The sequence below is a fragment of the Streptacidiphilus sp. BW17 genome (assembly GCF_041262485.1).
Taxonomy (GTDB): Bacteria; Actinomycetota; Actinomycetes; order Streptomycetales; family Streptomycetaceae; genus Streptacidiphilus.
This window is the reverse complement of sequence record NZ_JBGCCR010000013.1, coordinates 111,862-166,467: the sequence shown is the minus strand read 5'-3', so window position 1 is coordinate 166,467 and position 54,606 is coordinate 111,862. Positions and strand designations below refer to the sequence as shown.

56 protein-coding genes (2 of these 56 cut by a window edge) are annotated in these 54,606 nt (G+C 71.7%); 30 read left to right on the top strand and 26 right to left on the bottom strand.

What is annotated here, in order from left to right; translation table 11 throughout:
• Both ABH940_RS18605 and ABH940_RS18600 read left to right on the top strand, forming a co-directional pair.
• Nucleotides 1-219, top strand: partial view of an ROK family protein gene (locus tag ABH940_RS18605; RefSeq protein ID WP_370105752.1) — the end only. 1,068 nt of this gene lie to the left of the window's left edge; the window shows 219 of its 1,287 coding nt (coding positions 1,069-1,287); its start codon lies off the left edge, out of view; its stop codon occupies nt 217-219.
• Nucleotides 220-316: 97 nt separating this feature from the next.
• Entirely contained in the window at nt 317-691 is a 375-nt protein-coding gene (locus ABH940_RS18600; RefSeq protein WP_370065731.1) for a hypothetical protein, read from the top strand.
• 154 nt (nt 692-845) lie between these two features.
• On the opposite strand, the gene ABH940_RS18595 is transcribed toward ABH940_RS18600, so the two are convergent.
• Nucleotides 846-1,316, bottom strand: a complete 471-nt coding sequence (locus tag ABH940_RS18595; protein ID WP_370105751.1) for a transglycosylase SLT domain-containing protein — start codon at nt 1,314-1,316, stop codon at nt 846-848.
• A gap of 555 nt (nt 1,317-1,871) precedes the next feature.
• On the opposite strand from ABH940_RS18595, the gene ABH940_RS18590 reads away from it, so the two are divergent.
• From ABH940_RS18590 to ABH940_RS18580, 3 genes are all read left to right on the top strand, one after another.
• Nucleotides 1,872-3,416 carry a glutamate synthase subunit beta gene (locus tag ABH940_RS18590; protein ID WP_370105750.1) on the top strand — a complete coding sequence of 515 codons (1,545 nt, stop codon included), beginning with the start codon at nt 1,872-1,874 and terminating at the stop codon, nt 3,414-3,416.
• A 458-nt stretch (nt 3,417-3,874) separates the two neighbouring features.
• The gene (locus tag ABH940_RS18585) at nt 3,875-4,777 is read left to right on the top strand and encodes a peptidoglycan-binding protein (protein WP_370065737.1); all 903 of its coding nucleotides are present in this window, start codon (nt 3,875-3,877) and stop codon (nt 4,775-4,777) included.
• 114 nt (nt 4,778-4,891) lie between these two features.
• The gene (locus tag ABH940_RS18580) at nt 4,892-5,890 is read left to right on the top strand and encodes a helix-turn-helix domain-containing protein (protein ID WP_370105749.1); all 999 of its coding nucleotides are present in this window, start codon (nt 4,892-4,894) and stop codon (nt 5,888-5,890) included.
• A 32-nt stretch (nt 5,891-5,922) separates the two neighbouring features.
• Here ABH940_RS18580 and ABH940_RS18575 read toward each other — a convergent pair whose 3' ends face one another.
• Both ABH940_RS18575 and ABH940_RS18570 read right to left on the bottom strand, forming a co-directional pair.
• Nucleotides 5,923-6,666 (bottom strand): hypothetical protein, encoded by a 744-nt coding sequence (locus ABH940_RS18575; RefSeq protein ID WP_370065741.1) that lies wholly within the window; start codon nt 6,664-6,666, stop codon nt 5,923-5,925.
• Entirely contained in the window at nt 6,663-11,018 is a 4,356-nt protein-coding gene (locus ABH940_RS18570) for a glycoside hydrolase family 38 C-terminal domain-containing protein (protein ID WP_370105748.1), read from the bottom strand. The genes ABH940_RS18575 and ABH940_RS18570 overlap by 4 nt, the downstream gene beginning before the upstream one ends.
• A gap of 509 nt (nt 11,019-11,527) precedes the next feature.
• Here ABH940_RS18570 and ABH940_RS18565 point away from each other — a divergent pair.
• The 3 genes from ABH940_RS18565 to ABH940_RS18555 all read left to right on the top strand — a co-directional run bounded on the left by ABH940_RS18565 (nt 11,528) and on the right by ABH940_RS18555 (nt 15,110).
• Complete coding sequence (locus ABH940_RS18565) at nt 11,528-11,776, top strand: DUF6186 family protein (protein ID WP_370065745.1); 249 nt, start codon at nt 11,528-11,530, stop codon at nt 11,774-11,776.
• Between the two features lie 2 nt (nt 11,777-11,778).
• Entirely contained in the window at nt 11,779-12,258 is a 480-nt protein-coding gene (locus ABH940_RS18560; protein WP_370066090.1) for a DUF6256 family protein, read from the top strand.
• Nucleotides 12,259-12,386: 128 nt separating this feature from the next.
• Entirely contained in the window at nt 12,387-15,110 is a 2,724-nt protein-coding gene (locus ABH940_RS18555) for a DUF4118 domain-containing protein (RefSeq protein ID WP_370105747.1), read from the top strand.
• Between the two features lie 48 nt (nt 15,111-15,158).
• Here ABH940_RS18555 and ABH940_RS18550 read toward each other — a convergent pair whose 3' ends face one another.
• A complete protein-coding gene (locus tag ABH940_RS18550) occupies nt 15,159-16,136 on the bottom strand; it encodes a glycoside hydrolase family 3 N-terminal domain-containing protein (RefSeq protein ID WP_370065749.1) in 978 nt (325 codons plus the stop codon).
• Here ABH940_RS18550 and ABH940_RS18545 point away from each other — a divergent pair.
• Entirely contained in the window at nt 16,126-16,443 is a 318-nt protein-coding gene (locus ABH940_RS18545) for a hypothetical protein (RefSeq protein WP_370065751.1), read from the top strand. The genes ABH940_RS18550 and ABH940_RS18545 overlap by 11 nt on opposite strands.
• A 500-nt stretch (nt 16,444-16,943) precedes the next feature.
• On the opposite strand, the gene ABH940_RS18540 is transcribed toward ABH940_RS18545, so the two are convergent.
• Nucleotides 16,944-18,686: an MFS transporter gene (locus ABH940_RS18540; RefSeq protein WP_370065753.1), complete on the bottom strand. Its 1,743-nt coding sequence runs from the start codon at nt 18,684-18,686 to the stop codon at nt 16,944-16,946.
• Between the two features lie 193 nt (nt 18,687-18,879).
• Here ABH940_RS18540 and ABH940_RS18535 point away from each other — a divergent pair, with 193 nt between their 5' ends.
• A complete protein-coding gene (locus ABH940_RS18535; protein ID WP_370065755.1) occupies nt 18,880-19,308 on the top strand; it encodes a hypothetical protein in 429 nt (142 codons plus the stop codon).
• 233 nt (nt 19,309-19,541) lie between these two features.
• Here the strand turns inward: ABH940_RS18535 and ABH940_RS18530 are convergent, their stop codons facing one another.
• Both ABH940_RS18530 and ABH940_RS18525 read right to left on the bottom strand, forming a co-directional pair.
• Nucleotides 19,542-19,754 (bottom strand): hypothetical protein, encoded by a 213-nt coding sequence (locus tag ABH940_RS18530; protein WP_370065757.1) that lies wholly within the window; start codon nt 19,752-19,754, stop codon nt 19,542-19,544.
• 264 nt (nt 19,755-20,018) lie between these two features.
• Nucleotides 20,019-21,014, bottom strand: a complete 996-nt coding sequence (locus ABH940_RS18525; protein ID WP_370065759.1) for a helix-turn-helix transcriptional regulator — start codon at nt 21,012-21,014, stop codon at nt 20,019-20,021.
• Between the two features lie 93 nt (nt 21,015-21,107).
• On the opposite strand from ABH940_RS18525, the gene ABH940_RS18520 reads away from it, so the two are divergent.
• Nucleotides 21,108-21,506 (top strand): VOC family protein, encoded by a 399-nt coding sequence (locus ABH940_RS18520; RefSeq protein WP_370105746.1) that lies wholly within the window; start codon nt 21,108-21,110, stop codon nt 21,504-21,506.
• Nucleotides 21,507-21,568: 62 nt separating this feature from the next.
• On the opposite strand, the gene ABH940_RS18515 is transcribed toward ABH940_RS18520, so the two are convergent.
• Nucleotides 21,569-21,967 carry a transcriptional regulator gene (locus ABH940_RS18515; RefSeq protein WP_370065763.1) on the bottom strand — a complete coding sequence of 133 codons (399 nt, stop codon included), beginning with the start codon at nt 21,965-21,967 and terminating at the stop codon, nt 21,569-21,571.
• A 302-nt stretch (nt 21,968-22,269) separates the two neighbouring features.
• Here ABH940_RS18515 and ABH940_RS18510 point away from each other — a divergent pair, with 302 nt between their 5' ends.
• From ABH940_RS18510 to ABH940_RS18500, 3 genes are all read left to right on the top strand, one after another.
• Entirely contained in the window at nt 22,270-23,178 is a 909-nt protein-coding gene (locus tag ABH940_RS18510; protein WP_370105744.1) for an NAD(P)-dependent oxidoreductase, read from the top strand.
• A 240-nt stretch (nt 23,179-23,418) separates the two neighbouring features.
• Entirely contained in the window at nt 23,419-23,943 is a 525-nt protein-coding gene (locus ABH940_RS18505; RefSeq protein WP_370065767.1) for a hypothetical protein, read from the top strand.
• A 150-nt stretch (nt 23,944-24,093) separates the two neighbouring features.
• Nucleotides 24,094-24,708: a GNAT family N-acetyltransferase gene (locus ABH940_RS18500; protein WP_370065769.1), complete on the top strand. Its 615-nt coding sequence runs from the start codon at nt 24,094-24,096 to the stop codon at nt 24,706-24,708.
• Between the two features lie 51 nt (nt 24,709-24,759).
• On the opposite strand, the gene ABH940_RS18495 is transcribed toward ABH940_RS18500, so the two are convergent.
• Entirely contained in the window at nt 24,760-25,707 is a 948-nt protein-coding gene (locus ABH940_RS18495) for an alkaline phosphatase family protein (RefSeq protein WP_370065771.1), read from the bottom strand.
• Nucleotides 25,708-25,806: 99 nt separating this feature from the next.
• On the opposite strand from ABH940_RS18495, the gene ABH940_RS18490 reads away from it, so the two are divergent.
• From ABH940_RS18490 to ABH940_RS18480, 3 genes are all read left to right on the top strand, one after another.
• On the top strand, nt 25,807-26,376 hold the full coding sequence (locus ABH940_RS18490) for a GNAT family N-acetyltransferase (protein WP_370105742.1): 570 nt from the start codon (nt 25,807-25,809) through the stop codon (nt 26,374-26,376).
• A gap of 224 nt (nt 26,377-26,600) precedes the next feature.
• On the top strand, nt 26,601-28,004 hold the full coding sequence (locus ABH940_RS18485) for a ricin-type beta-trefoil lectin domain protein (RefSeq protein WP_370105740.1): 1,404 nt from the start codon (nt 26,601-26,603) through the stop codon (nt 28,002-28,004).
• 166 nt (nt 28,005-28,170) lie between these two features.
• Nucleotides 28,171-28,470, top strand: coding sequence for a hypothetical protein (locus ABH940_RS18480; protein WP_370105738.1), 300 nt, complete (start codon nt 28,171-28,173; stop codon nt 28,468-28,470).
• 51 nt (nt 28,471-28,521) lie between these two features.
• Here ABH940_RS18480 and ABH940_RS18475 read toward each other — a convergent pair whose 3' ends face one another.
• From ABH940_RS18475 to ABH940_RS18460, 4 genes are all read right to left on the bottom strand, one after another.
• Nucleotides 28,522-29,763 (bottom strand): Dyp-type peroxidase, encoded by a 1,242-nt coding sequence (locus ABH940_RS18475; protein WP_370066092.1) that lies wholly within the window; start codon nt 29,761-29,763, stop codon nt 28,522-28,524.
• Nucleotides 29,764-29,858: 95 nt separating this feature from the next.
• A complete protein-coding gene (locus ABH940_RS18470; protein WP_370105736.1) occupies nt 29,859-31,094 on the bottom strand; it encodes an EfeM/EfeO family lipoprotein in 1,236 nt (411 codons plus the stop codon).
• Between the two features lie 3 nt (nt 31,095-31,097).
• Entirely contained in the window at nt 31,098-32,033 is a 936-nt protein-coding gene (locus ABH940_RS18465; protein WP_370065779.1) for an alkaline phosphatase family protein, read from the bottom strand.
• A gap of 225 nt (nt 32,034-32,258) precedes the next feature.
• Nucleotides 32,259-33,128: an LLM class F420-dependent oxidoreductase gene (locus tag ABH940_RS18460; RefSeq protein ID WP_370065781.1), complete on the bottom strand. Its 870-nt coding sequence runs from the start codon at nt 33,126-33,128 to the stop codon at nt 32,259-32,261.
• A gap of 142 nt (nt 33,129-33,270) precedes the next feature.
• On the opposite strand from ABH940_RS18460, the gene ABH940_RS18455 reads away from it, so the two are divergent.
• Complete coding sequence (locus ABH940_RS18455) at nt 33,271-34,188, top strand: hypothetical protein (RefSeq protein ID WP_370065783.1); 918 nt, start codon at nt 33,271-33,273, stop codon at nt 34,186-34,188.
• A gap of 90 nt (nt 34,189-34,278) precedes the next feature.
• On the opposite strand, the gene ABH940_RS18450 is transcribed toward ABH940_RS18455, so the two are convergent.
• Nucleotides 34,279-34,953, bottom strand: a complete 675-nt coding sequence (locus tag ABH940_RS18450) for a TetR/AcrR family transcriptional regulator (RefSeq protein ID WP_370065785.1) — start codon at nt 34,951-34,953, stop codon at nt 34,279-34,281.
• Between the two features lie 144 nt (nt 34,954-35,097).
• Here ABH940_RS18450 and ABH940_RS18445 point away from each other — a divergent pair, with 144 nt between their 5' ends.
• Nucleotides 35,098-35,649: an NADPH-dependent FMN reductase gene (locus tag ABH940_RS18445; RefSeq protein ID WP_370065787.1), complete on the top strand. Its 552-nt coding sequence runs from the start codon at nt 35,098-35,100 to the stop codon at nt 35,647-35,649.
• Nucleotides 35,650-35,752: 103 nt separating this feature from the next.
• Here the strand turns inward: ABH940_RS18445 and ABH940_RS18440 are convergent, their stop codons facing one another.
• Nucleotides 35,753-36,715: a DUF2797 domain-containing protein gene (locus ABH940_RS18440; protein WP_370065789.1), complete on the bottom strand. Its 963-nt coding sequence runs from the start codon at nt 36,713-36,715 to the stop codon at nt 35,753-35,755.
• 75 nt (nt 36,716-36,790) lie between these two features.
• On the opposite strand from ABH940_RS18440, the gene ABH940_RS18435 reads away from it, so the two are divergent.
• The 3 genes from ABH940_RS18435 to ABH940_RS18425 all read left to right on the top strand — a co-directional run bounded on the left by ABH940_RS18435 (nt 36,791) and on the right by ABH940_RS18425 (nt 40,001).
• Nucleotides 36,791-37,711 carry an LLM class F420-dependent oxidoreductase gene (locus ABH940_RS18435; protein ID WP_370105734.1) on the top strand — a complete coding sequence of 307 codons (921 nt, stop codon included), beginning with the start codon at nt 36,791-36,793 and terminating at the stop codon, nt 37,709-37,711.
• 166 nt (nt 37,712-37,877) lie between these two features.
• Nucleotides 37,878-38,807 carry an NADP-dependent oxidoreductase gene (locus ABH940_RS18430; RefSeq protein WP_370105732.1) on the top strand — a complete coding sequence of 310 codons (930 nt, stop codon included), beginning with the start codon at nt 37,878-37,880 and terminating at the stop codon, nt 38,805-38,807.
• A gap of 78 nt (nt 38,808-38,885) precedes the next feature.
• The gene (locus ABH940_RS18425) at nt 38,886-40,001 is read left to right on the top strand and encodes an AraC family transcriptional regulator (protein WP_370065795.1); all 1,116 of its coding nucleotides are present in this window, start codon (nt 38,886-38,888) and stop codon (nt 39,999-40,001) included.
• Between the two features lie 9 nt (nt 40,002-40,010).
• Here the strand turns inward: ABH940_RS18425 and ABH940_RS18420 are convergent, their stop codons facing one another.
• Both ABH940_RS18420 and ABH940_RS18415 read right to left on the bottom strand, forming a co-directional pair.
• Nucleotides 40,011-40,466 (bottom strand): SPW repeat protein, encoded by a 456-nt coding sequence (locus ABH940_RS18420; protein ID WP_370065797.1) that lies wholly within the window; start codon nt 40,464-40,466, stop codon nt 40,011-40,013.
• Nucleotides 40,467-40,591: 125 nt separating this feature from the next.
• Nucleotides 40,592-40,774 (bottom strand): hypothetical protein, encoded by a 183-nt coding sequence (locus ABH940_RS18415; protein WP_370065799.1) that lies wholly within the window; start codon nt 40,772-40,774, stop codon nt 40,592-40,594.
• 94 nt (nt 40,775-40,868) lie between these two features.
• Between ABH940_RS18415 and ABH940_RS18410 the strand changes: the two genes are divergently transcribed.
• From ABH940_RS18410 to ABH940_RS18400, 3 genes are all read left to right on the top strand, one after another.
• The gene (locus tag ABH940_RS18410; RefSeq protein WP_370065801.1) at nt 40,869-41,822 is read left to right on the top strand and encodes a helix-turn-helix domain-containing protein; all 954 of its coding nucleotides are present in this window, start codon (nt 40,869-40,871) and stop codon (nt 41,820-41,822) included.
• A gap of 107 nt (nt 41,823-41,929) precedes the next feature.
• Complete coding sequence (locus tag ABH940_RS18405) at nt 41,930-42,466, top strand: NUDIX hydrolase family protein (RefSeq protein WP_370066094.1); 537 nt, start codon at nt 41,930-41,932, stop codon at nt 42,464-42,466.
• Between the two features lie 144 nt (nt 42,467-42,610).
• Nucleotides 42,611-43,390 (top strand): alpha/beta fold hydrolase, encoded by a 780-nt coding sequence (locus ABH940_RS18400; RefSeq protein ID WP_370105730.1) that lies wholly within the window; start codon nt 42,611-42,613, stop codon nt 43,388-43,390.
• A gap of 18 nt (nt 43,391-43,408) precedes the next feature.
• Here the strand turns inward: ABH940_RS18400 and ABH940_RS18395 are convergent, their stop codons facing one another.
• The 5 genes from ABH940_RS18395 to ABH940_RS18375 form a co-directional block, all read right to left on the bottom strand.
• Nucleotides 43,409-44,074, bottom strand: a complete 666-nt coding sequence (locus ABH940_RS18395) for a DUF1707 domain-containing protein (protein ID WP_370065804.1) — start codon at nt 44,072-44,074, stop codon at nt 43,409-43,411.
• 158 nt (nt 44,075-44,232) lie between these two features.
• Nucleotides 44,233-45,900 (bottom strand): phospholipase C, encoded by a 1,668-nt coding sequence (locus ABH940_RS18390; protein ID WP_370065806.1) that lies wholly within the window; start codon nt 45,898-45,900, stop codon nt 44,233-44,235.
• Nucleotides 45,901-46,047: 147 nt separating this feature from the next.
• Nucleotides 46,048-46,269, bottom strand: coding sequence for a hypothetical protein (locus ABH940_RS18385; protein WP_370065808.1), 222 nt, complete (start codon nt 46,267-46,269; stop codon nt 46,048-46,050).
• Nucleotides 46,256-46,513: a DUF6400 family protein gene (locus ABH940_RS18380; RefSeq protein ID WP_370065810.1), complete on the bottom strand. Its 258-nt coding sequence runs from the start codon at nt 46,511-46,513 to the stop codon at nt 46,256-46,258. Before ABH940_RS18380 ends, ABH940_RS18385 begins: the two co-directional genes overlap by 14 nt.
• A gap of 208 nt (nt 46,514-46,721) precedes the next feature.
• The gene (locus tag ABH940_RS18375) at nt 46,722-46,874 is read right to left on the bottom strand and encodes a hypothetical protein (protein ID WP_370065812.1); all 153 of its coding nucleotides are present in this window, start codon (nt 46,872-46,874) and stop codon (nt 46,722-46,724) included.
• A gap of 459 nt (nt 46,875-47,333) precedes the next feature.
• Between ABH940_RS18375 and ABH940_RS18370 the strand changes: the two genes are divergently transcribed.
• Complete coding sequence (locus ABH940_RS18370) at nt 47,334-47,585, top strand: hypothetical protein (RefSeq protein WP_370065814.1); 252 nt, start codon at nt 47,334-47,336, stop codon at nt 47,583-47,585.
• 300 nt (nt 47,586-47,885) lie between these two features.
• On the top strand, nt 47,886-48,815 hold the full coding sequence (locus tag ABH940_RS18365) for a class I SAM-dependent methyltransferase (RefSeq protein WP_370065816.1): 930 nt from the start codon (nt 47,886-47,888) through the stop codon (nt 48,813-48,815).
• Between the two features lie 48 nt (nt 48,816-48,863).
• On the opposite strand, the gene ABH940_RS18360 is transcribed toward ABH940_RS18365, so the two are convergent.
• Nucleotides 48,864-49,553: an alpha/beta fold hydrolase gene (locus tag ABH940_RS18360; RefSeq protein ID WP_370065818.1), complete on the bottom strand. Its 690-nt coding sequence runs from the start codon at nt 49,551-49,553 to the stop codon at nt 48,864-48,866.
• The gene (locus ABH940_RS18355; protein WP_370105729.1) at nt 49,550-49,996 is read right to left on the bottom strand and encodes a pyridoxamine 5'-phosphate oxidase family protein; all 447 of its coding nucleotides are present in this window, start codon (nt 49,994-49,996) and stop codon (nt 49,550-49,552) included. The genes ABH940_RS18360 and ABH940_RS18355 overlap by 4 nt, the downstream gene beginning before the upstream one ends.
• Before the next feature lie 221 nt (nt 49,997-50,217).
• Here ABH940_RS18355 and ABH940_RS18350 point away from each other — a divergent pair, with 221 nt between their 5' ends.
• A complete protein-coding gene (locus tag ABH940_RS18350) occupies nt 50,218-50,976 on the top strand; it encodes an alpha/beta hydrolase family protein (protein ID WP_370105728.1) in 759 nt (252 codons plus the stop codon).
• Nucleotides 50,977-50,997: 21 nt separating this feature from the next.
• On the opposite strand, the gene ABH940_RS18345 is transcribed toward ABH940_RS18350, so the two are convergent.
• The gene (locus ABH940_RS18345; protein WP_370065822.1) at nt 50,998-51,771 is read right to left on the bottom strand and encodes a class I SAM-dependent methyltransferase; all 774 of its coding nucleotides are present in this window, start codon (nt 51,769-51,771) and stop codon (nt 50,998-51,000) included.
• Between the two features lie 270 nt (nt 51,772-52,041).
• Between ABH940_RS18345 and ABH940_RS18340 the strand changes: the two genes are divergently transcribed.
• Complete coding sequence (locus tag ABH940_RS18340) at nt 52,042-52,527, top strand: MerR family transcriptional regulator (protein ID WP_370065824.1); 486 nt, start codon at nt 52,042-52,044, stop codon at nt 52,525-52,527.
• A complete protein-coding gene (locus ABH940_RS18335) occupies nt 52,524-53,549 on the top strand; it encodes an aldo/keto reductase (protein ID WP_370105727.1) in 1,026 nt (341 codons plus the stop codon). Before ABH940_RS18340 ends, ABH940_RS18335 begins: the two co-directional genes overlap by 4 nt.
• A gap of 49 nt (nt 53,550-53,598) precedes the next feature.
• On the opposite strand, the gene ABH940_RS18330 is transcribed toward ABH940_RS18335, so the two are convergent.
• A protein-coding gene (locus ABH940_RS18330) for an ATP-binding cassette domain-containing protein (protein ID WP_370105726.1) crosses the window boundary here: on the bottom strand, nt 53,599-54,606 show its end. The gene runs 1,395 nt beyond the window's last position; 1,008 of the gene's 2,403 nt are visible here — the last part of the coding sequence; its start codon lies off the right edge, out of view; its stop codon occupies nt 53,599-53,601.

Genomic DNA, 54,606 nt, shown 5'->3' with positions numbered 1-54,606 from the left:
CTCGATCCGGACCTCGTCGTCCTCGGCGGCGGTGTCGGCCACGGCGCCGACCTGCTGCTCGACCCGGTCCGAGCGTCGCTCCGGCTGCTCACCCCGCTGCGTCCCCGCGTGGCGGCGAGCGAGTTGGGCGACGACGCGGTCCTGCTCGGTGCGATCACGACGGCGCTGCGGCGCGCGCGTCCCGAGGTCTTCGAACGCCATGCGGCGAAGGCGGTCTGACGTAGGGCGAGGGAGCATACACCTGCGGATTCCGCGCGTTGCAGACTTCTGAAATTCGTCGAATCCGCCGGTCGGCGCGCCCCTAACGTCACGATCCATGGTGAACACGGACATCGCACTCAAAGACGCCATGAGCATCGACGGCGCGCTGGGCGTCGCGCTTGTCGATCTGACCAGTGGAATGAGCCTCGGGGCTCTGGGCGGCGGGAACGGCGAACTCGACATGGCGATCGCCGCCGCGGGTCATACCGACCTGGTGCGGGCCAAGCACCGGACCATGGAGATGCTCGGGCTGCAAGGAACCATCGAGGACATCCTGATCACACTGACCCGGCAGTACCACCTGATCCGCCCGCTGACCGCCCGCACGGGCGCGGGGCTCTTCCTGGTCCTGGTGCTGGATCGGGAGCGCGCCAATCTGGCCATGGCCAGGCGGAAGTTGGCGTTGATCGAGGGCGAGCTCGACATGTGACGGATCGTCAGATGACGGGACGTCAGGGCCCCAACGCACCCAAGCCCCAACGCAGCCGAGCCTCAATGTGCCCAGGCCTCAACGCACCCAGACCCCGGCGGCCCGGGTGCGGGTCGGCGGGGTCTTTGGTGAAGCTGTGTCAGCCCGGCTCGGCTCAGTAGCCGTTGGTGCCGTAGGCGATGTTCTCGAACGCGCCGTAGCGGGCGTTCGCGTAGCGCACGGCGGCGATGATGTTGTCGACCGGGTTCCAGATGTTGCTGTAGCCCGGCAGCGAGTAGGTGTCGAAGGTGGGCTGGATCACCTGGAGCAGACCGATGGACGGGGTGCCCGCGGCGGCGTTGGAGTCCCAGTTGTTCTCGGCGCTGGGGTTGCCGGAGGACTCGGTCATGGCACGCGCGGCGATGGCAGCCGCCGGCGGGACGTGGTCGCCGTGGGCGGCCAGGATGGACTGCGCCTGGGCGATCCAGCCGTAGAAGCTGTTGGAGTAGCCGGACGTGACGGCCGGGGCGGACGCGGGGGCGGCGGCCTCGGCGGTGCCGACGGTGCCGACGGCCACGCCGCCGATGAGGGTCGCGGCAACGGCAACGCGGACGGCGATACGGGTCTTGCGAGCGCTGATGCGCATGTCACTCCATGTGGACAGGGGGGAGTGGCGGAGACCCCGCAGGCGGACGCGGTCGAGCTGTGGCGAGCTCCGTCGAGCTCTCTCGCAGCGCGGCCGAACCGTCGGGGCCTGCCGAACAAGGCAGGACGCAGCCACTGTGTGGGAGGTGTGGTTGTGCATATGTGGGAGAAGTGATCCGGCATGCCCAGCTCGGCAGTCGCACCTGCCGCCTCTCGCACAAGAGGGTGGGGAACCGATCACCCCGGAGCCCGTCGGCTCCGGTGCGGCCGTGCGTCCGGCCGCTGTGTCGTCGGGGACGTCTCGACGTCGTCCAACGCTTCAACACCGTCACACGCACGCGTCCGGCCGGGCAAGGAAATTCGCGGCGAAGTGGTTCAAGCCACACATGTCCGGAGTGTCCGTACAGGCGGTGGCATGAGGCATTTGCGCAGGTCGGTGGGGTAGTGAAGGGAGTGTGAAGGACGCATGAGTGCAACGTGAGGGCGAGGGCGTGCTGTGCTGCCCGTGGCGGTCGTATGGTGGTGTGACGCAGGTCACATCCGCTGGGAGCCTGCCATGGATGACCGTTGGCGCTTTCTCACCACCCCGCGACACGACTGGCCGCTGCGCCCGGTTCCGGACCGGGTCGACGACTGGCGGGACGTGCACGTCCCGGATGCCGAGGTGCCCGGCGGGCTGCTGCCGCTGATCAGCGCGCAGGCGGGTCGGTGCATGGACTGCGGTATCCCCTTCTGCCACCACGCCTGCCCGCTGGGGAACCTCATCCCCGACTGGAACGTGCTCTCCGCGGGCGAGGACTGGGACGCGGCGGCCGACCGCCTGCACGCCACCAACAACTTCCCCGAGTTCACCGGCTCCCTCTGTCCGGCCCCCTGTGAGAGTGCCTGCGTGCTGGCGATCGACGGCCGCGACGCGGTGGCGATCAAGGCGATCGAGGCGGCCATCGCCGACTACGCCTGGGAGCACGGACTGGCCCGCCCCGTCCGTCCCGAGGAGCACACCGGAGCGCGGGTCGCCGTGATCGGCTCTGGCCCGGCCGGGCTCGCCGCCGCGCAGCAGCTGACCCGCGCCGGGCACGAGGTGGTCGTCTACGAGCGCGACGACCGGATCGGCGGGCTGCTCCGCTACGGCATCCCGGCCTTCAAGATGGACAAGCGGTATCTGGCGCGCCGGATCGCGCAGCTGGAGGCGGAGGGGACGGTGTTCCGCCCAGGCGTCGCCGTCGGCACCGAGCTCGACGCGAGCACGCTGCTGGAGCGCCACGGTGCGGTGGTCGTCGCCTCCGGCGCCACCCGCCCGCGCGAACTGCCGGTGCCCGGACGGGACCTGGCCGGGGTGCACCAGGCCATGGAGTACCTGGTGCAGGCCAACCGGGTCCAGGAGGGCGACTACCCCCGGCCGCCGATCACCGCCGAGGGCAGGCGGGTCGTCATCATCGGCGGCGGCGACACCGGCGCCGACTGCCTGGGCACGGCGCTGCGCCAGCACGCCGCCTCGGTGGTCCAGCTCGACATCAAGCCGCAGCCGGACGAGGAGCGCCCGGACGACCAGCCGTGGCCGACCTATCCGCGCATCCACCGGCTGACGCCCGCGCACGTGGAGGGCCGGGACCTGGTCCGGCTCCGCGTCGTCGCCCCGGGCGACCCCGACGACCAGCACCTCACCGGCGAGCACGGCGACGTCAGGGTCTTCGCCGCGGCCACGGTCCGGCTCGACGGCGACGCGCAGGGACGGGTGCGCGCGCTCCATCTCAGCGACGCCGATCCCGGCTCGCGCCGACCCGTCCCGGAGACGGAGCGGGTGATCCCGGCGGAGCTGGTGCTGCTCGCCCTCGGCTTCACCGGACCGGAGGACGGGGGGCTGGTCGACCAGCTGGGCTTGCGCCTCGGGCCGACGGGTGCGTTCGCGCGGGACGAGGGCTTCGCGGGCGGAAGGCCGGGCGTCTTCGTCGCGGGCGACGCGGGACGCGGGCAGTCGTTGGTCGTCTGGGCCATCGCCGAGGGGCGCGCGGCTGCCGCCGCGGCCGACCGCTATCTGCGCGGGCGGCCGACCGAGCTGCCCGCCCCGATCGCCGCGTCCGACCGGCCGATGGTGCTCTGAGGCGCTGTAAGGCGCATCGAGATGGTGTGCGGCGGTGTGAGATCCGGGTGTCGGTTGGCTGAAAGACGGATGTCCCTGAGCGGCGTGGCAGGTGCATGCTTGCGCACGGGGTGAGCGGAGGGACCCGTGGGGAGGGTCTGGTTCCGTGCGCCGCCCAGGCCCCTCCCCGGCGAGGGCCTGGACGGCGGAGGCCGTTCCGCCGACGCGACTGCGGCGGTTCGGCAGCTGATGGCAGACAGGCTTCCGGTTTGTGTCCCACTGCGCCAGTCTGACGGGACATTTGCCGAGATCTTGGGACGACGAGCCTCTGAACAGCGGCGATTCAGGGGTGCACGACGGTGTGGCGGGACGCTTGGGGGTGGCATGCGCATGCGCGGTAGCATCACGCGGGCTGCGCGGAAGAGCCTCGGTCGGAAGCCGATCATGTGAGCAAGGTTGATGCACAGGGGGGGCGACGCATGGCGCGTTGGAAGGCACTGCCCGAGGGGCTTCCCTCGGCGGTGGTGCAGCTGGTGGCGGAGCTGCGGCGGCTCAAGGACGAGAGCGGATCCAGCCTGGATCGGCTCGCCGCCCGCACCGAGTACAGCGCTTCGTCGTGGGAGCGCTACCTCGGCGGGAGGCTGCTGCCCCCGCGTGAGGCCGTCGAGTCCCTGGCCCGGGCGACCGGCGCGGATCCCGTCCCGCTGCTGGCCCTGCATCAGGCCGCACGCGAGGCCTGGCAGTCCACGTCCGCCACCCGCCCGGAGGGCGCGACGGACGGGGTCGAGGCGGACGCGGATGCAGATATGGACGCGGCTGCAGATCTGGATGCCGAGGAACCGGGCGGGCAGGACGAGTCGGGGGAGCCGGGAGAGTGGGGGGACTCGGGCGAAGCAGGCGGAGTGGGTGGGCCGACCGAGCCGGTCGTGGGCGTGGCGGCCGGGGGGTCCGCCACTCCGCAGCAGGCGCACCGGGGTTGGCGGACCGTCATCGCCTCGGCTGTAGCCGCGCTCGCCGGGGCGGGGATCGCACTGGCGATCGTCCAGCCCTGGAACGGGACCGCCGCCTGTGCGACCGTCGCGCCGCCCCAGCCGCCCATCGTGCCGTCGCCGCCGGCCTACGTGTGCCACGACAGTCGCGTCAACGGGCTGTGGGAGGCCGGCTACAGCACGACCACCACCACGACCACCGAGATCACCATGCAGAGTCCGGTGGTCGTCGAGCTCCAGTGCCTGTTGCAGCGGGCCGGTTTCACGCCCGAGGGCATCGACGGGAGCTTCGGGATGAAGACCGAGAAGGCCGTGGTTCAGTTCCAGGTGGCCCGGCACCTGGAGATCGACGGGGTGGTGGGCCCGCAGACCTGGGGAGCGCTGCGCCGGTGAGCGGCGAGCTGAGGCGTAGCGCAGCGGAGCCGAAGCGAAGCGCGAGGGGACAACGGTGAGCGGCGAGCTGAGGCGCAGCGCTGCGGAGCCGAAGCGAAGCGCGAGGTGGCAGGCATGAGTACGACAGGTCCCGAGTGTCGCCGCCTGGCGGCAGAACTCCGAGCGTTGCGCGTCCGTGCGGGCCTCTCGCTCGCCCAGCTCGCGGCGGCCACGACGTACAGCAAGTCGTCGTGGGAGCGCTACCTCAACGCCAAGTCGTTGCCGCCGTGGGCCGCCGTTCAGGAGCTGTGCCTGGTCGCCGACGAGCCCGAACGGGCGCTGCGCGCCCTGTGGGAGCTCGCGGAGGCGGCCTGGAGCGGACGCGGGAAGGTGGCCGCGAACCCTTCGGCCGGAGCCGCGTCGGCCGTGTCGGCTGTGCCGACTGTCTTGGCCGTGCCGGCCCCGGCCGTTGAGGCGGTGTCGGACGACACCGACGCGTCGGCAGCCGACGACCCCCGTGACGGCGACCCGGTCGACGACACCGCACCGGCCGAGAAGCCGGTTGAAGCGGAGAAGGCCGAGGAGCCGGAGCAGACCGAGAAGGCTGCGCCGGTGCGCCGGGCGCGGCGGCTGCGCCGACCGCGGTCCGGGGCATGGTTGTTCGTCGTCGTCGCGGTGGTCTGTGCCACGCTCACGGCGGGCGCGGCGTACGCGTGGCGCTCGGCGAGTTCCGCTGCGCCTCCCGTGCCGTACTGGAAGGCGGTGCGGATGGGCTGTTCGGGAAGTTCCTGCGTCGGGGCGGACGCGCAGCAGACGGGCTGCGGCATGGGCCCGGCGACCCTGGGGCCGGACTACTTCGCCACCCGCACCGGCGCGGACCTGAGTTTCCGTTACAGCCAGACGTGCGACTCGGCCTGGGTCAAGGCCTGGAACGGGCAGGTCGGTGACACCGTGTCGATCTCGACGCCTGGGGTGGCGACGCAGGACCTGTTGATGGCCAACCCCTACCTGGCGTCGGACGGGGCGTCCACCCCGATGGTCAGCGCGACGCGTCCCGGGGCCGTGCTCCGGGCCTGTCTGACCCCCGTCGGGCACCCCGGCGATCCGCAGTGCTTCACCGAGCGGGTGCCGTAGCGGCCGTGGCGGCCGTGGTGCCGGGGGAGCGGTCAGTGGTGGTGAGTCGCGTCGGGTTGGCGGATGTCGGCCGGGTGTTCGAAGCCGGGCATCAGGGTGGCCCGGGCGACCTGACGACTCGTCCACTCGGCGAAGACGTGCCGCCGCTGCGCCTCGGTCAACGCGTCACGGGCCGCGGCAAGGGCTTCCGCAGTCGGGTTCCCGGGTGCGGAGGCGGCGGGTTCCAGCTCGCCGAGGGTGAACCAGTGGTCGGGTGACGGTTCCACGACCGCCCCGACCGGCCCGGCGAACACCGCCGCCGCGACCGGCGGCGGCAGTTCGTGCCGCGCGACCAGGTACGGGCGCCCGTTGTTGACGGGTCGTCCGCGGAACCGGTGGACGACGCTGCGCCGCGCCGGGCGACGACGGTCGGGGGTGGCGTAGGCCCGCACGGCCTCCTCCGGGACCGTGGCCGACGCGGTGACCAGGTCGTAGGCCGCCCACGCAGCCGGGCAGGTGGCCAGCACCGCGGCGAGCACGCTGCCCAGTTCGATCCGTGCCGACTGCGGCAACGGCCGGGGCGCGTCGGGTGGAGCGGGACGGTCGTGCCGACGGGCGTGGTCGCGCAACACCCGCTCGGTGACCAGGACTTGCGTGGTCCACCGGCGCAACTGGCGGCCCTCGGCGGTGGTCGGGGACGGCAGCAGGCCGGCGTAGGGGCCGAGTCGCAGCTCGGCCACCCGCGCGTCGACCTCGTCGGCGGTGACCGTGAGGCCGCCGATCCGGGCGGCGATCACGGCTGCTCCCCGACCACGAGGCGGACGGCGGGCGAGTAGCCGATCCGCCCGAACCACATCGTCTTGAGCAGCACCCACCAGTGCCCCCCGTCGTCACCTGCCGCGCTGCCCGGCGCGGCCACGTCGACCCGTACCTGCGCCGACCCGTGCGCGGGCACGGTGAACCCCTGTGTCGCCGGGGTGACGGCGGACCAGGTGCCCCACGGGCTGACCGCCTGGCACTCGCCCTGGATCTCGAAGGGTGCGCCGTTGCGCAGGGTCGCGGTCAGCGTGGCGCTGCCGCCGGGACGGAGGGTGAGCAGTTTCGCGTCCAACTCGACGGTGAGCGTGCCGTTGTCGACGGAGGTCGGCCGGCCGGAGCCGTCCACGAAGAGGACGTCCTCGTAGGTCCGGCCCTCGTGCTCCAGCTGCGCCCGGACGAGGTGCGGACCTGCTCCGGCCTTCGCGGGAGGGGCGGGCGGGGTGAGCGTGGCCTCGACCTCGGTCCAGTCGCCGGGGGGCAGCCACAGCGGACGGTCCGACGGGTCGATCTGCCAGCCCTCGGGCGCGACCAGGCGCAGGGCGACCTCCGCCGCGCGGTCGACCAGATCGGAGGCGACTGTCACGCGCAGGGCGGTGGTGGCAGCGTCCGGTGCGGCCGTCAGATGGACGCCGACGGGCAGGTTGCCGAGCGGAGCTGGGCCCCGGTTGTGCAGCCAGTAACGGGTGAAGACCGGCTGGGCCGCCTCGTGCCGGGATGCGAGCGCTGTGGTTGCCTCCGATCCGCGCGTTGCGGGGCTCAGCAGGACGGTCTGCACGCCGTTGGGCCCGACGGTCGTGGTGACCGTCCCGTCCGGCCCGACGCCGATCGCCGCGCCCGGCCGCTCGACCAGGTCGGCGTGGGCGGCCGAGGCGAGCGGGACCGGAACGGTGAGCCGGGCCTCGGCGTCGTGGCCGTGGGCCTCGTAGAACCGGGCGGTGAAGCCGGAGCCGACCGGATCCGCGCCGCCGGAGCGGCCGGTGGCCAGCGGATTGCCGGTCGCCTTGAGCGCCGTCAGCACCACCTGCCCGGCCGGTTCGACCGAGACCAGCGAGCCGGTGGGCGGCAGCATTCCTGATGCTCCTGGAGTTTCCGATGGACCGGCAGCATGACGATCTGTCAGAACGGCGGTCAGCGGGTGGTTGAAGTCATGGGCGCGCGCCACCATGCCGGTCTCGCGCCAGTCGCCCGCTCCCGAGGCCAGCGCATACGCGAACGTGTGCGTCCAGTGCTGGAGTTGGAAGCCGCTGCCGTCGGGCACGGTGCGCTTGGGCGGGTCGATCCACACGCCCGAGGGCCAGCCGGTGCAGGAGCGCAGCAGGGAGACGTGCAGCCGTCCGCGCACGTCCACGGCGAAGCCCGGCATGCCCCGGTTGAGCAGCGCGACCGTCCGGTCCTCGAACTGCAGGTCCGCCTCGCCGCAGAGCTTCGCGGCCTGGCGCACCTCGATCCGGGCGTCGCGCAGGTCCGCGACCACGCGGGCGACGGCCGCCTCCAGCTCGACGCCGTCGCCGCCCGACGCGCCCGCGAGGACGAGCACGGGCAGATCCAGCGGAGCCGTCAGGTCCGCGCCGGGAAGCCAGGTGTGCGCCAGCGGCTTGCGCGCCGGAACCCAGACCAAGGCGTGGCCGTCGGCGGCGAGTTGGCGCTTCAGCTCGTCCGCGTGGGCGGGCCCGGCTGCGTCGAGGACGGCGGCGGTGAAGCTGTTGACCTCCGGGCCGCCGACGCTGATCCGGACGTCCGGCAGGTTCGAGTCCAGCGCCGGAACCCCGTAACGGTGGCCGTCCGCCACCGAGCAGGTCGCGGTGACCCCGGCCCGCACGAGCGCGACGCTCAGCTCGCGGCCCAGCCCGGCCGCGCCCGCCTCGTCCGGGGCGACGATCTCGGCGACGCCGAGGGCGCGCGCGCCGATGGCCGCGCCGTCCGTGCCGGTGAGCACCACACGCGCGGCACTGCTCAGGCCGAACCACTGGTGGGCGGGGTTGTCCAGGGTCCACGGATGGACGGCCACGTCGACGTCCGGGTGCGCGAAGCCGCGTCCGATCACGGCGTCCGCCACCTCGGAGACCGGCAGCGCACCCGGGACCGGGCAGGGCCAGCGCAGCCGGACCAGTTGGTCGCTGCCGGTCCAGTCGTCCAGCCGCGTCTCGCAGTCGACCCGGTCCAGCCCACGCCAGAGGGTGAGCCGCTGGGTGTAGTCGGCCGGACCGACCCTGCCCCGGACGGTGACCCGCTCGCCCAGCGGGCACTGCTCGACCACGACGGACTCCGCCGGGTGCGCGGCCGCGCCGTCGTAGCGTCCGGTGGGCAGCAGATGCCACGGGCCTTCGTGGAAGTCCGGGTGCGCGGGGTACTCGTCGTAGACGAGGAGCTCGTTGCCGACCGCGCCGGACGCGATCAGCTCGCGACCGGTGGCCCGCTCGCGCAGGCTCGACACGCCGCCGCCGCGTGCGGGGGCGACGGTCAGGTCGTGGAACTCGTTGGCGATGGACGTGCCTTCGCGTGCCCGCCAGCCCTCCGGTGCGGCGGCGGTGGACCCGTTCGCCGCGACCCGGTAGCTGCGGTGACCGAGCGAAGGGACGTCCTGCGCAAGGAAGGTGACGGTGTCCGGGCCCTCCCCGCCCGGCTCGCGCAGCGTCGGGACCGCGCGGCCCTCCGCGTCCACCAGCCCGCCGAAGGACGGCGGAGCGGTGAACCGGACCAGATCGGTCCGCGCCCAGCTGCTCGGGTTGAAAACCGTCAACACGCGTCCGGCGGCGTCGGGTTCCGCAGCAGCAAGAGACGCGGTGTCGATGCGCGCGGTCAGGTGGGTCAGCGCGTTGCAGTGGACGGTGGACGCCAGATCCCAGGCCTCGCGCCACCCCGCGAGCAGGTCCAGGTAGACCTGGTCGGACTCGGACCCGGTGATGCCATCGTGGTGCGCGCCGTAGACCAGGTGCCGCCAGGCCTTGTCCAGGGCCGCCTCGGGGTAGGCGGCGTCGCCCAGCAGGCAGGCGAGGGTGGCGAACTTCTCGGCGTCGAGCAGCAGGTTCTCGGTGGCGCGCTGGGCCAGCTTGGTGTCGATGTAGGAGACGTCCTTGCCGGTGTAGATCGGGTTCATGTCCCGGGTCTGCGGCGTCAGTCGACGTCCGCTCGACGCCAACTCGGCCCGGACGGCGGCGAAGAAGTCGCGCGGCAGCCCGCAGACGATGCGCGGCCAGACGTAGCGTGCGTTCCAGTCGCGGTGGATCGCGGTGGCCCAGCGGTTCGGCGGCGTGTAGTCGGTGCCGACGGGAAGCAGCACGTTCTTCGTCGCTGCCGCCTTGGAGAGGATCCGGAACAGCCGCAGCGCGGCCTCCTCGGCCTCGCGCAGCGAGCCGCAGGAGTCCAGTTTCCAGCCGGCGCTGTAGTGCCCGGCCATGTAGTGGGTCAGCAGCGACTCGCCGCTCGGCGCGACCCAGTCGAACTCGCTGGCGAACTGCATCCCTTCGGTGTCGGCGTCCTTGGGCCGGGAGCCGTGCGGCGTCATGTTCGGGCCCCACTGGTGGAACGGCCCGCGTGCCCAGGACGAGGACGTCAGTCCTGCCGCGGCCATCAGGCCGGGGAACTGCGGGTCGTGACCGAAGACGTCGAGCTGCCAGGCGGTGGCCGGGTCGCCGCCGATCACGTCCTGCTGGAAGCCGAGGCCGTGCACCGCGTTGCGGATGGTCGTCTCGGCTCCGGTCAGGTTGGTGTTCGGCTCGTTGTAGAGGCCGCCCATCAGCTCCAGCCGTCCTTCGGCGAGCAGCCGGCGCAGGGCGTCCCGGTCCTGGGGGAAGGCGTCCCAGTACGGTTTGAGGTAGTCGAGTTCCGCCAGCACGAAGCAGTAGTCCGGGTCGCGCCGGGCCAGCTCCAGATGCGCGTGGACCAGGTCGAACCCGGCGTGCTGGAAGCCGGAGCGGTGCTTCTGCGCGTGCTTCTGGTCGTTCCACGCGACGGTGTATCCCGCCTGGGTGTTCCACCAGACCGGGTCGTAGTGGAAGTGGGAGACCATGTACATGGTCCAGCCCGGCTCGGCCACGGTCATGGTGGCCCTGGCCGTCGCCCGGCGTCTGCCGACGACCGCCTCGACCTCCACCGGCACCTCCGTGCCGGGCGGTTCGGTGCACCGGACCGGGACTTCGAGCGCCTCGCGTCCGGCCGGTGCGGTCAGCGAGCCCTCGGCCCCGCCCCGGACGGTGACCGTCACGTCCCGGCCGGATCGGGCCCCCTTGACCCGGACCCGGACGACCTGGCGGGGTTCGCCGGCGGACCCGTCCGTGGAGCCGACGAAGAGGTCCGTGCACTCGACCGATGCGATGCGGAGATTCAGCATGATGCTCGATTCGCGTCCGGTGGCTGTCTGGCTACGGTCGGCGGAGCCGACTCCAGCAGCATGAATCGGGATCCGGCCGAGTGCCAGCACCTCGACGGCCGCGTGCGGCTGGGGCGCCGGCCCGGAACGCCACGGCCCGCGCGGGCGTGTTCCCGCGCGGGCCTCGTACACCTGCATCTCACTGCCGACCTGCAGAGCGCGCGCCCTCCGGGGGGCATCGCCTTGGCGAGGTGGTGGAGTGCGCCGGAGTCTGTCGTTCCTCCGGCGGATCAGTTCGGCCGTCGACCGCGGTTCCGGGCGGTGCGCATCTGCCCGGTACTGCCCGGTCAAGCTCCCTTGCTCACCCTGCAGGCCGCCTTCTACGGTACTCCGCCTGCGGTCCCGCGTCAGGGTCCGATCCGCGACACGACGCGCTGCCGGGGGCGGGATCTGCCGAGCTTCGCCGGGGCCATGCAGCACGATCGGCGATAGTGCCCGAAGGCGAGGCAGCGAGGCGGCGAGGGAGCGGAATGGGACACCAGCGGTTGATCGGGTATCTCGTCTGGGCGGTGGTCTTCGGCGCGCTCTTCGCCTGGGAGGGCTTCGCGCTGGCGCGCGGCGGCGTGGCGGCCGGATACCCGACGCTGAGCGACACGGCCCGCGCCGTCATGCGGTATCCGGTCGGGCGCTGGGTGTTGTTCGGCCTGTGGCTCTGGTTCGGCTGGCACACCTTCATCCGCGGCTGGCACTTCCTGCTGCGGGAAGGCAGCGGCCAGTGAGCATGCTCGCGGCGTACGTCGCCTCGGGTACAGCGTTGGTGACGGCGTTGGTGACGGCGGATCAGTCGCAGCCCGCGCCGCAGCCGCTGCTGTCCGGGCCGCTGTCGTTCGGGGTGACGTTCGCCGGCTACCTGCTGCTCATGCTCTACCTGGCCCTCGGCCTGCGCGCCCTCGCCCGCCACCCGGACGAGCGCGAACGCCGGTGGCGGACCGGCCGGTTCACGCCCGCGTGGGCGCGGCAGGGCTGGCCCGCGCTGCTCTGGCAGACGGGGGCGACCGCGCTCGGTGGCTATGTGCTGCTGATGGTCGTCATCGTCGCCTTCTACCAGGGCGTCTCCAAGGTCGGCGGGCACTTCCTGGCCAGCGCGGTGACCGGCTGCGCGGTTCTGATCGCCGTCAGCATGCCGCTTTACCTGGCCGCCACCTGGCTCTCCGAGCGACGGCGCACGCGTCGTGCCGAGCTGCTGACCGACAACCGCTGACCGACAACCGCTGACCGACAACCGCTGACCGACAACCGCTGGCCGTCACCTGTGGGCCTGCAACCGCCCCGTTTGCCGTGGGCCTGCCTACCCTGAAAGGGAGTGCACGGAGGGAGGCCGCCGTGTCCGTGTCCGAGACTCGCGCGCATGTCCGATCCGTTCCGGGGCAGCTGAAGGTCTACCTCGGCTCGGCGCCCGGCGTCGGGAAGACCTTCCGGATGCTCGACGAGGCGCTGCGTCGCCGTGACCGGGGGACCGACGTGGTCGTCGGCCTGGTCGAGTGCCACGGCCGCCCCCGGACCGAGGAGCGGTTGGCCGGACTGGAGGTGCTGCCTCGTGCGTCCCGCGAGTACCGCGGGGCGATGTTCACCGAGATGGACACCGACGCCGTCCTCGCCCGCCGCCCCGAGGTGGTACTCGTGGACGAGCTGGCCCACACCAACATCCCCGGCGGCGCCCACACCAAGCGCTGGCAGGACGTCCAGGACATCCTGGCCGCCGGGATCGACGTGCTCACCACCGTCAACGTGCAGCACCTGGAGTCGCTCAACGACGTCGTCCAGAAGATCACCGGCGTTCCGCAGCGGGAGACCGTCCCGGACGAGGTGGTGCGCCGCGCCGACCAGATCGAGCTGGTCGACATGCCGCCCGAGGGCCTGCGTCGCCGGATGGTGCACGGCAACGTCTACGGCGCGGAGAAGGTCGACGCCGCGCTCTCCAACTACTTCCGCGTCGGCAACCTGACCGCGCTGCGCGAACTCGCGCTGCTCTGGGTCGCCGGACGCGTCGACGAGGGGTTGCAGCGGTACCGCGCCGAGCACGGGATCGGGGGTGTCTGGGAGACGAAGGAAAGGGTGGTGGTCGCCCTGACCGGCGGCCGTGAGGGCGAGACGCTGATCCGCCGTGCGGCCCGCATCGCCGCCCGCACGGCCGGAGGCGAACTGCTCGCCGTGCATGTGGCCCGCAGCGACGGCCTCGCCGAAGCCTCGCCCGCCGCGCTCGCGGCGCAGCGGCAGTTGGTGGAGAGCATGGGCGGCACGTACCACTCGGTCGTCGGCGACCACATCCCCACCGCGCTGCTCGACTTCGCCCGCGCCGAGAACGCCACCCAGCTCGTGCTCGGCACCAGTCGCCGCGGCCGGATGGCCCGCACGCTCAACGCCGGACGCGGCATCGGCGAGAGCACGATCGAGGACTCCGGCGACATCGACGTCCACATGGTCACCCACGAGGCCGCCGGTCGTGGTCTCCACCTGCGCCGCGGGACCGGGCGGGGGACGACGTCGTGGCGGCGGATCGCGTACCCGGTGGTGGCGGTGGCCGTTCCGGTGCTGCTGACGCTGGTGCTCACGGCAGCGCGGGGCTCGCTCAACCTGACCGGCACTTCGCTGCTGTTCGTGCTCGCCGTGGTCGGCGTGGCGATGCTCGGCGGCGTGGGCAACGCGCTGCTCACCGCGGTCGTGGCGTCGCTGCTGCTCAACTACTACTTCATCCCGCCGATCCACCAGTTCACCGTCGACACCGCCAACAACGTGCTGGCACTGATCGCCTTCGTGGTGGTGGCGGTGGTGGTCGCCGCGGTGGTGGACCGCGCCACCGAACTCGCCCACCACGCCGCCCGCGCCACCGCCGAGGCGGAGACCCTGTCGGCGCTCAACCACGACCTGCTCGACGGCGACGACACCATCCCGCCGCTGCTGGACCGGCTGCGGGAGACCTTCGGTATGGACAGCGTCGCGCTGGTCACGCGCGGCCCGGCGGGGGACACCGTGGTGCTGGCGACGGACAGCCTGGCCGGCGACGACGCTGCCCTTGCCGAGCCCGCGCCGTCGCCCGCGCCCGCGCCCGCGAAGTCGCGGGCGCGGGAACCGGGAGCGGTCGACGAGGAGGTTGCGGTGACCGGCGACGTGTCGCTGATCCTGCGCGGCCGGGCGCTGCCCGCCTCCGACCGCCGGGTCCTCACCGCGTTCGCCGCGCACGTCCGCGTCGCGTTGGGCCGGGCCCGGCTCGCCCATGCCGCCGCCGAGGCGGGCCCGGCGGGGGCCGTCAAGCGCAGCCGGGCAGGCCTGCTCGCCGCCGTCAGCCACGACCTGCGCCAGCCGATCGACACCGCGCTCTCCGCCGTCGGCTCGCTGCGCAGTGCCGAGGACGACGCGGCCTGCCAGGACCAGGACGAGCTGCTCGACGTCGCCGAGGAGTCGCTGGACCGCCTGGCGGAGCTCGCCGACGACCTCTACGACCTCAGCCGCACCCACGCGGGCGCGCTGGTGCCGCAGCATCAGGCCACGGACACGGCACGGGTGTTCGCCTCGGTCAAGGAGACGCTGGCCGAGGCGGACGGCGACGGCGCGGACCGGATCGCCGCGCGCGGGCTGGACCAGATCCCGGAGGTGGACGCCGATCCCGCGCTGCTGGAGCGGATCCTGTCCAACCTGGTCACCGACGCGCTGCAGCACTCCGCCGCTCCGGCGGTGGTGCCCGCAGCCGCCGTGGCAGTGGCCGATGCTCCGGTCTCGGCGTCGGCGTCGGCGGCCGAGGAACCGCCGTCGGCGGCCCGGGAGCCGTCTGCGGTGCTGGTCTCCGCCAGCAGATTCGCCGACCGGGTCGAACTGCGGGTGGCCGACCACGGGCCGTCCCTGCGCGAGGCAGAGCGCGAGGCGCTCTTCGACCCCGCCGTCCCCGCCTTCGACGGCGTGGTGCCGCCCGCCGCCACCCGCGCAGGCCCCACCCTGCACCTCGCCCTGGCCCACGGCTTCGCCGAGGCCATGGGATCCGCTCTCACCTGCGAGGACACCCCTGGCGGCGGGCTGACCATGGTCCTCGACCTCCCGGTCTGGCACCCGGCCGCGTGAGCGGCCGGGGACTCAGGGCGGGGACAGCCGGGCCGACGACTCGGTTCGTCAGCCGCAGAGGTTGACGTTGCGGACGGCCAGGACCGAGGCCGCGGCCGAGACGAGCCGGGCGCGGGAGAGCTGGCCGTTGTCGACGGCGGAGGTGATGGCGTTCGCGATCGCGCTGGTCTCCGGACCGGCCTGGGCGGTGTTGCTGAACATCACCATGTCCGCGCCCGCGCGAATCGCCTGGACGGACGCCGACGGCAGGTCGTAGCCGGCCGCCGTGATCGCCCCGGCGTCGAGGGAGTCGGTGATGACCAGACCGTGGAAGCCGAGGTGGTCGCGCAGCTCACCGGTGATCGCCGCGGAGGAGAGCGAGGCCGGGCCGGTCGTCAGCCCCGGAACGGTGTTGTTGGCCACCATGATGGCCGGCGCCCCGGCGGCGATCTGCGCCTGGAACGGCGGGATGCCGACCTGCTGCTCGGTCGACCACGGCACGGTGTTCGCCGCGGCGTAGTCCGAGTCCGCGTTCGAGCCGCCCAGGCCGGGGAAGTGCTTCACCACCGGCACCACGCCGGCGTCGCGCAGACCCTGCATCGCGGCCACGCTGTACTGCGAGACCACGTTGCTGTCGCCACTGAACGCGCGCACGCCGTCCGGGTTGGTGGGGCCGGGGACGACCTGACGTCCGTCGACGTCCGCGACCGGGGCGAGGTCCATGTTCACGCCTGCGGCGGCCATCTGCTTGCCCATGGCAGCCATGGCGGAGCGCACCTGGCCGGGGCTCCAGTTCTGGGCCATCCAGGACTGCCAGGGGAGGTTGCCGACCAGGTTGGACATCCGCTGGATCTGGCCGCCCTCCTCGTCGGTCATCGCGAGCAGGCCCACGTGGCCAGGCGTGTTGGCGCGCAGGGCGGCCAGGTCCGAGCCGAGGGAGGCCGGGGCGCTGGTGCCGAAGAGCAGCACGCCGCCCGCGCCCTGGCTCACCTCGGCGGTCGCCGCGCTCACGTTGTTCTCGTCGACCGGGACGGCGATGGTCGTCATCGCCAGCCGGTACGTGGACCAGTTGGCGAGCTGCGACTGCGTGGTGCACGTCGGGGTGGTCGCCGCAGGGGCTGCGGTGGTCACCGCGTGCGTCGGGCTGCTGCTGTGGGGCGTCGAGGTCGCGGGGGCCGAGTGGCTGGTGCGGGGGGTCGGCGTCGTGGGGGCGGCCGGGGCGCTGGTGTGCGGGGCCGCCGCGTCGGCGGCGGTGTTGCGGGCGGGCGCGGTCGTGCTCGCGCAGCCGGTGATCAGCGCGGCTCCGGCCGCGGCAACGGCAGTGACCAGCAACACACTCTTCCGCCGCCGATGACGCCGGTCTCCACGGGTAGGGCTGGGAGTGGCATCGGTCTCGGAGGGGAACGGCATGGAGGGACCCATCGTCGGAACGTCGGTGGCGCAGGCGATCCCCGGGGGCAGGGACGGTCGCGGGGCCGCTGTGCGGCCTGGGCTCCACAACGGAGCGCACCGCGGGGCATCACCACCCGGTCTGAACCCTGTCTGACACATCTGACACACAGGGTCCTGCCACCGTACTGCGGCACATCCGGAACCGATCGGACCCGCAGATCGGGTCGGCGTGTGCCCTGGGCGGGTGACGGAGCGTCAGTCCGCAGCTCCTGACGGACGGTGGGGCCCTTGTTCGGTGATGGAGGGCAATGATCCGGACAAATGCACGTGAAAGGTGTCACACTCGGTCGGGCTGAATCCCGCCCTGACGTGATCAAGGGTGTCCGGGCGGGCGCGGAGAGTCACGTCATGCCCGGCGCCGGGGGTCACGCGGTGTGCGCTCGGTGTATCCGCCTGCTCGGTTCACGGGCAGGCCGTGCCGCGTGGCCAGGTGTACGGCGCGCTGACCCGATAGGTGCCGGGGGAGTCGGCGCGGAGGTCGGTCCAGTCGCCGTCGTGGATCAGGCAGGCGGATGTGCCTGCGGGGCCGGACGCGGCAAGCCAGGGTGACCAGGGCAGCCGCAGCTGCACGGTGCCCGCGCGCGGCATCGACAGCACCAGATCGGCGGGGTCGGTCGACAGCACCTGCGCCGGGGCCGCGACCAGCGGCTCCGCGTCCGCGACCCGGAACAGCTGCCAGTGCGCGTCGTGCCAGACCGGCTGCAGCCAGGCCGGGTGGGAGGCGACGATCGCCGCCTCAGCGCGCGCTGCGACGTCCTTCGGTCCGGCCTCCATCGCGATGTAGCCGACGGCCCACTGCCGGAGCCAGTCGTGGTAGCTGTCCGGGGTGAGCGTGGCGCCGGACGTGCCGTAGAAGAGGGGGTTGCGCGTCACGTCCAACTGCCGGTTCCAGCCCCGGGCCAGGTCGGCCGAGTCGACCAGGCCCCAGGACTCCCAGTGGTTGACCATCGGCACGGCCTCCAGCCGGGCCTGGTCGGCGTGGAGGCGGTGCAGCTCGGCCACCAGCGGCGCGGCCTGGGACGTCGGGGTGGGCGCGGGCAGGCCGACCAGGTCGGCCGCGACCAGCCAGTAGGCGGACAGGCCGAAGGCGACGAGCAGCCCGGCCAGCCGGAGCCCGGTCGGACGCGGCACGCCGGGTCGTGGCTCGGCCGTGAGCATGGCCAGGAAGACGACGCTGACCAGCACCATCGCCAGCCGTCCGACGTTCCCGCCGATCGGCGACGGCACGGCCCAGGTCAGCAGCACGCCCACCGCGTAGACGAGCGCGGCGATCCGCACCGTGCGCCAGCCGTGCGGGCACAGCAGCGCCGCGGCGAGCGTGACGGCCGTGGAGAAGACGACGGTCGACAGTGTGATCGGGTCCACGCCGTTGGTCGGGAAGAGCCAGGCACCTGCCGCGACCAGCACCGCGGGCGGGATCGCGAGTGCCCATCCGGTCCGCTGGCGCCGCGTCAGGATCAGTGCCGCTGCGACGACTTCGAGGAAGAGGCCGGCCAGCGGGCTGGCCGCGGTGGCGAGCAGCGCCAGCGCCGCGCAGCCGGCGATCCGGCCCCGGCCGGTCCGGTCGTGTGGGGGCCGTCCGCGTGCGGGCCGTTCGGACCCGGACTCCTCGTGTCCGGTCGCGACGACCACCGCGCCGAGCCCGAACGCCAGTCCCAACGCGAACGGGATCCGACCCGCGGCCACGTTGCACCAGAGCGCGAACGCCCCCCACAGGGAGGTCAGTACGGTGAAGCGTCCCCCCGCCCGTCGCAGCAGCACGGCCAGCAGGGCGGCCGAGGACAGGCAGGCCAGCAGCCCCGTGCCGACGACGCCGATCGCCGCCATCAGGTAGGGGGCGAGGAGACTGTAGGAGCCGGGCGAGATCCCGCCGTACCACGCCAGGTCGTCGGCGGAGCCCGGGTGCTGGGCGGCGAAGTCGGCCCACGCGTACTGTGCGGAGAGGTCCCCCGCGACGCCGGAGAGGTCCCGGGCCCAGTAGATCCCGAGCGCGGTCGCGAGCAGCACGGCGGCGAGGACGCCGCCGCTCCGGTCGGTGACGATCCGCTCCCTGGCGGTCCGGGCCAGGCGGCCGACTCCTGACTCCGCGCCCGACGTCACCGTGTGCCGCTCCCGTTCGTCTCCCGTGCGTCGGCTCTCCGCCACGCCCGTTGTGCCGACCCTATCCGGCTTGGCAGCACGTATCGCGTCGGCGGGGCGCGCGCCCATGGGCGTGCGCTGGGAAAACGGGGGAGAAACGGAAATACATCTACATCTACGAGTAGATTGGCGCATCGTTCTCAACCGGTCGTAACCGAAAGGGCGTCAGATGTCAGAACCGGTAACGAACAACAGTCGCGTGAACTCGCGTCCGCTGTCCCGGGCTCCGTTCTCCCCGCCGTCCATGCCGCCTGCCGCGCTGCATGCCGTCGGCCCCTATCCGGCCGACGCCCTCCACGCCTGCCAGGTGTTGTCCCGCCTGCTGACCTCCCTGCCGCGCCCGGAGAGCGTGCAGATCTTCACCGCGTCCCACTGGTCCGCGCCCTGGCTCCAGGTGCACCTCTACCCGGACCCGGACGACGTGCAGATGTCCCAGTACCAGCGCGCCTTCGGTGGCGAGGTGATGCGGCTGCGGCGGGAGGTGGGCGCGGAGCCCGTCGTCTACAGCGAGTTGGCGACGGTGGTGGACCGGGTGCGCGTCCAGGTCTGGAACGTCAACGCCGCACCGCAGGGCGTGGATCAGGGTGAGGACCTGGACGTGGATCAGGACGTGGACGAGGCGGAATGAACACCCTGCTGCTCTGGGTGCTCGCCGGACTCACCGGCGTCGCCGTGCTCGGCACGCTCGCCTGGGCCGTCACCGCCTGGCACGTCACCCGCCTCCAGGCGCGCCGCTTCGCCTACCGGGTCGACCTGCTGCGGCCCGCGTCGAGCAGCGCCGACCGTGACTGGTTCGAGGACTGCCTCGCCCGGCTCCACGACTCGGTCGATCTCGCTGTCGACCTCACTGCTGACGCACCGTCAACCGTCGGGCGTGCCCCGGAAGGGACCGGGCAGCCGCAGCGGCTCGCCGCAGAAGCAGAGCGGCCGGTCGGCGGGAGCCCGGTCCGCGCCGAGGTCGCGGAGGATGGCGCGGATCTCGGCGAGCGCGGACCGGACGGGGGTCCCGGTCCTGACCTGGATGGAGACTTCGATCGGGTCCCAGGCGACAGCTTGGGGTGCGACGTCTGCCATGCGAATGTGGATACACATGGGCATGTCCCTCGTGAGGGAGGCGGTCGAGCGGGACGCGGTGGCGTCTGTTGCCGCGCTCAGGGGGAATGACCCTACTCCCGCCGACGGGAGCTCTACCCGGGGTGCGAGGGACGAAATGCAGCTTTTGGACGCGCATGCGCACGGCGCGCGCCCCACGGGCCGTCTGGACCGAGGGCCTGGCTCACCTCGTTGAGGCAACCCGTCGCTGACGCATGCGTACGCGGCCTCTCGCGACCGCACGAGCTAGGCCTGGCGGGCGTAGGAGGCAAGGCGATCGGCGAGCGCGGTGACGAGGTCGCGCAGTTCATCGGGGCGCTCGATGACGAACGGCCGGTCGAGTGCGGCGAGTACCGCAGGCAACCAGTCGAGCCGCTCCGCCCGCAGCTCGACGTGCAGCCAGCGCTCGGTCGCCGGGTCCTGGCCTGCCGCGGGCTCGCGCTCCTCCAAGCTCGCGACGCTGGCGGGAAGGTGGGCGCGGATCTGCTCAACTGTCCCGTGGATCCGCAAGGTCACCTCATGCCGGTAGTCGGCCGTGGCGAACGCTGACAACACGCGCTGTGCCGGAGCGGGACCCACGGGCGCTTCGAATGAGCCGGGCAGGGTCCGCGCGTCTGCGATGCGATCGAGCCGGAAGGTTCGGTCCTCGCCGATCCCAGCGTCCTTGGCTGTGACATACCACCGGCCCGCATGGGCGACGATCCCGTACGCGTGCAGCGTGCGCTCGCTGCGCCGTCCGTCGCGGTCGGTGTAGCGGATCGAGACGGGTCGGCGGTTGCGCACCGCGTCGGCGAGGGTGAGCAGGACCTCGGCGTCCGGGGTGTCGAACTCTCCGGGCTGGTCCTGGTCCGTAAAGGAGAGCGATTCCAGGAGTGTGTCGAGCCGGCGGGCGATGTGCTTGGGCAGCACCCGCCGGATCTTCGCCGATGCCGTCTCGTTCGCCGTGTGCTGCGTCGTCGTCAGCCCGGTTCGGCGGCCGGCGACCAGGCCGAGCAGCACGGCCAACGCCTCGTCGTCGCTGAGCATGAGCGGAGGCAGGCGGTACCCGGGGGCGAGCCGGTACCCGCCGTAGCGGCCGCGCACCGACTCCACGGGCACGTCGAGGTCGATCAGATGATCCACATACCGCCGCACGGTGCGCCCTTCGACACCGAGCCGGTCGGCGAGTTCGGCGACCGTCCGGGTGCCGCCCGACTGCAGCAGCTCCAGGAGTGTGAGCACGCGGCCGGTGGGTCGAGGCATGTGCACAGTCTACTGCGAATACAGGACCGATTCTGTCCACTATTCCTCCTAGCCTGAGACGTGCACGCCTCCAGCACAGCCAAGGAGATCCCCATGAAGTTCGTCTCGATCCGCATCATCACCAGCGACGTAGCGCGCCTCGTCGACTTCTACGAGCGAGCCACAGGCGCGCGGGCGACGTGGGCCACCGAGGACTTCGCCGAACTCGACACCGCGGGCGCCACCCTCGCGATCGCCGGCACCCGCACCGTCCCGCTGTTCGCCCCGGGATCTGCCCGCCCGGCGGACAACCACAGCGTGATCACTGAGTTCCTCGTCGACGACGTGGACCGCGTTCACCAGAACCTGACCGGCTTCGTGACCGACTTCGTCACCGAGCCCACCACGATGCCCTGGGGCAACCGGTCGCTGCTGTTCCGTGACCCCGACGGCAACCTCGTCAACTTCTTCACGCCCGTCACCCCGGCGGCCGTCGAAAAGTTCGCACGCTGACGCCAGCCCAGCTCAGCCGAGCCCAGGCCAGCCCAGCCCAGCCCAGGCTCCGGGGTTGACGCCTAGTCCGCGTCGGCGGCGTGCGGCAGCTTGGTCAGCGCGCGGGCCATCTCGATCAGCGCGCGTTGCTGCGCGGCGTCCAGCTCGTGGAAGAGCTCCAGCAGCCGCGCCTCGCGCTCCGCGTCCAGGTCGGACGGGGTGCGGCGGCCCGCCGCGGCGAAGACCCGGGCGACGGTGACGGCGGGCGGCAGTGCGTCGGCCAGCGCGCGCAGGTCGTCGGCCGCGATCCGGCCGCCCGCGCCGCGTCGACCCGTCACCCACGCGTTGAGCGTGGCGTAGGGGACGCCGGCCGACTCCGCGAGCTGCTTCTGGGTCAACTCCGGGTGCTCGGCCAGGACGCTGCGCAGCAGGGCCGCCAGATCCTCGCCCGTCTGTTCGTCCCTGGGCCTGATGGGTTCCACGGCGACCATTATCGAGGGAGTGGCGCGCCAAATCCTATGGTCGGTACACGCCCGGCCGCCCCTCCGGGGGTGCACGCGCTGGCGCGCGCCCCGTGCGTCTGCCATGAGCTGCGCTTTTGCGGCGTGAGTCGGGCGGCGGGCGGGTGGTCCGCCGCCCGACGCGCAGGATGTCGGCGTTGCGCCACCCCCCGACTGCTAGTGTGCGAAGGACGACTGATCTGACGTCGGCCGCCGTCACCGATGACGTGCGCGGCGCGTCACCGGCCTCGGTCAGCACCCCCGGACCCAGAGGAGCCGTCGACGTGACGTCTGCGAGTGCTGCTGCCACCCCCACACCCACCAACCCCGTCGTCGCCGTGTTGGGCACGGGCATCATGGGCGCGGGCATGGCCCGCAGCCTGCGGCGCGAGGGGCTGGCGGTCCGCGCGTGGAACCGTAGCCGCGACAAGGCCGAACCCCTCGCCGCCTCCGGTGCGGTGGTGTGCGCGAGCGCGGACGAGGCGGTGCGGGGCGCGGACGTCGTGCTGACGGTCCTGAGCGACGGTGCTGCCGTCACGGCGGCGATGGCTGCGGCGCGCCCGGGCCTGCGTGCGGGTCAGATCTGGTTGCAGGCCTCGACGGTGGGCTTTCCGGCGGTCGAGCAGCTGGGGGCGCTCGCGGACGCGCTCGGCCTGCTCTATGTCGACAGCCCGGTCGCGGGCACCCGCCAGCCCGCCGAGCAGGGCCAGTTGACCGTCTTCGCCGCCGGTCCGGAGTCCGTCCGGGCCTCCGTCGCGCCGGTACTGGACGCGATCGGCCGCCGCACGGTCTGGGTCGGCACCGAGCCGGGCCGCGCCACGGCGCTCAAACTGGTCGTCAACACCTGGGTCATCGACATGGTCAGCTCCATCGCCGAGTCCCTGAACCTGGCCGAGGCGCTCGGCGTCGACCCGGCCGTCTTCCTCGACGCGGTCTCGGGCGGCCCGCTGGACACCCCGTACCTCCACGCCAAGTCCGCCGCCGTCCTCTCCGGCGACCTGACCGCCAACTTCTCGGTCACGTCCGGTCTCAAGGACACCACCCTCATCCTCGACGCCGCCTCTCGCACCGGCACCCGCCTCGACCTGGTCCAGGCCGCAGCCGACCGCCTCACCCGCGCGATCGCCTCCGGCCACGGGCACGAGGACATGATCGCCACCTACTTCGCCGGCCGCCCGGAGGAGCAGGGGTAGGGCTCTCGTCGCGCTGCCTCCGCAGGATCAGGCTCAGGCGCGTGGCAGGGGCAGCCGCAGGTGAGGAGGCAGGCATGTTCGACCGTTTCGCCGAGCACGCCGAGCACGCCCAGGAGCTGTGGGGGCGTGGTCGCGCGGTGTGAGCTCCGGGGCCCCGCCCGGTCGGCCTGGACAAAGGTGCCCGGCGGCCGCTATGCATACGATCTGATTCGGTCGGACGACGAGGCGGGGGAGCCGTTCATGCGTGCACGTTCGGTGGTGGTTCGCGGGAGCGTGCTGCTCCTGGCTGCGGTGGTTCTGACAGGCTGTGCGAGTTCGGGCGGGCATGGGACGGCGTCCGGGCAGTCCACCCCGGCTGCTCGCGCCGTGGCGGCGACCGTCGCGCCGGGTCCCGGCTCCAGCGCCACGGCCGCGCCGACGCCGTCGGGCGTCTTCCCGTCCGGGCTGGGCGGGGTGCAGCAGGTGCGTGACGCCTTCGCCGAATTGCAGGCGACCTACACGGATTCGGGGTGCGCCACGCCCGGCAACTGCCCGTACTTCCTCAACCGGGTCCTGACCAACCTCGACGACCTCGACAACGCGATGAAGGCCAGCTCCGAGGGGCAGCCGCACTTCCGGCTGCCGCTCGGGTGGATCGCGCAGACGCAGGCAGCGTTCCACGACGACGTCTCGTTCGACAACCTCGACAAGCACCAGAAGCTGCTGCTCTCCACCCGCGACCGGATCAACTCCTGGATCCAGGCGTACCCGCAGGACTACCGCTGACCCAGCGGCAGGAAGGGCATCCAGCCGGGCCTGGTGCTCGTCACAGGCTGCTGCTGTAATGGACACATGGCTAGTTCATCGCTTACATGTGCGCCGGTCGTCGCGGACTGGGTTTCTGGCTGGGTGGTCTCGCGGGGTGCATCCGATCCCGTGGCGCGGCCATGGGGCTGGACCGTCGACGTGGGGCAGCCGGGGCAGGTGGCGCGGCATGTGATCGTCGATGCGGATGTGGAGCGCGTGCGCGAGGCAGCCGCGCAGGCGCAGGGAGAGGGCTGGTGGCTCAAGGTCTTCCTGCCGGAGCCGTGCCAGACCCCGGAGGCGCGGGTCTGCGCGTGGCTCGGGCCCCAGTGGGTGGCCGACGAAGCGGCGTTCCTGATGTCGGTCGAGCTGACACCGACCGCGTCTGACGTCGTCGCCCCCGGCACGCTCCCGCCGGGGTACTCACTGCGCACCTGGATCCGGGGCGGCGTCGTGCGCGTGCTGGTCGCGGCCCCCGACGGCGCGCTGGCCGCGCGCGGGCAGATGGGCCTGGCGGGCGAGGTGGCGGTGGCGGACCAGATCCTCACCACCCCGGCCCACCAGCGTCGCGGCCTCGGCTCCGTCGTCATGCGCGCGCTGCAGCAGCAGGCCCTGGCCTCGGGCGCCACGCGTGCCGTCCTCGGCGCGACGACGCAGGGCCGCGCCCTGTACGAGTCGCTCGGCTGGCGCGTCCACACAGCTTTCGCCAGCCTCTACCGCACCCTGGAGCCGACGAAGAGAGCGTGACCGGGCAGATGGGCTGAGGTCCGCCGCTTCGCGGCGCCCTCCCTGCCGGGCTCAGGACTGCCAGATGTCGGTGATCGGTTGGCGCTTGGCGCTCTCGCCGACCGGGGAGAGGCCGTAGAGGGACTCCAGGGTGCGCAGGGTGCGGTAGTGGTCGGTCAGTTCGGCGTAGTGGCCCGGGCGGACGTTCGCGCCGGTGATCAGGGTGGGGATGTGGTTGGACGCGCTGTTGTCGTCCTCGTCCCAGGTGACGACCAGCAGGCTGTCGTGGGTCTTCGCCCAGTCCGCGTACGCGCCGAGGTTGGCGCGGAGCCAGGAGTCGCCCTGTTGGACCGTGCCGTCGTGCATGTCGTTCTGGACGTTCGGGATGACGATCGAGAGGGTGGGCAGCGAGGCGTAACCCGCCGCGCTGGTCGGGAACGCCGAGAAGGTGCGGTTGTCGGAGGCCGGGATGTTCGGGAAGTTGACCCACGGGTTGTGCCTGCGGGCGTAGTTGCCGCTGTTGCAGCCCGTGTAGCCGGTGCCCGGCATGGACTCCGAGTAGCCGGCGAAGGTCAGTCCCGAGCCGAGGAGCTCCGAGCCGAGGGTCGGGCCGGTGAAGGTGTGCGGGCAGGAGTCGTCGGTCAGGCCCTGCGTCGAACCGGAGAAGAGGGCCAGGTAGTTGGGCTCGCTCGGGTGCGCGACCGCGTACGACGAGGTGAACAGCGCGCCCTGGGCGGCCAGCGTGTTGATGTACGGCGCGTCCGAGCTGCCGATGATGTCGCTGTAGGAGTGGTTCTCCTCCATGACGAGCACCACGTGCTGCGGCCGGGGCAGGCTGCCTGCTGCGGCCGGGGCGGTGGCGGCGGTCTGTGCGGTCAGCGAGCTCTGCACGGCCGACGGCTCGGACGGCCCGCCGGACGAGCAGCCGGTGAGGGCGAGCAGGGTGGCGACAGCGGCTGTCGCGGCGGTCACGGCGCTTCGCAGGGTCCGGGCGGCGGGGTGGCGGCGGGTCGGGCGCATGAGACCAGTCTTGCGGATCATGCCGCTGCTTGCCTGACGCGGGGTCGGACGGCGCGCCGTGGCTTGCGACGCGCGCGCTGTCCTTGATCGAATACGCCGGTGCCGACCTATCTGGAAACCCGCCGGATGCTGCTCCGCCCGTTCACCGAGGCGGACGCGGACGTCCTCGCCGCGCTCCACGGCGACCCGCAGGTGATGCGCTTCATCGACACCGGCCTGCCCGTGCCCCGCGAGGAGGTGGAGCGGGAGACGCTGCCGCGGATCATCCGCGAGTACCGCGAACTGCCGCCCGGTCTCGGCCGGTTCGCGGCGGAGGAAAGGGACTCCGGCGCATTCCTGGGGTGGTTCGCGCTGCGTCCGGCCGACAGCGTCGGGCTGTCCGACGGGATCGAGCTCGGCTACCGGATCCGGTCGCAGGCCTGGGGTCAGGGCTACGCCACCGAGGGTGCGCGTGCGCTGATCCGGCACGCGTTCCTCGGTCTCGGGCTGACGGAGATCGTGGCGACCACGATGGCGGTCAACGTGGCCTCGCGGCGGGTGATGGAGAAGGCCGGGATGGCCTACGTCCGCACGTTCGTCGAGGAGTTCCCGGCCCCGATCGAGGGCGCTGAGCACGGCGACCTCGAGTACGTGGTCAGGCGCAGCGGGTGGGATCGCCGGACGGGGTGAGGGGCACGCGGGGCCGGGGCGAGGGCCGGAAACTGACTTCAGGTTCTGAACTCAAGAAATCGGCGCTTCCCTTCTCGCGCACAAGTCTTGACGCCACCGTGGGGTGAACGGGAGCATGCCAAGTGCTGCCCCGCCGGGGCAGGCGGCGCACACCCTCAGCGGCGGTCCCGACCTTCGCTGCGCACGCGATTACGGCCGCAGGACCCCACTCCGAGGAGCCGTAGATGGTCAGTGCACCCCGTTCTGCACCACACACCCCCTACTCCCATGCCGGTCCGAAGGCCGGTCCGACCCCGCAGAGCCGGAGGCCGCGTTCATGGGCGCGGTCGTTCGTCCGGCGCTGGGGTTCGGTCACGGCGGCGGGCTTGGCGGCCTTCGCGCTGCTGGTCGCCTCGCCCGGCGGCGCGCACGCCGACACCGTGCCGGGGCCTCCGTCCGGCTGGGCCACCGTCTTCAGCGACGACTTCTCCGGCGGGGCCGGCTCCGCGCCCAACTCCGGCAACTGGATGTACGACACCGGTCCCGGTTCCAGCTTCGGCACCGGCGAGATCGAGACCATGACCAACTCGTCCAGCAACGTCTCCCTGGACGGCAACGGTCACCTCGACATCACCGCGCTGCGCGACGGCAGCGGCAACTGGACCTCCGGCCGGATCCAGACCACCAGCGCCAACGTCGGCGCGCCCGCGGGCGGCAAGCTGGAGGTCACCGCCGAGATCCAGCAGCCCAACCCCTCGAACGGGCTGGGTTACTGGCCGGCCTTCTGGATGCTGGGCCCGGGCCAGTGGCCCGAGAACGGCGAGATCGACATCATGGAGGACGTCAACGCCCTCTCCGAGGTGGCCGGGACGATCCACTGCGGTACCGACCCGGGCGGCCCGTGCAACGAGAGCAACGGCATCGGCAGCGGTCTCAAGGCCTGCTCCGGCTGCCTGACGGGCTATCACACCTACTCGATGGTGCTCGACCGGACGAACGCCTCGGACGAGACGATCACCTTCTACCTCGACGGCAACCAGTACTTCTCCGTGAGTGAGAGTCAGGTGGGCACGGCGACCTGGCAGCAGGCCTTCGACCACAACCTCTCGATCATCTTCGACCTGGCCATGGGCGGCGGTTTCCCCAACGGCGTCTGCGGCTGCACCTCGCCGTCCTCCGCGACCACGTCCGGCGGGACGATGAGCGTCGGCTACGTCGCGGCGTACACCACGACGGGCAGCGGCGGCGGAGGCGGGGGAGGCGGCGGCACGACCGGGACGGTGACCGGCTACAACGGCCTGTGCCTGGACGACCGCTCGGCCAGCACGGCCAACTTCAACCCGATCCAGGTCTACACCTGCAACGGCTCGCCCGCGCAGCAGTGGACCTTCGTCCAGGCGGGCACGACGCTGCACGTCCTCGGCAAGTGCCTGGACATCAACGGCGGCGGGACGGCGGACGGAACGGCCGTCGACCTGTACGACTGCAACAACACCGCCGCCCAGGTCTGGATCCCGGAATCCAACGGGGAGCTCTACAACCCGCAGTCCAACAAGTGTCTCGACGACACCGGGTACGGCGGCTCCGGCACCCAGGCTCAGATCTGGGACTGCGCCGACACCGCCAACCAGGTGTGGAACGTGCCCTGACACATGTGTGCGGCCCGGTCCCCAACCGGGCCCCGGCATGACGCCGCCGCCGGGCACCCCGCCCGGCGGCGGCGCGCGTCTGAGGACAACTTCGGCCTTGTCAGGCCGGGTTGGCCGAAATGGGCGCATGCGCGGAGCCGCAGTGAACAGGCGTACGATGCCGCGCATGTCCGACCCCGTATCCACGACCGGAGCAGAACTCTCCGCCCCGGCTGAGATGTGCGCGACCTGTGCGTCCAGCGGCTCCAATCCCCCCGGCGTGCTGAGCACTTCTGCTGTTCCCCTGGCAGCGTTCATCCCCGCCCAACGCAGCAGGGCTCCACGCATCGACGTCTCGATCTTCCACGCCGACCGGGCGTCGTACGGCCTTCGCCGTCGTGACGCCGTCGACGTCCTCTCCGGCATGTTCGCCGGGGCTCGTCAGGGTGCGCCTGACAGGCCCAGGCTCCTGTCAGGAGAGGCCTGACAGTCTGACAGGAGGTGGGGCGCCGTGACCGATACCCCGTGACCCGGCCGGTCAGGCGAACAGCCCCGAGGCCAGCGTGTCGCGTGTGTCGCGGACGCCCGGGAGGGCGAAGAAGTAGCCGCCGCCGGTGGGGGAGATGTAGTCGACCAGGGGCTCGCCCGCCAGGCGGGCCTGGACGGCGGCGAACTGGCGGGAGATGTCCTGCTGGTAGCAGCAGAAGACGAGGCCGACGTCCAGGTTGCCGTCGAGGTCGAGGCCGCGTTCGTAGTTGTAGCCGCGCCGCAGGATCTGCTGGTCGGTGGTGGCGGCCGTGCGCGGGTTGGCCATCCGGATGTGGGCGTCGAGCGGGACGTAGAGGCCCTGCGGATCCGCGTGGTAGTTCGGGAGGTCGGTCTCGGCGGTGCCGTCCATCGGCGCTCCGGAGTCGCGGCGGCGGCCGATCATGCGCTCCTGTTCGTCGAGCGAGACCCGGTCCCAGAACTCGATCAGCATGCGTATGATCCGGACCACCTGGTACGAGCCGCCCTCGGTCCAGGACGGCTCGCCGTCCTGACCGGAGTGGCCCGAGGAACCGGAGTGACCGGGGTGCGTCCAGACCAGCGCGTCGGTGATCGTGGCGTCGGTGGTGTCGGGGTTGGCGATGCCGTCCTTGAAGCCCAGGTGGTTGCGCTGTGTGCCGGTCGGGCGCGGCGCCGAGTGGGTGCCGTCGATCTTCCAGCGCGGCTGTATCGCGCCGCGGGTGTGCTTGGTGATGTCGCGCAGCGCGTGGGCCACGGTGTCCCTGGAGTCCGCGCAGATCTGCAGTGACAGGTCGCCGTGCAGCTCGGTCGACGTCGCCATGTCGTCGTCGGGGAAGACGGGCATCTCGGTCAGCTTCGCGGGCTTGCGCGCGGCGAGACCGTACCGCTGGTCGAAGAGGGACGCGCCGACGCCGACCGTCACCGTCAGGCCGTCCGACGGCAGGACCGGTCCGAGCGTGCCGCTGTCGGTGGGCGCGGAGGCGAGGTCCGTGGGCGGCACCGGGCCGCCCGTGGTGAGCTGCCGGATCCGGTCGGTCAGCGTGCCGAACAGGTCCCGTAGCGCGTCCCGGTCCGGTGCGATCACGTCGAAGCTGACGAACGTCGCGGCTGCCTGTGGCGGCGTCAGGATGCCTGCCTGGTGCGGACCTTCGAACGGGATGAGGCGACCGGACGGCCCGACGCCCGTGGCTCCGGCGGACGTCGCCGCGCTCGCGGGGTCAGCCGAGTCCGCGGACTCCGCGGCGAACGCGCCGAGCGCCGCAGCGCCGACCATCCCGGCGGTCGCGCTGCGCAGGAAGCCTCGGCGTCCGATCGGGGCGAGGGATGCGGGGGACGCGGCGGATTCGGGGACTGCGGGCTGGGCGGGGTTCACGCGTCCGTCCTCGGGGCGAGCAGGTTGGGGATCTCGGAGAGCTGCTCCAGCAGCGCGCCGAGCGCGCCGTCGAGGCGTTCACGCCGGTCGCGGTCGAGCGACGCGGCAGGCGTCCAGCCGGTCCCGGTGCCGGACCCGGTCCCGGTCCCGGCCCCGGTTCGGCAGGCGGCCAACTGGACGCGGAACTGGGCGAGTTCCTGGTCGACGCTGTCCAGGAGCCCGGGGGCGCGCTGGCGCAGCAGCGGGGCGAGCAGGGAGAGGACCTCCTGCGTGCCCTGGACGTTGGCGTCCAGGGTGGCCAGGGTCGTGCCGCTGCCGTAGTCGTCGTGACCGCTGAGCTGGAACTGCAGGCCGTTCTCCAGGATCTCGTGCGCGCGCAGCGAGAGGTCCCCCGGATCGGTGTCCTCGCTCGGGAAGTCGGCGATCAGCCCCTGCACGTCGCTCACCAGCCGCTGCGTCAGCGGACGCAGGGCGGAGACGGACGCGCCGTGCCACAGGCTCTGCTCCAGGGCGAAGAACCCGGTCCAACCGGCGGTGCCGGTGCCCTGGGGGAGGCCGTCCGCCCGGCCGTCGATCGACGCGTCGAAATCGCCGAAGGAGTTGTACGCCGCGCCGAGCCGCTCGTAGTCGAGGTGCGCGGGCAACCAGTCGGCACGGGCCGAGGCCAGGTCACCGCGGGCGACGTCGGCGTCGAGGGTGCGCGCGGCGGTCAGCAGTCCGGGCAACGCGGCCTGGACCCAGGCGCGGTAGGCGGCGACCGGGCCTGCCAGTGCCAGATCCGGCATCGGCGCGTAACCGGCGAGCGTCCCGCTTGCCGAGCCGGTGACCGCGAGCGTGGGGGAGGTGACGACCGGCCCGTCGGAGAAGACGCAGCGCAGCGCATAGCGACCGGCCGCCAGCGAGCCGCTCAGCGGCAGTGTGTGCCGCGGCCCGAGCCAGCGGATCTCCGCGTAGGCGCGGTCGCCTCCCGGGTCGGTGAGGTAGACCGTGACGAAGGTCGACGCGCTGTCCGTCACCGCGAAGGCGACCGGCCCGGCCTGCAGCGAAGTCGGCGGAGCGCCGCAGCCGTGCTTGTCCACGCTGACGGCGAGGGGTGTCGGAGCGGATCCGGCCCCGGCCGTCGACGACGGGCCGTCGTCCTGTGTCAGCGCGACGCCCAGGGCGCCGCCCGCCGCTGCCAGGACCAGGGCCCCGGCGAGCAGCGGGCGCGCGAGTCGTTTGACTCGGGTCAAGACTCAGCCCCAGATGTCGGTGATGGCCGGGGCGGTGGCGGCGTTGCCGGTCGGGGCCACGCCGTAGATCTGCTCCAGCGTGGAGAGCAGGTTGTAGTGGTTGATCGTCTCGCTGTAGTTGCCGGCCACGACGTCCGCGCCGTAGAAGATGGTCGGGATCTGGTTGTTCTCCGTGTAGTCGTCCTCGTCCCAGGTGACCACCAGCAGGCTGTTGTTGGCCTTGGCCCAGGTCGCGTACGAGGACAGGTTGTTCTGCAGCCAGGTGTCGCCCTGGGCGACGGTGCCGTCGTGCATGTCGTCGTCGAGGTTCGGGATGACGAACGAGAGCGCCGGCAGGCTGGCGTAGTCGGAGCTTGCGGGGAAGCTCGAGTACGGCACGGAGTCGGCGGTCGGGACGTTGCTGAAGTTGACCCACGGCGCGTGCTTGCGCGCGTACGAGCCCGAGGTGCAGGTGGTGGAGCCGGTCTTGGGCAGGCCCTCGGAGTAGCCCTTGAAGGTGTAGCCGGCGCCGAGCACCTCGGACCCGAGGTTGGCGACCGTGCCCTCCTTGACCGGGCAGGCGTCGGAGGAGAGACCGAAGTCGCTGCCCGCGAAGAGGGCCATGTAGTTGGGCTCGCTCGGGTGCGTGACGGCGAACGACTGGGTCATCAACGCGCCGCCTGTCGCGAGCGAGTTGATGTAGGGGGCGTCACTGCTGCCGATGATGTCCGAGTACGAGTGGTTCTCCTCCATCACCACGACGATGTGCGCGGGCGTCGGCAGGGTGCCGGTGGTGGCGGCGTGAGCGGCGTGGGCGGCCGGGTGGGCGGCGACGCCGGCCGCGCCGTCCTGGATCGGCTGGGCCGAGGCTGCCTGCGGGACGAGCACGAGTGCGGCGGCACCCGCGGCGGCTGCCGCGGTGGTGGCGACGGTTGCGGTGAGGCGAGACGTGCGACGCATGGGGTCACTCCTGGTGGAGGGCAGAAAGTGCGTGGCCTGACTGTCTGTCACCCGTATGGTGCGCGCGCTGGATGCCGGGGATCTGACGAGTTCGCGTCAGAATGGTGAACCCTTGCCCTCGCTTCCCGCAAGGGCAAGGTGTGCCGTTTCGGTGGAGAGTGCGGCCCGTTGCCGTTCGATGCCGCTCGTTGTGGCCCGCTGGGGCCCGTCGCCGCCCGCTGCGGCTCAGCCCAGGGCGGCGACACGCGGCAGGAGGGTCTGGCCGACCTGCTCCGTGAACGTCACCGGGTCGCGGTCCGGCGTCAGTTGGATCTCGCTGATGCCGAGCCTGGCGTAGGCCTCCGCTTCGGCGAGGAAGGCGTCCGGGTCGTCCAGCGGTGAGCCGCCCGCCACCACGGTCTTCTCGATCCGGTCGTAGTCACGGCCCTCGGTCCGGCAGTGCGCGCGCAGCACGTCGAGCTTGTGCGCCACCTCGGCCTCACCGGTGCCGAAGAGGTTACAGGCGTCGGCGTACGCGGCGACCAGGCGGAGCGTCTTCCGCTCGCCGCTGCCGCCGATCATGATCGGCGGGTGCGGGCGGCTCAACGGCGCGGGCATGCACAGGGTTTCGGCCAGCTGGTAGTGCCTGCCCTGGTAGGGGCCGTTGTTGTCGCTCCACATCTGCAGGCAGATCTGCAGCGTCTCCTCCAGTCGTTCGAACCGCTCGGCGACCGGCACCACGGGCACGCCGAGTCCGTGCTGCTCGCGCTCGTACCAGGACGCGCCGATCCCCAGCCGGCCGCGCCCGGCGGAGAGGACGTCCAGGGTGGTCACGATCTTGGCCAGCAGACCCGGATGGCGGTACATCACCCCCGTGACCAGCAGCCCGAGTTGCATCCGCTCGGTGAGCGCGGCCACGTAGCCGAGGGTGGTGTAGCCCTCCAGCATCGGCTCCTCGGCGGAGCCGAGCAGTTCCATCTGGAAGTAGTGGTCCATGGCCGTGAACGAGGCGAACCCCGCCTGCTCGGCGATCCGCGCGGTCTGCGCGAGCGTCGGCGCGATCAGGGCCGGGTCGGCGGGGCGGGAGTAGTTCCAGTAGTGCAGACCGAGCTTCATGTTCCGATCGTAGGTCGGGACCGGTGCGACGAGCCGCGTGACAGGCCGACCGGGGGACTGACTCTTTCGGCGGCGTGACCAGCGGTGGTTCCACGGCGTTGAGTCGGCCGGGGAGTACCGACGTGAGGAGCCGAGGTCATCCATGAAACGGAAGCGCCTGACCGCCCTGTGTGCCGCAGCAGTGTTGCCGCTGCTGGCTGTCATGGCGTCGAACGTACTGACGTCGAACCATGCGGCGTCGGGTCACGTGGTGTCGAACCGCGCAAGGTCGAGCCATGTGGTGTCGAGCTACGGGGCGTCGATCCAGGCTGAGTCGACCTATGCGGCGTCGAACCACGCGGTGACCATGGCGGGGAGGGTGGCGCGGTCGCTCCGAGGTGGCGACGACTGGTCCCTCATCTTCGACGACGAGTTCGAGGGTGGCAGTCTCGACACCGGCCTCTGGCGGCCCGGTTGGTTCGGCACCGGCATCACCGGCCCGGTGAACAGCGAGGAGGCCCAGGGTTACGACTCCCGCAACGTCAGCGTGTCCGACGGCCACCTCGCGCTCAGGCTCACGGCCACGCACGGCGCTCTCGTCTCCACCAACCCGCATGACGGTCGGGCGTTCGGCGGGTTCGAGTTCACCGGCCCGGCGCTGATGGAGGCTCGCATCTACACCCCGGGGGGCACCACCATCTCCGGCTGGCCGGCCTTCTGGTCCGACGGCCAGAACTATCCCGCGGACGGCGAGATCGACGTCATGGAGGGTCTGGCGGGGCAGTTGTGCTTCCACGTCCACCAGATCACCGGGGGCCCCGGCCAGTGCACGGACATCGGTCCCGGCTGGCACACCTACTCGGCCTACTGGGACCCCTCCGCACAGACCGTCACCTTCTCCTACGACGGCTTCCCGGTGGGGAGCGAGGCGTTCGCCAACAGTGGCGCGCCCCAGTACCTGATCCTCGACAACACCAGCTCGGCCACACCCGTTCCGGACACGATGCTCGTCGACTGGGTGCACGTGTGGCAGCTGCATCAGTACCAGAACCCGCACCCGCTGGCGGCCCTCCCCAGGTAGGAGCACGCCGGGCGCCTGATGCATGGCGCATGACGGCCGCCGCCTGACGACAGCTCAGGAGACGGTGCAGGACGCAGCTCAGGCGACGCGTCAGGCGGGGCGGGTGACCCGCCTGACCAGGTCGCGCCAGCCGTCCTCCAGGTCGGGGAGGGTGCGGCCGCGGTTGACCAGCAGGTGCTCGGTGGCCATCGGGTCGAGGAAGTTCAGCAGCGTGTTGCTCAGCAGTTCCAGGTCGCCGGCGACGCCCGCCCGACGGAGCAGCAGGGTGATGTGGCGTTCGCGGACCACGCGGGCCGGGCTGGTGTAGCGGCGGTCCGCGCTCCGGTCCGCCTCGACGTAGAGGTTCATGTTGCAGCGCAGGTGGCGCAGGGCTGCCACGCCGAAGGCCTCGAGGCGCTCGACCGGAGGTGCGCCGGGGCCGACCGGCGGCGGTCCGAAGAGGAAGGACTGCTGGAGTTCCTTCTCGCTCTTGTCGATCACGGCGAAGAGCAGGCCGGCCCGGTCGCCGAAGCGGCGGAAGACCGTGCCCTTGCCCACGTTGGCAGCGGAGGCGACGCCTTCCATGGTCAGGTGCTCGGCCCCGTGGTCCCGGATCAGCGAGGACGCGGCGTCGAGGAGCTTGGCGCGGTTACGCGCGGCGTCCGCGCGCTCGACGCGCTCGACAGGTTCGACGGGTTCACCGTCGAGCAGGACCGGCAGCACAGGGAGCGACCTCGCGCCTGCCGTGGGGTGCACGGGGGCGGGGCGCTCGGAGGGCGACGTCATGCGGCCAGCGTACCCCGCTCCGGGGCTAACTGGACCGTGGTCCGTTTCATGTGTTTCACTGGAACCGGACCACGGTCCGCAAAACCTGGTCCGTAAGAACTTCCGTGCCCTGCCCGGTGCACGGTCTGTCTGTTGGGAGCATCCATGTCCGTCCGTATCGTCGCCCTGGTCGGCAGCCTCCGCGCCGGCTCCACCAACCGCCAGCTCGCTGAGGCGGCCGTGAAGCTGGCGCCGACCGGCAGCGAGGTCGCCATCCTCGACGGCCTGGGCGAGCTCCCGTTCTACAACGAGGACATCGACGTCGAGGGCACCGTCCCGGCCATCGCCACCGAGCTGCGCGAGGCCGTCGCCGAGGCCGACGCCGTCCTGTTCTTCTCGCCGGAGTACAACGGCACCATGCCGGCCGTGCTGAAGAACGCCATCGACTGGCTGTCCCGCCCCTACGGCGCCAGCCCGATCTCCGGCAAGCCGGTCGCCGTCCTCGGCACCGCCTTCGGCCAGTACGGCGGCGTGTGGGCGCAGGACGCGGCCCGCAAGGCGGTCGGTGTCGCGGGCGCGAACGTCCTCGAGGACGTCAAGCTCTCCATCCCCGGCTCGGTCACCCGCTTCGCCGAGACCCACCCGGTCGACGACGCCGAGGTCGCCGCCCAGCTGACCGCCCTGCTGGGCCAGGTCCACGCGGTCGTCTCCGCCTGATCACCCTTCGGACGGCCCCGGATCGCCGCGCCCGCGCGCGGTGCTCCGGGGCCGTCCGGCTTCGCGCCGACGCCCCGCGCCGACGGTCCGCGCCGACCCCGCGTCAGTCGAAGAGGGTGGGCAGCGGCTCCCGCGGTCTGGCCAGACGTTGCGTGGGTGCGGTCGTGGCGGCGTCCGGAGCGGCCCGGGCGAGCTCCCATCCCGCCAGCAGCCGCAGGCTGAGCAGCAGCGAGGTGCCCGAGGCCGGCGAACCCCGCGCCGCCCGCAGGTACGCGTCCGTGCCGACGACCGCGTCGAGCGTTCCGGCCACGGTCTCGCCCGGGGCGAGCAGCGGGATCTCCGCCTCCGGATCCGGTGGTTCGGCCATGTCGAGCCCGTACGACGGACGGTGATCCACCGTCAGGGCCTGCAGCCGGTGCAGCGTCTCCGGCCAGGCGGTCCCGGCGTGGAGCTGTGCGCGCACGGCCTCCAGCTCGGCCTCGACCTCTTTCGGTGGGACGGCGACGGCCGATGCCCGCTCGGCACGCTTGCGCGCCGTGCTCACCCGGTCCGGGATGCCGAAGGCCGAGCCGAGCGCGATCTCCGCCCTCCGCACCGCAGGCAACGGCCCCTCACCGAGCCAGAGATGGGCCAGCGCGCCCTGCCCCGTCAGCCGACGTGCGCCGCGCGCCTGCGCCGTGATGCCGACCTTGATGCATCCCGTCCCGAACCACGCCAGGTAGAGCCGGTACAACCGCGGATCGTCGAAGGCCGTGTCCGCGGCCACGGAGTGCCGCCGGTCGACCGCGGTGCAGTCCGGGCACAGCTCCCCGTGCGCCGTCCCCGACAGCTCGGCGCGGTGTGGGCAGGCCATCCGCCGACCGTTGCGCAGCAGCCCGACGCAGCGACGCGATCCCCCCACGGTGAACGCCAGCGGCCCGCCGAGGGCCAGCGGACTGTGCCGCTCACCGGCTATGGGCAACCACCAGCCCAGCACCGGCCCGTCGGTGTCCCACCCGGCACCTGTGCAGCGCCACGCGCCACTGCTGCCGACCGCGCTCGGGTCCGCCCTCCCGGAAGCCTTCATGCCTCGACCGTAGCGAGGGGGTCTGACAAAAGTCGGTGCCCGAACCGGCCCGGGTACTCGCGTAACGTGGCCCGCATGGATCTGCGCATCTTCACCGAGCCCCAGCAAGGGGCCAGTTACGACACGCTGTTGCGCGTGGCCAAGGCCACCGAGGACCTGGGCTACGACGCGTTCTTCCGCTCCGACCACTACCTGGCGATGGGCGGCGACGGCCTGCCCGGGCCAACCGACGCCTGGACGACGCTGGCGGGGCTGGCCCGCGAGACGTCGCGGATCCGGCTCGGGACGCTGATGACCGCGGCGACCTTCCGGCTGCCCGGCGTGCTGGCGATCCAGGTCGCGCAGGTCGACCAGATGAGCGGCGGCCGGGTGGAGTTGGGCCTGGGCTCCGGCTGGTTCGAGGCGGAGCACACCGCATACGGCATCCCCTTCCCGGCGGCCAAGCTCGGCAGGCTGGAGGAGCAGCTCGCGATCGTCACCGGGCTGTGGCGCACGGCGCTCGGTGAGACCTTCGACTTCGAGGGCCGCTACTACCAGCTCAAGGACTGCCCCGCGCTGCCCAAGCCCACCCAGGAGCGGATCCCGGTGCTGGTCGGCGGGCTGGGCCCGCGCCGGACGCCGGAACTGGCGGCGCGGTTCGCCGACGAGTTCAACCTGCCCTTCGTCTCGGTGGAGGACACGGCCGAGCGGATCCAACACGTCCGCGAGGCCGTGCAGCAGCAGGGCCGGGCGGCCGACTCGATGGTCTACAGCAACGCGCTGGTCGCCTGCGTCGGCCGGGACGACGCCGAGGTGGCGCGCCGCGCGGCGGCGATCGGCCGTGAACCAGCCGAGCTGCGGGAGCACGGCCTGGCGGGCACCGCGGCCGAGGTCGTCGAGAAGATCGGCCGCTACGCGGAGACCGGCAGCAGCCGCATCTACCTGCAGATCCTCGACCTGCACGATCTCGACCACCTGGCCCTGATCGCCGACCAGGTGATGCCGCAGCTCGGCTGAGACAGGATCGGCTGAAGCACGAGCTGAGCCCGGAAACACCGTCGGGCGAGACGATCGGACATGCAGAGGAGACTGCAGGCCATTCATCGTCTCGCCCCGGCTCCCTAACGTGGATCCCGTCGCAGAGAGCGAGCGAAGTGAATCCGTTCGGAACCGGGAGAACGTAATGCGTGCAGTGCTTCAGCAGTCCTTCGGTGGTCCCGAGGTCCTTCAGGTGGTCGAGACGGAGCGGCCCAAGCCGTTGTCCGGTGAGGTGCTGGTCCGGGTCCGGGCCAGTGCGCTGAACCCGGTGGACGTGGCGGTCCGCTCCGGGGCCTTCCCGCTGCTCGGCGAACCGCCGTTCGGGGTCGGCTGGGACATCTCCGGCGAGGTGGTCGAGGCCGGACCGGGCGCCCGCTACGCGGTCGGTGAGGAGGTGTACGGGATGCCGTTCTTCCCCCGCGCCGCGACCGGCTACGCGGAGTACGTCGCCGCTCCCTCACGGCAGTTGGCGCGCAAGCCGACGAGCGTCGACCACGTCCACGCCGCCGCGCTGCCGCTGGCCGCGCTCACCGCGTGGCAGGGACTGGTCGACCTGGCCGAGGTGGGCGAGGGCCAGCGGGTGCTGGTGCACCGGGCGGCCGGGGGAGTCGGTCACCTCGCGGTGCAGATCGCCAAGGCCCGTGGCGCGCACGTGATCGCGATCGCGAGCGAGTCGCGGAGCGCGTTCCTGCGGGGGCTCGGCGCGGACCAGCTGATCGATTACCGCAGCGCCGACTTCACCGAGGTGCTGCGTGACCACCCGGTCGACGTCGTCTTCGACTCGACCGCGCAGGGCGACCGTTCGCTCCAGGTGCTGCGGCCGGGCGGCGTCCTGGTCAGCATCCTGGAGCACGGCGATCGTGAGCTGATCGAACGCGTCCAGGCTGCTGGTCGGGTCTTCGCCGGGGTCTCGGTCGAGCCCGACTACGCCTCGCTGGAGGCGATCGCCGCACTGGTCGACGCCGGTCGGATCCGCCCGTTCGTGCAGCAGACCTTCGACCTGGCGGACGCCGACAAGGCGCACGAGCTGTTGGAGACCGGGCATGTCCAGGGCAAGATCGTGCTGACCGTTTGAGCAGCCGACCGTCCGACCGTTTGACCAGGTGACCGTCCGAGCGTGAGACGGCGTCATCGAGAGGAGGAGCGGCGAGCCATGGACATCCTGAGCGACGCGCTGTCCCTGATGCGGACGGCCCGGCCCGCCTCCGTCCGCACCGACGGACGCGCGCCCTGGGCGCTGAAGCTGCCGCCGGTGGCGGGCGCGGGATTCCATGTGGTGCTGCACGGCACGTGCTGGCTGCTCCCGGTGCAGGACGCCGGGCGGAGCCACCCGCCGCTCGCGCTCGCTCCGGGCGACGTCGTCTTCCTGCGCAGCGGTTCGGCGCACGTCCTCGCGGACCGTCCGGAGAGCGAGTCGGTGACCCCGGCCCCGGGGGACTTCGAGGCGGGGGCCGACTCGGCGGATCCGGCTGATACGGCGGGAGTAGCCGGTGCGGCCGAGGCCCGCTCCCGGTACCCGATCGGCCGGATGCGGCTCGGCGGATCGGGCGCGGAGACCAGCCTGCTGTGCGGCAACTACCACCTGGACCAGGCCCGTCCGCACCCGCTGCTGGCCCAGTTCCCCGAGGTGATCCACCTGCCCGCCCGTCCGGGGCGGCATCCCGAACTGAGCAGCGCGGTCCAGCTGCTCTCCGCGGAGTTGGAGCGCCCGCGCCCCGGTACCGACGGGATCGTCTCCGCGCTGATCGACGCGCTGCTGCTCTACATCCTGCGCGCCTGGCTGGACGAGCAGCCCGCGCAGGAGCGCAGTGGATGGCTGGCGGCGCTGAGTGATCCGGCGGTCGCCCCCGCACTTGCCGCGATGCACGGGGATCCGGCGGAGGCGTGGACCGTGCAGTCGCTCGCCGACCAGGCCGGGCTCTCCCGGGCGGCGTTCGCGCGGCGGTTCAGCACGATGGTCGGCGAGCCGCCGCTGGCGTACCTGACCCGGTGGCGGATGACGCGGGCGGCGGCACAGTTGCGCGAGGACGCGGAGTCGCCGCTGAGCGCGGTCGCTGCCCGGGCGGGATACGGGAGCGAGTTCGCCTTCGGCAAGGCGTTCAAGCGGGAGTACGGCGTCGCGCCCGGCGTTTTCCGGCGCGAACTCCACGGCGTGGCGCGTGGCGTGGAGAGTGACCCGGGGCAGCGTGCGGGGCAGGGCACGCGACGGCCCGCGGCCGTCGAACGGGTCGGAGTCGCGGGTCGTCAGTGGGCGGGTTCGGGGTCCTGAACGGGAGCGTCAGCGGCGCATGCGCATGCCGCGTCCGCCCAGGATGAGGCCCACGGCTCCGAATCCGAGGAGGCAGGCGACGGCGCCGATCAGCACGTTGTTCCAGATCATTCCGGTTGTCGGGTGGTGGCCGAGGGTGACGACCCACGGAGAGATGATCATCCAGACGCCGATCACGGCGCAGGTCCAGGTCAGTCGGTACATCCGGTCGCCGGCCGTGGTGAGACCGAGGCCGAAGGCGGCCAGGACGAGGCCGATGATCAGGTTGTTCACGGAGAGGTCGATGTTGCTCGCCCGGAAGTGGACAACCCAGGGGGAGATGGCTGCGTAGATCCCCGTCAGCAGCACCAGCCCGTCGATGGCGACCGCCTCGCGGCGGGCGTCCAGCTTTGCGTACCGCTCTCGCATCTCGGCCACATCGGGATGGCCGGTGATGTCGGGAGCGCGATGTCCAAGGTCAGACATCCCACTCACTTCCTCGCGTTAGCTCGGGATAAGTAGATTATTCACCGTATCGGCCGTCTTGTACCGATATGCCGCGTGCGAATTTCGAGCAGGCTGTGGGCAATTGCGCTGGTGGACCTGCGGACTCAGGCCCGCTCCGGCGTGCGTGCCCGGAGCTCGTCGCGGACGCGTTCCGCGTCGCGGTCGCGGTGGTCGTCGGTGGTGAACGTCGAGGCGGCGACGGGGAAGCCGCGTCGGGCCCGGCGGGAGTTGCGCTCCAGGCCGAGCAGGACAAGTGCCATGGCAGCGAGCAGGATCAGAATCTCCATGGCATCCAGACTGCGCTCAGCGAGATTCTGCCACCAGTGGCAGGAGAGACCAGGTGCATCGAGATCCTGCCAGAAAGAGCGTAGGCTGTGCGGCATGCTGCGTACGGTTGCGGTGCCCCTGATCGACGACTTCGCGACGTTCGAGTTCGGGGTGGTGTGCGAGGTCTTCGGCATCGACCGGACCGAGGACGGCGTGCCTCCCTTCGACTTCCGCGTCTGCTCCCCGACGCCCGATCGCGTCGTCCGGACCTCCTTCGGCGGGACGATGACCGCCCCCTTCGGGTTCGACGCGCTGGTCGACGCCGACCTGGTCGCCCTGCCCGCGTTCGCCATACGCGACCCCTACCCGCCCGAACTGCTCGACGCCCTGCGCGAGTCGCACGAGCGCGGCGCGCAGCTGCTGACGGTCTGCAGCGGCGCGTTCGCCCTCGCCGCGGCAGGGTTGCTCGACGGCCGGCGCTGCACCACCCACTGGCGCCATGCCGACGAGTTCGCCGCCCGCTTCCCTGACGCCAAGCTGGACCGGGACGTGCTCTACGTCGACGACGGCGACATCATCACCAGTGCCGGAACCGCCGCCGGAATCGACGCCGCGCTGCACCTGGTCCGCCGCGAGATCGGCTCGGAGGCGGCCACGGCGATCGCCAGGCGGATGGTCGTCCCGCCCCAACGTGACGGCGGGCAGCGGCAGTTCATCGTCCAGCCGGTTCCCGAGCACTGCGCCGACAGTCTGGAGCCGCTGCTCTCCTGGCTGAGCGAGCGGCTCGACCGCGAGCACTCAGTGGCGGAACTGGCCCGTCGGGCGCACATGTCCGAACGCACCTTCGCACGCCGCTTCGTCGCCGAGACCGGCACCACGCCGCACCGCTGGCTCTCCGCCCAACGCGTGCTGCACGCCCGACGGCTGCTGGAGCGCTCGGAGTTGACGATCGAGGAGATCGCCCGAGCCTGCGGCTTCGCCACCGCGGCGATGCTGCGCCACCACTTCCGGCGCGCGGTCGGCGTCGCACCCGCCGAGTACCGGCGCGCCTTCGCGCAGACGGCCTGAGGTCTGCGCTCCAGTCACGGTCGACGCGCTGAGGACGCGCTGAGGACGCGCCAGGGAGGTACCTGCGCGGAAGGGGTGGCACACCATAAGATCAGGCAATGGCTGAGATGGCTGACACCACCGAGACGACGCCCGGTTGGCTCGAGGTCGACGACCTCGAACTCGCGCGGGCCCAGATGCCCGTGCTCTACGTCAACGCGGTGCCCGTCCGCGTCGACGAGGGCGGCGAGGTGACCCACATCGGACTGCTGCTCCGGATGGGCGCGGACGGCAACGTCTCCCGCACGTTGGTCTCCGGCCGCGTGCTCTACCACGAGCGCGTCCGCGACGCGCTCCTGCGGCATCTGGAGAAGGACCTCGGGCCGGTGGCGCTGCCACGCATCCCGGCCTCGCTCCAGCCGTTCACGGTGGCGGAGTACTTCCCGACGATGGGGATAACGCCGTACCACGACCCACGGCAGCACGCCGTCGCGCTCGCGTACGTGGTGCCGGTCGCGGGGGACTGCCGACCGCGGCAGGACGCGCTGGACCTGGTCTGGTTCACCCCCGAGGAGGCCGCCTCCCCGCTGGTCCAGCAGGAGATGGAGGGCGGCCAGGGGGCCCTGCTCAAGCAGGCCCTCGCCCACACGTCCTGCCTGCCCTGATCACCGGTTCCGTCATCCGGGCTGCCGCCGTTGGGCGGTAGCCCGGATCTGCCAGGTTCGCCCAGCTCAAGGCCCGATCGGACGGCCGCGCCGAGCTCGCTGGGATCTGATGGACTGTCAGTGGGCCCGGCTACCCTCGCGGCCATGGGCATCGAGCACGGATACTCGTCGGGAGAGCTGCCGCTCTACTACGAATGGCACGGCGAATCCCAGGGAACGCAGCCTCCCCTCCTGCTCCTGCACGGTGGTGGCTCGACGATCGACTCCAACTGGGGCCGCTTCATTCCGGCGTTGGAGACGTCGCGGCGCATCCTCGCCGTCGAGCTGCAGGGCCACGGCCATACCGGTTCGGGGGAGCGCTCCGCATCGTTCGAGGCTTCGGCGGACGGCGTCGCCGCCTTGCTGCGGGAGCTCTCTGTGGAGCCGCTCGACGTGCTCGGGTTCAGCAACGGTGGCCAGGTCGGGCTGCAGATGGCGATCCGGCATCCGCAGGCCGTCCGCCGACTCGTCGTCGCCTCGACGCCGTTCCGCCGCGACGGCATGGTGGACGGATTCTGGGACGGGCTTGCGGCGAGCAGCTACGCCGATATGCCCCAGCCCTACCGCGAGGCGGACTTCAAGGCCGGCGGCGACCCCGCGCACGCCGAGCGCATGTTCCACCTCGACCGCGAGCTCATGCTGACGGGCTTCACGGATTTCCCCGACGCCCTGGTGGCCTCGATCACGGCCCCGACCCTCGTCATGGCCGGCGACCAGGACGTGATCCGTGTCGACCACGCCCTCCGCCTGGCCTCCCTCATCCCGCAGGCCCGCCTGCTCATCGTGCCCGCAAACCACGGTGACTACCTGGGCGAACTCGCCGCCACGGTCGATGCGGGCCCGCTCCGGCGAACGTTGGCCTTCATCGTCGACTTCCTCACGTAGGCCCACCTGGGCCCTCTTTTACGCCGCACCCTGGGCGCCGCGCGTCCGGCGCCGCTGCTGCACCAGGATCTTGCCGAGGTGCAGTTCGCCGGTGACATGGATCCGCAGTCGCGTCGGGGTCTCCTCCCGCCTGGACCGGCCGGACCGGCGTCGGCCGCGTTCCTTGAGACCGCCGAAGGTGAACTTGACCTGGTCCGTGTCGACCTCGATGCCCGGGTCGGTGATCAGCATCAGCGACCCGCCGCGCATGTCGAGATCGAGGTGCAGGGTCGGGTGGTCGATCCGCGCCTCGGTGAGGTCGAGGACAACCTTGCACCACTGGGCGCGCAGCTCCAGCTGCTGCGGCACGGTCCACGCTCCGCGGCGCACGACCTGACTGCCCTTCTGCTCGATCCGCACGGTGCTGCCGGGCGTCGGGGCGAGGAACTCCGGGACGCTGTTCGACGCGTCCGTAGGCGGAAGGTCGGCGGTCAGCGGGATCAGTTCGTCGACGGTGCGCGCGGTGAGCGCGGCCTCGACGCGATCGTCGAGCTCCTCGGCGGTCAGCCGTCCTTCACCCGCCGCGGTCTGGAGCCGGTCCACCACGGCGTCGCGGTCGGCGTGCGAGGCCTTGAGTGAAGGGGCTCCGACGTCGGTCCCGGCCCTGCCGACTGCCCTGTCGACGGGCTGACTGTCCGCTGCCATGAGATCTCCCCGTGCTCCGCTGCGATCATTCGGTCGTCTGCGACTGACGGACTTACGATATATCGCGAATGCGTTCCCGGCCAAGCGCCCGATGTCGAACGCGTGCGGGGAACGCCCAACCATATGGGCATGCCCCGCACGCGTCTGGCGTGGGTCGGTCAGGGGACCTGCGGACGGGTGGGCGTGGTCTCCTGCGTCGGCATGGAGTTGCTGCTCGGCAGCGGGTAGGGGATGCCGACGTCCAGCGTCCCGGCCAGGGCGTTGAGCACCGCCTGCTCCGCCGCCGAGGTGTCGCCCAGCGAGACCTGCGGGAGCGAGGGGAACGCGGTGGTCGGCGCGGCGCTCAGGTTGAACGCGCCGGTGAAGTCGCCGGTGACGCCGCGCCGCCAGGCGGTGAGGTTGGGGACCTCGACGCCGAAGCGGGTCTCGATGAAGCGCAGCACCGAGGTGTGGTCCAACGTCTCCGAGTGGACGAAACCGCCCGCGCTGAACGGCGAGATGACCAGGGCGGGCGTGCGGAAGCCCAGCCCGACCGGGCCGTTGACGCCGCCGACCGCCGAGGGGAGCGTGGCCAGCCACTCGCCGGGCGTCCCCTCGGGCGCGGTCGGCGGGACGACGTGGTCGAAGAAGCCGCCGTTCTCGTCGTAGACGACGATGACCGCGGTCTGCGCCCACACGTCCGGGTTGGAGACCAGCGTCGCCAGCACCTCCTGGACGAAGTACTCGCCGTAGTGCGGCGGCGCGGCCGGATGCTCGCACTCGGCGACCGGCGGGATGATCCAGGAGACGGACGGCAGCGTGCCGCCCGCGACGTCGGACTGGAACGTGCCCGGGTAGGTCGGCGTGAACGCGCGGGAGATCAGCTCGCGGCCGGTCGAGGAGAGCGGGTCGTTGTAGGCCTTGAAGTAGGGGAGCGGGCTGAGTGCCAGCAGGCCGATCGGGTCGTTGTAGACCTTCCAGTCCACCCCGGCCTGGAGCAGCCGCTCCGGCATGGTCTCCCAGGAGAGCTTGCCGTACTCGCCCAGCCGGTTGCCGAAGGTCTGGACGACCGGCCCGCCCTGTGTGCCCTCCGGGTCGATCGAGGCGGACATCAGCATCAGCCGGTTGGGGTCGGTCGGGCCGAGCACCGAGCAGTGGTAGCCGTCGCAGACGGTGAACGCGTCCGCGAGCGCGTAGTAGAACGACAGGTCGTCGCGCGTGTAGTAGCCCATGGTGACCGGGCCGTTGGTGGCGCCGTCCGCCGAAAGGTGCGCGGAGACGAAGGAGTCCATCGCTCCGCCGTTCCAACTGCGGTGCTGCGTGGCCCAGCTGTGGTCGATGTCGTTGGTGGTCTGGCCGTCCTCCAGCGGCGGGTCGCTGAGCAGCCGGAACGGCTGGAGGTAGCCGGACGCGGAGGCGCCGGTGCCCGGCTGGAAGCCGAACTGGTCGAAGACCGGGTAGCTGCGACCGCCCACGGTCTGCTGCGGCACGTTCGGGTCGCTGAAGCCGCGCACGCCGGACAGGGTGCCGAAGTAGTGGTCGAAGGAGCGGTTCTCCTGCATCAGCACCACGACGTGCTTGATGTCGGAGAGGGAGGCGTTCGTTGCCGACGCCGCCAGTGCGCTGTCGATCAGGCGCGACTGCGCGGCGGTCGGCCCCTTCGGGCCTGTGGCGCGGCCCGCGCCCATCAGCGCCGCGGCTCCGGCGGCGGACGCCCCGGCGATCAGGCCCCGCCGGGTGATCCCGCCCTTGCGCGACGGCGCGGACGGCGCCGACGGTCCGGCTTGCGCGGACGGCCCGGAATGCGCTGACTCGGCTCCCTGGCCCTCGTTCTGACTGTCCGTCATGAGCTCATGCCTCCGGTGGACGACGATGTTACTGATGCGTCGTCAACCATCATCGGCGCGCGCCTTGCGCGCAGGTGTCCGAAGGCTGCGATTGAGCTTAAGGACGGGTGAGCTTCCGTGTCATGTACAGCGTCTGGCGTACGGACCCTACGAGCGGGTCGCGCCGAAGCCGGTCTCGTGGTCCCAGACGTGGGTGCAGCTCGGGCACTGGAGGTGCAGGCGGCTGCCGGTGTTGGACAGCAGGTAGCGCCAGTGGCCGGAGCAGGTCCGGGCGGCGCCGCAGTCACCGCAGTCGCGGCTGTCGTCGCAGGAGGGGCACGGTACCCAGGCTCGGCGGCCCAGGTCCGCGTGCGGGTCAATCGGCAGCACGGCCGGGCTCCCGTGCGGGCAGCACACCGGCGGCCACCAGCTCGTCGTGGATTCGCTGCTGCTCGGCGTCGAGGCCGGAGTAGAGCAGCGTGTAGGCGGCGTCCTCGTCATGCAGCACGGCGACCGGGTCCCAGGCGGGCCCGAGGGCGTCCATGACCAGTGCTCGACGCTGTGTCTCCTGACGGGTCAGGTCGACGTCGAAGGATATGAGGCTCGTGTCGCTCGGGGTGTTGTCGCGCGTCATGCCGGACTTCCTGGGTGGTGCGTGTGCGTGGTGCTTCGGGTCTTCTTCCTGGGTATCAAAGAAGCCGCCACTCCAAAAGGGGCATTTCACCAGGTGAGGGCAGACGGGCACGTGTCCTTGCTCACGTGGCTCCTTGCTCACGTGACCCGGGTCACGCTCTGTTCACGCGCTACGCGCCCCCGTTGGGGGCGCGCAGCGCGTCACTCTGTCACTCTGCGTTGCCGGATTCCTCGTCGCTCTCGTTCTCGCGCGCGGTCAGCGCGGCGCGGATCCGCTGCAGCAAGTCGGCGTCGACGGGGGCTGCGTCGCGCAGGGAATCCATCTCGCTGGGGGATATCTGGGGATGGGGTGACTGAGACACGCGGGCACCTTACCTCGGGAAAGCGGCAGTTCAGCGAGCAGTCGGTGCGGAGAACCGGCAAACGCATCGTGGAGGAAATGCGTCCGTCGCCTTCCTGTCCCCACTGCTCGGGGTGGTCGTTCGAACGTACCCGATCGGCTGCGCCGGGCGGTTACCCGGCCCCACTCGGGAGTTGGTGCGCGGCCGCGCAGTCATTGCTCAGCGTGGCGAAGGCCGGTCGTCCGGCCCGACGACGTCGGTGGCGGCGTCGGTGGCGGGCAGCGGATTCTGCCCCGTTTCCCGGGCCCAGCGAGCCGTCGATCCGTCAACTTGCCTGCCCCGTCGGCCCGGACGGGAAAGCGTCGTTCAGGAGGTGTGCGAAGTGGCACGGACATGCCGTCCCACCTGCGAAAAGGTCCGCAAAAAAGCCTGATCGAAGGACTCCCCACAGGGGGCTCTCTGCCACTAACGTGCCTGGTCATGGACCCCGTGCTCGCCTCCGCCGTGGCTCCGGTCAGCACCGCGCACCCGACCGACCCGATCCACTGGCGCAATTCGAACCTGCCACTCACCGCCCCGGTGCCCGTCCCCTGCCGGGCCCGGATCGACGACGAGATCGTGGCCATCGACAGCTGCCGCGGCAACGGCCCGTACGTGGTCCACCTGACCGCCCCGCTGCAGAGCCCGCACGCAGAGGGCGCGCTCGTCACCGTCCTCGACGGCGGTGCGTGAGCGGCGACTGAGCTGCCGGGTCCGGCCCGAACCCCCGAGCGGGCCGGCCCCGGCTGATACCCGGGTCTTGGCGCGCGGGCACCGCGCCGGGATGGGCACTGGGCCGGGATGTGAAGCCGGGATGTGAAGGCGACAGGGCCGGAAGGTGACCGTCGAGGGCCCGTGCAGTGCACAGTGTCGCGTAGTCAAGGAGTTCTCCGGGCAGACTATGCCAAAGAGACAAAGGTCACTTGAGCCTTCCGCCGGTGTCTCGTAGCCTCGGCCGCAGTCTTCTCACGTTCGGCCTTCCTCGGAGATCCCATGAGCACCGCAGGACCGCAGTCGGCACCACCCGCCACACTGGACGACGTGCGTGGCTGGTTCTTCGCCGTGGACCGACACCTCTTCGTCTGGTTCCTGGAACAGCAGAAGAAGGCCGAGACGCCCGGGGACCTGATCGAGATGGGCGCCTACCTCGGGCGCAGCGCGATCATGCTCGGGGACTACGTCCGCGAGGGTGAGACCTTCACGGTCTGCGACCTGTTCGACTCCGACGCCCCGGACGAGGCGAACTCGGGCGAGATGGCGGCGTCCTACCGCGACACCCTCACCCGCAAGGCATTCGAGAGCAACTACCTGGCCTTCCACGACGCGCTTCCGATCGTCGTCCAGGCGCCCACCTCGGTGATGTCCGACGGCCGCACCGAGCCGAAGTCCGCGCGGTTCGTGCACATCGACGCCTCGCACCTCTACGAGCACGTGATCGGCGACATCGCCTTCGCCAAGGAGGCGCTCTCGCCCGAGGGCGTCGTGGTGCTGGACGACTACCGTTCCGAGCACACGCCCGGCGTCAGCGCGGCGGTCTGGGAGGCGGTGGCGACCATGGACCTGCTGCCGATCGTGGTCTCCGCCAACAAGTTCTACGGCACCTGGGGCGACCCGACGCCGCTTCAGGACCTGCTGCTGAAGGAGCTCGCCGAGCACCCGGAGCTGACCGCGTACGAGGAGAAGATCCGCGGCAACCGGATCATCCGGCTGCGCAACAAGGCCGGGCTCAAGCCGCCGGCGTTCCGCACCTCCCGGTTCCACGACCACATCATGGCCGAGCGCACGGCCGAGGCCGAGCGGGACCGTCGCCTGAAGGCGGCCGAGGCGGCTGCGCTTCCGGCCCGCGCCAAGCGTCTCGCCAAGGACCTGCTGCCCCCGGCCGCCGCCCGCGCCATCCGCAACGCGCGCCGCCGGAGCCGCTGAGGCGCGTTCGCCGAGCACGACCTGGCCGACTGACGCGCGGCCCGCACGTCATCCCGCCGCGGGCAGGAAGTCCAGGACTGCGGCGAGGAACGCCTCCGGTGCGGTGGCGTGAATCAGGTGTCCGGCAGGGATGGTGACGAGGCGTCCGTTCCGCACCGTGCGGGCCAGTTCGGCGACGCCGTCCTGCGGGATGTGGCTGTCCGGTCCTCCGACGAGCACCAGCGTCGCCGCGGTGATCGCGCCCAGCCGCTCCAGCCAGTCGACGGGCGGGGTGTCCAGCTGTTTCCGCAGCGCCAGGACCATCTGCCAGTCGAACGCCAGGGGCCCCTCCGGCCGGATCGGCGGCGTGGGCACGCGCGGACGCGGCAGCGGCACGTCCTCCAGCACCAGCCGGGCCACCCGGCCCGGCTGTTCCGCCGCGACGAGGTACGCGACCACACCGCCCAGCGAGTGCCCGACCAGGTCGACGCGCTCCAGCCCGAGCGCGTCGAGGAAGCCGAGGACGTCGTCCCGCAGCAGCTCCAGCGAGTAGTCGCCGGGCCAGTCGCTGTCCCCGTGTCCGCGCAGGTCGACGGCGTGGACGCGACGGTCGCGTGCGAGGGCGGGCAGGACGCCGCCCCAGTCGGCCGCGCCCTCACCGAGCCCGTGCAGCAGCACCAGCGGGGGAGCGTGCATCGGCCCGGCGACCTGGTAGGCGAGGCGGATGCCGGCGACGTCGATCGAGCGGTGGTCGGTCATGACTCGACGTCGCCGGTCTCGTATGTGAGGTCGTTGGCGACCAGTGCCGTCGGCCGGAGGCACAGCCAGGTCGTGCCACGGCTGGCGGCGTCGTCGTGGAGGTAGGCGCGGAAGCGTGCGCCCCAGCGTGACTCGTCCGCCCCGAGGTACCGCGTGAGCTTGCGCCGCCCGCGCGGCACGTCGAACGGCGCCAACTCGGCCCGCCCGCGCGCGATCACCTGCCGGACCAGCCCAGTGGCGAGGTCGCACTCGTCCACCACCAGCGCCACCGCGGGATCCCGTTCGACCCTCCGCATCAGCCGCGCCCACGGTCCGGTCAACACCCAGAACGCGCCGTCCTCCCAGAGGTACCAAACGGGCCGCACCGTCGGCCCGTTGGTGGCGATCCGAGCGGTGAGCGGCTGCGCGAGGAACTCGTCCACGTCGAAGGAAGGCGGCGTCATGGCCCTATCCTGCGCCCTCACGGGACGGCGCGTGGGGAAAAACGGGTGTGCCGAAAGAGCTCGGGCTGATAGCTTCCTGCCGACCGAGACACCGGACGAGGAGGTGAGACCCATGAACGCGGTAACCGTATGGGTGCTCCCCCTTTCGTCACGGTCGGGCGGCTGACGTAGCTGTCGCCGGGAGCGCCTCGACATTCAGGCACTCCCGAAGGGTGACTCCTATGTACTCTCTCCAGCACTCCCTGCAGTTCACCGCCGAGTCGTCGTCGAACGGCATGGTCGAGCGCGACTTCACCGTCGGCGAGATCCCCGGCGTGCTCTGGTCCCCTGTTTCCGGCGCCGAGCGCGCACCCCTGGTGCTGATGGGCCATGGCGGGGGCAACCACAAGAAGCATCCGGCGATGGCGGGCCGGGCTCAGCGCCTGGTCGACGCCTGCGGCTTCCACGTCGCGGTCATCGACGCGCCCGGACACGGCGACCGCCCACGGACCGCGCACGACGAGGAGGAGATCGCCGTCATGCAGCAGGCGATGGCGACGGGTGAGCCCGTCGGCCCCGTCGTCGTGCGCTACAACGCCTATCTGGCGGAGCAGGCCGTGCCCGAGTGGCAGGCGACCCTGGACGCGCTCCACGAGCTTCCGGAGATCGGCAGCGACGGGCCGGTCGGCTATTTCGGTCTCAACATGGGCACTGCTATCGGCGTGCCGCTGGTCGCGGTCGAACCCAGGATCACCGCTGCGGTCTTCGGCCAGCACTGGCCCCACGTCCTGGCCGAGAAGGCGCAACAGATCACCATCCCCATCGAGTTCGACCTCCAGTGGGACGACGAGCACATCTCACGTGAGCACGGCCTCGCGCTGTTCGACGCCTTCGCCTCGACGGAGAAGTCGTTGCACGTGAACTCGGGCCGGCACAAGGAACTGCCCAGGTTCGAGGCCGACAGCGCGGTCCGCTTCTTCGCCCGGCACCTCGTGCGCTGATCGATCGCCCGCCGGGACGCGTCAGGGGACGCGGCGAATGCCGTCTGCCGACGCGTCCCGGCGGAACAGCGCGGTCCACAAGAACGGCACGCCGAAGAGCTCCGACTCGGGCGGTTCTTCGTTCATGCGGCGCAGTTCGACCTCTGTCAGGTCGGAGAAGATCCGGCGCAGCGACTCCGGTGTGTAGGCGACGCCACCCTGCAGTGTGCGTTCGCGGTAGAGGTCGGCGTCGGCGAGTTCGGACCCCATACCGTTCTCGCCGGAGGCGAAGCAGGTCAGCGCGAGGTGGCCGCCCGGTGCCAGGACGCGGTCGAGCAGGGCCAGGTAGCTGACCCGGCGGTGTGGCGGCAGGTGGTGGAAGCAGCCCGAGTCGACCACCACGTCGTACGGACCGCTCAACTCGCCCTCGGTGAGGGCGAAAGCGTCACCGCACCGGAAGTCGACGTCGACACCGGCGTGGTCAGCGCGTTCCTTCCCCCACGCCACCGCGACGGGGGAGAGGTCAACAGCGTCGACCTGGAAGCCGTTCGACGCGAGATGGAGAGCGTTACGGCCGGGCCCGCACCCCAGGTCCAGGGCTCGTCCGGGAGAGATCAGGCCCTGGTCGAGGTAGGCGGCCAGGTTCTCGTCAGGCTTTGCCGCAAAGAACGGGACGGGCCTGGTCCGGTCGGTGTAGAAGCGGTCCCAGAAGCTCCGGCCGTCGCCGGTTGCCAAGCAGTCGGCCTCGGAACCGGACGTGAACAACCCGTCCAAGAGTGCGAGAACGTCCTCCATGGTGCGTACGGACCGGTCCATTCTGCTCCCCTTTCGATAGAGGTCGATCCTAGGAGCTGAGGGGGTAAAAGGCCAGGTCAGGACGCCTGTGGCGAGGCCCTGGGGCACCCGCTGCAGGCCCGGGAGGTGGCTGGGAAGGGGCCCACTCCGGGCTCGGGCCCGGCGCGCGCCCGAGCACGCCCTGGGCTTCGGGAAGGGGCCGTTCTCGACGGCGCCCAGCCAACTGTTTTGACGGATTTTCCGCGGCGGGTGTTTGCTTCGAGTGCACTCGAACGTTCTAGGTTTACCCGCATGACGGTGATCGACAGCACGCCCGTGACGCCCCCGCCGCTGCTCTCCTGCACGGCCGGGGGAGCGGCTGGGCCCACCCGTCCGCGAACGGACGGTCAGGACCGCTACACCATCAGCCAGGTGGCGGCGCTGACCGGGCTCACCGCGCACACGCTGCGCTGGTACGAGCAGATCGGGTTGCTGCCCGACGTGCAGCGGTCCGCCACCGGGCAGCGGGTGTTCGACCGACGGGACCTGGAACGGCTGGCGTTCATCGGCAAGTTGAGGGTGACCGGGATGTCGGTCGCCGCGATGGTCCGGTTCGCGGAGCTGACGCGGCAGGGGGAGACGACCGCCGACGAGCGGCAGGAGGTCCTGGAGCAGACCCGGCGCGACGTCGTGGCGCGCATTGCGGAACTGCAGGACGCGCTGGTCGCACTGGACGAGAAATTGGCATGTCACGTGAGCGCCCACGGGGCAAAGGAAAGGGCGGGGACGTCATCATGAGCAGCACCATCGAGAAGATCCGCACGGTCGAACTGGGCACGGGCGGCCCGCTTGTCGGTGCCCAGGGCTTCGGGGCCATGGGCATCAGCGCCGCCTACGGCGACACGGACGACGTCGCCGCCCGCGACACGCTGGAGGCGGCCGTCGAGGCCGGCGTCACCCTGATCGACACCGCCGACATGTACGGCATCGGTGCCAATGAGGAGTTCCTCGCGTCGTTCGTCGCCGCGCACCGCGACGAGATCACCGTGGCCACCAAGTTCGGCATCGAGTACCGCCGGGACGACCCTGCGTATCGCGCGATCCGCAACGATCCCACCTACATCAGGCAGGCCGTCGATGCGAGCCTGCGCCGACTGGGCGTCGACGTCATCGACCTCTACTACATGCACCGTCGTGACCCCGCGGTCCCGCTCGCCGAGTCCGTGGGCGCGATGGCCGAGCTGGTGCGTGCGGGCAAGGTGAAGCACCTCGGGCTGAGCGAGGTCACCGGCGCGGAGCTGCGGGAAGCGCACGCCGTCCACCCGATCACCGCGGTGCAGACGGAGTGGTCGCTCTTCAGTCGCGACGTCGAGCGCAGCGTGGTGGGCACTGCCGCGGAGCTCGGGGTCGCCTTCGTGCCGTACTCGCCGCTCGGGCGCGGCTTTCTGACCGGGGCGTTCAGCGATGCCGCCAAGGAGCTCGGCGGCGGGGACTTCCGCCAGTCGATGCCGCGCTTCAGCGGGGACAACGCCAGGGCGAACGCCGCGCTGCTCGCCCCGCTGCACGCGATGGCCGCCGAACGCGGCGCGACCATCGCGCAGATCGCGCTCGCCTGGCTCCACCAGCGGTCCGAGGTCCACGGTCTGACGGTGATTCCGATCCCGGGCACGCGCAGGCGCAGCCGCCTGCTGGAGAACGCCGGTGCCACCCGGATCCGCCTGACCGCCGAGGAGCTGGCAGAGCTGGAGCCCATCGCGGGTCAGGTGTCCGGCGAGCGCTACGCGGACATGTCGCTGACCTCCGCGGCCCGCGAGGAGTGAACGGTTCCGTCCGCGCCGCCGCTGCGCGGCGCGGACGGGACAGAGGGGCTCACGCGCCCACGTACTCCGCGAGGTGTTGCCCGGTGAGGGTGGTGCGGGAGGAGACGAGGTCGGCCGGGGTGCCCTCGGAGACGATGCGGCCGCCGTCGTGGCCCGCGCCCGGGCCGAGGTCGATGATCCAGTCGGCGTGGGCCATCACCGCCTGGTGGTGCTCGACGACGATGACCGACTTGCCGGAGTCCACCAACCGGTCCAGCAGGCCCAGCAGTTGCTCGACGTCGGCGAGGTGGAGGCCGGTGGTGGGCTCGTCGAGGATGTAGACGCCGCCCTTCTCGGACATGTGGGTGGCCAGCTTGAGCCGCTGCCGCTCGCCGCCCGAGAGCGTGGTGAGTGGCTGACCCAGCGTCAGATAGCCGAGTCCGACGTCCTTGAGGCGTGTAAGGATGCGGTGCGCGGCCGGGGTGCGGGCCTCGCCGTCGCCGAAGAAGGCCTCCGCCTCGTCCACCGACATCGCGAGGACCTCGCTGATGTCGCGCCCGCCGAGGTGGTACTCCAGCACCGAGGCGTCGAAGCGCTTGCCCTCGCAGTCCTCGCAGACCGTGGAGACGCCCGCCATCATCGCCAGGTCGGTGTAAATGACGCCGACGCCGTTGCAGGTCGGGCAGGCGCCCTCGGAGTTGGCGCTGAACAGGGCCGGCTTGACCCCGTTCGCCTTGGCGAAGGCGCTGCGGATCGGGTCCAGCAGCCCGGTGTAGGTGGCCGGGTTGCTGCGCCGCGAACCGCGGATCGCGCCCTGGTCGATCGAGACCACGCCCGCCTCGGCGATGCCCGGCTGCTTGGGCAGCGAGCCGTGCACCAGCGAGCTCTTGCCGGAGCCCGCCACGCCCGTGACCACGACGAGCACCCCCAGCGGGATGTCCACGTCGACGTCCCGCAGGTTGTGCGTCGAGGCGCCGCGGATCTCCAGGGTGCCCTCGGGCGTGCGGACCGACTTCTTGACGGAGGACCGGTCGTCCAGATGGCGGCCGGTACTGGTGCCGCTCTTGCGCAGGTCGTC

Bases quoted from the DNA above. Each gene is read 5' to 3' on its own strand.
- ABH940_RS18600 (WP_370065731.1), top strand. From the start codon at position 317: ATGGTGAACACGGACATCGCACTCAAAGACGCCATGAGCATCGACGGC.
- ABH940_RS18595 (WP_370105751.1), bottom strand. From the start codon at position 1,316: ATGCGCATCAGCGCTCGCAAGACCCGTATCGCCGTCCGCGTTGCCGTT.
- ABH940_RS18590 (WP_370105750.1), top strand. From the start codon at position 1,872: ATGGATGACCGTTGGCGCTTTCTCACCACCCCGCGACACGACTGGCCG.
- ABH940_RS18585 (WP_370065737.1), top strand. From the start codon at position 3,875: ATGGCGCGTTGGAAGGCACTGCCCGAGGGGCTTCCCTCGGCGGTGGTG.
- ABH940_RS18580 (WP_370105749.1), top strand. From the start codon at position 4,892: ATGAGTACGACAGGTCCCGAGTGTCGCCGCCTGGCGGCAGAACTCCGA.
- ABH940_RS18570 (WP_370105748.1), bottom strand. From the start codon at position 11,018: ATGCTGAATCTCCGCATCGCATCGGTCGAGTGCACGGACCTCTTCGTC.
- ABH940_RS18565 (WP_370065745.1), top strand. From the start codon at position 11,528: ATGGGACACCAGCGGTTGATCGGGTATCTCGTCTGGGCGGTGGTCTTC.
- ABH940_RS18560 (WP_370066090.1), top strand. From the start codon at position 11,779: ATGCTCGCGGCGTACGTCGCCTCGGGTACAGCGTTGGTGACGGCGTTG.
- ABH940_RS18545 (WP_370065751.1), top strand. From the start codon at position 16,126: ATGGTCGTCATCGCCAGCCGGTACGTGGACCAGTTGGCGAGCTGCGAC.
- ABH940_RS18550 (WP_370065749.1), bottom strand. From the start codon at position 16,136: ATGACGACCATCGCCGTCCCGGTCGACGAGAACAACGTGAGCGCGGCG.
- ABH940_RS18530 (WP_370065757.1), bottom strand. From the start codon at position 19,754: ATGGCAGACGTCGCACCCCAAGCTGTCGCCTGGGACCCGATCGAAGTC.
- ABH940_RS18525 (WP_370065759.1), bottom strand. From the start codon at position 21,014: ATGCCTCGACCCACCGGCCGCGTGCTCACACTCCTGGAGCTGCTGCAG.
- ABH940_RS18520 (WP_370105746.1), top strand. From the start codon at position 21,108: ATGAAGTTCGTCTCGATCCGCATCATCACCAGCGACGTAGCGCGCCTC.
- ABH940_RS18505 (WP_370065767.1), top strand. From the start codon at position 23,419: ATGCGTGCACGTTCGGTGGTGGTTCGCGGGAGCGTGCTGCTCCTGGCT.
- ABH940_RS18495 (WP_370065771.1), bottom strand. From the start codon at position 25,707: ATGCGCCCGACCCGCCGCCACCCCGCCGCCCGGACCCTGCGAAGCGCC.
- ABH940_RS18485 (WP_370105740.1), top strand. From the start codon at position 26,601: ATGGTCAGTGCACCCCGTTCTGCACCACACACCCCCTACTCCCATGCC.
- ABH940_RS18480 (WP_370105738.1), top strand. From the start codon at position 28,171: ATGTCCGACCCCGTATCCACGACCGGAGCAGAACTCTCCGCCCCGGCT.
- ABH940_RS18475 (WP_370066092.1), bottom strand. From the start codon at position 29,763: ATGGTCGGCGCTGCGGCGCTCGGCGCGTTCGCCGCGGAGTCCGCGGAC.
- ABH940_RS18465 (WP_370065779.1), bottom strand. From the start codon at position 32,033: ATGCGTCGCACGTCTCGCCTCACCGCAACCGTCGCCACCACCGCGGCA.
- ABH940_RS18460 (WP_370065781.1), bottom strand. From the start codon at position 33,128: ATGAAGCTCGGTCTGCACTACTGGAACTACTCCCGCCCCGCCGACCCG.
- ABH940_RS18455 (WP_370065783.1), top strand. From the start codon at position 33,271: ATGAAACGGAAGCGCCTGACCGCCCTGTGTGCCGCAGCAGTGTTGCCG.
- ABH940_RS18450 (WP_370065785.1), bottom strand. From the start codon at position 34,953: ATGACGTCGCCCTCCGAGCGCCCCGCCCCCGTGCACCCCACGGCAGGC.
- ABH940_RS18445 (WP_370065787.1), top strand. From the start codon at position 35,098: ATGTCCGTCCGTATCGTCGCCCTGGTCGGCAGCCTCCGCGCCGGCTCC.
- ABH940_RS18440 (WP_370065789.1), bottom strand. From the start codon at position 36,715: ATGAAGGCTTCCGGGAGGGCGGACCCGAGCGCGGTCGGCAGCAGTGGC.
- ABH940_RS18435 (WP_370105734.1), top strand. From the start codon at position 36,791: ATGGATCTGCGCATCTTCACCGAGCCCCAGCAAGGGGCCAGTTACGAC.
- ABH940_RS18430 (WP_370105732.1), top strand. From the start codon at position 37,878: ATGCGTGCAGTGCTTCAGCAGTCCTTCGGTGGTCCCGAGGTCCTTCAG.
- ABH940_RS18425 (WP_370065795.1), top strand. From the start codon at position 38,886: ATGGACATCCTGAGCGACGCGCTGTCCCTGATGCGGACGGCCCGGCCC.
- ABH940_RS18420 (WP_370065797.1), bottom strand. From the start codon at position 40,466: ATGTCTGACCTTGGACATCGCGCTCCCGACATCACCGGCCATCCCGAT.
- ABH940_RS18415 (WP_370065799.1), bottom strand. From the start codon at position 40,774: ATGGAGATTCTGATCCTGCTCGCTGCCATGGCACTTGTCCTGCTCGGC.
- ABH940_RS18410 (WP_370065801.1), top strand. From the start codon at position 40,869: ATGCTGCGTACGGTTGCGGTGCCCCTGATCGACGACTTCGCGACGTTC.
- ABH940_RS18405 (WP_370066094.1), top strand. From the start codon at position 41,930: ATGGCTGACACCACCGAGACGACGCCCGGTTGGCTCGAGGTCGACGAC.
- ABH940_RS18400 (WP_370105730.1), top strand. From the start codon at position 42,611: ATGGGCATCGAGCACGGATACTCGTCGGGAGAGCTGCCGCTCTACTAC.
- ABH940_RS18395 (WP_370065804.1), bottom strand. From the start codon at position 44,074: ATGGCAGCGGACAGTCAGCCCGTCGACAGGGCAGTCGGCAGGGCCGGG.
- ABH940_RS18390 (WP_370065806.1), bottom strand. From the start codon at position 45,900: ATGACGGACAGTCAGAACGAGGGCCAGGGAGCCGAGTCAGCGCATTCC.
- ABH940_RS18380 (WP_370065810.1), bottom strand. From the start codon at position 46,513: ATGACGCGCGACAACACCCCGAGCGACACGAGCCTCATATCCTTCGAC.
- ABH940_RS18370 (WP_370065814.1), top strand. From the start codon at position 47,334: ATGGACCCCGTGCTCGCCTCCGCCGTGGCTCCGGTCAGCACCGCGCAC.
- ABH940_RS18365 (WP_370065816.1), top strand. From the start codon at position 47,886: ATGAGCACCGCAGGACCGCAGTCGGCACCACCCGCCACACTGGACGAC.
- ABH940_RS18360 (WP_370065818.1), bottom strand. From the start codon at position 49,553: ATGACCGACCACCGCTCGATCGACGTCGCCGGCATCCGCCTCGCCTAC.
- ABH940_RS18355 (WP_370105729.1), bottom strand. From the start codon at position 49,996: ATGACGCCGCCTTCCTTCGACGTGGACGAGTTCCTCGCGCAGCCGCTC.
- ABH940_RS18350 (WP_370105728.1), top strand. From the start codon at position 50,218: ATGTACTCTCTCCAGCACTCCCTGCAGTTCACCGCCGAGTCGTCGTCG.
- ABH940_RS18345 (WP_370065822.1), bottom strand. From the start codon at position 51,771: ATGGACCGGTCCGTACGCACCATGGAGGACGTTCTCGCACTCTTGGAC.
- ABH940_RS18340 (WP_370065824.1), top strand. From the start codon at position 52,042: ATGACGGTGATCGACAGCACGCCCGTGACGCCCCCGCCGCTGCTCTCC.
- ABH940_RS18335 (WP_370105727.1), top strand. From the start codon at position 52,524: ATGAGCAGCACCATCGAGAAGATCCGCACGGTCGAACTGGGCACGGGC.